Genomic DNA, 56,929 nt, shown 5'->3' with positions numbered 1-56,929 from the left:
GAAACGCTCGCCGTTGTCGGCGGTAAACACCACCCGTTCGATCTCGCGCTGCAGGCGTTCGGCGATCTGTTCGGCCAGATCCGGCTGACAGCCTGGCAGTACCGCGGCGAATTCCTCACCGCCGATGCGTCCGAACAGGTCGCTCTGGCGCAGCACGGCGGCGCCGCAGCGGGCCACCTTCTGCAGCACCTGATCGCCCATCTGGTGGCCGTGGGTGTCGTTGATGCGCTTGAAGTCATCGATATCCAGCAGCAGAAACGCCAGCGAGGAAGCAAACTGCCGCGCCCGCTCGAACTCGCCGCGGGCGCATTCGAAGAAGTGCCGGCGGTTGCTGCTCTGGGTCAGCACATCGGTAGTGGCCAGGCGCTGCAGTTCGCCTTCGAGCTGCTTCTTCTCGGTGATGTCTTCGGCGATACCCACGATGATCGGGCCCTGGCCACGATCGGCGCGGCGGCCGAGGAAACACTTGTCGCTCAACCAGCGCAACTGCCCGTCGCCACGGATGATGCGGTACTCGCGGGTTTCCACCGCGCCCTCGTCGAGCACGGCGAGCATGCTCTTCTGCGCGAACTCGACGTCATCCGGATAGATCGCATTGCGCCACTCGCCGTAATCGGCCAGCAGCAGGGCCGGCGAGCGACCGAAGATGCGCTCGTAGGCCGGGCTGACGTAGATCATCCGCTGCGCCTGCCAGTCGAACGCCCAGAGCACGGCGTTGACGCCGCCCAGCAGGGTGCTGAACAGTTGCTCGCGCTCGCCCAGGCGGGCAGCCTCCGCGCGCGCATGCATCAGTGCGAGCAATGTCTGCGCATCGCCGCCCGGTAGCATGCCCATACCCGAATCACCCTGATTACTCGCCAGCCGCATAGCCTTCTTCCTGAAACGACCGTCGCGATTGCGACGGTACTGCATGTTGAGAATGCTGTTCAGAGAGCCGGCCAGAGGCAAAGTTCCGGCCGGCTGCAGACCTTGTGCTTGAGCCGATGGAAGGTCAGGCGATGGCGACCGACGGGCGCAGTGAATAGGTGCGCAGATGCTCGGCGAATTCGCGCAGCGACTGGATGCCGCTGGCCTCCGCTTCGTGCACCCACTGCTTGATCGCCGCCAGCATTTCGTGGCCGTTCGAGCTGGTTCGCGTCCAGATCTGCTGCAGCGCCAGACGCTTCTCGTAGATCACCTTGAGCGACTGGCTCTGCGCCAGCATGTCGTCGATGTGCGCCTGCTGCTCCTGCTGCAGCAGACTCGGCTCCCGCGCCAGCAGACGCTTGGCCCGGCGCAGTTGATGACGCAGCGTGGCGTCGGCGCGGCCCAGTTCCTGGCGCACCAGCGGCACGATGACCAGCTTTCGATACTGCGCCATGATCTGGAAACGGTTGTTGAGGATCGCCATGGCGCTGTCCATGTCCAGCTGCTGCTTGCCCTCGATGCGGTGGGCGATCGGCGCGGTACGGTTGACCTTGGCCAGCCGCAGCAGGCTGAACAGGCGAATCCAGGCCCAGCCCATGTCGAACTCCCATTTGCGCACCGACAGCTTGGCCGAGTTCGGATAGGTGTGGTGGTTGTTGTGCAGCTCCTCGCCGCCGATGAGGATGCCCCACGGCAGGAGGTTGGTCGCCGCATCACGGCATTCGAAGTTGCGATAGCCGACCGCGTGACCGAGACCGTTGACCACGCCGGCGGCCCAGAACGGAATCCAGATCATCTGCACGGCCCACACGGTGAGGCCGAGCGCGCCGAACAGCGCCAGGTCGATCAGCAGCATCAGCACGATGCCGGTATTGGGAAAGCGCGAATAGAGGTTGCGCTCGATCCAGTCGTCCGGGCAGTTCTTGCCGTAGATGCGCAGGGTTTCCTCGTTCTTCCCCTCTTCCATGTACAGCTCGGCGCCCTTGCGCAGCACCGTGCTCAGACCCTTGTGCGCCGGGCTGTGCGGGTCGTCGGGGGTCTCGCATTTGGCGTGGTGCTTGCGATGGATGGCAGTCCACTCGCGGGTGTTCATCGCCGTGGTCAGCCACAGCCAGAAGCGGAAGAAATGCTTGAGCGCCGGATTCAGCTCCAGCGAGCGGTGCGCCGAGTAACGGTGCAGGTAGACCGTTACGCTGACGATGGTGACGTGAGTCAGCAGCAGCGTGGTCGCGATGAGTTGCCAGACCGACAGGTCGAGTAAACCGGTGTGCCACATAATAACGGGGTGCCTCTTGCAGAACGGTGCGCCAGCGACCTCCGCTGGCGTCCACCTGCCTTCAGCCTAACACCAGGCGTCGGCGAGTCTAGGAAACGGCCCGACCGACCGTCTAAAAGCTGGTGATTTTTTAGCCAGATTCGGCTGCAATCGCTACGCTTTGGGCACGTAGCGCCATGCTGATGTGCATTCCGAAAGACGCTATCGGCCGTACTGGCATAGAGCTATCATTGTTTCTTTTTTGCCCTGGAAAGTTGCGGCTCATGCAAACGTCGTACGTCGAGCGCAGCACCTCGCGCCTCTGGCCGGCCCGCCGATGACGAACGCCGGCATCACCACACCCCACTGGATCTTCACGCTCGGCAGCCTGCTGCTCGTGCTGCTGTTCGGTAGCCTGGCATTCAATGACTACCGCGCGCGCGATGCCGCCTGGCACCTGGAAATCGACACCCACGGCGAACTGCAGAGCCTGGCGCTGCAGAGCGCGCAGCTCAATCAGCGACGGCAGGCCGACATGGTCGCCACGGCGCTGGCCGGCAATGCCGAAGTGCTGCGCCAGGTACGCCAGATCGATACGGCGCTACGTGATGGCCGGGCCATGGGCGATGCACGTATCGAGCTGGCACGCCAGCGTCTGCGCGCCGCGTTGAGCCCGGCCTGGAGCGCCATGCAACGCCACGGCGCGTTGCAGTTGCAGATCTTCTGGAGCGACGCTGGGGTCGCCCTGCTGCGCATGCAGCAACCGGAGCGCTTCGGTGACGCAATGGCGGCGCAGCGCCCGATGCTGCGCCGCGCGATGAGCGAAGGCAGCATGCAGTACGGCATGGAGGTCAATGCGCTCGGCGCCAGCAGTCGCGCCATCGTTCCTTTGCGTGCCACCGACAGCGAGTCCGGCGAGATCATCGGCGCCCTGGAAGTCGGCTACAACGTGCTGCCGGAATTGCCCGAGCTGGGCGATCAGCTGGCTGCCGGGCTGGCGCTGGTGGTCAAGCGTCAGGCACTGCAGGCGGCGGACGTGGAATCCCCCAGTGGCGTGCAACTGCGCAGCGACGGCGACTGGCTGCTGATCGAGCATTCGGCGACGCAGATACTGCACTGGGCGCAGCAAGGCATGTTGCCCGAGCCGGAGAGCGGCCTGGCCTTGCGCCTGCTGAGTGCCGACGGCCGCACCTATATGCTCAATCAGATTCCCCTGCACAGCGACCGTCGGGCCCAGCCATCGGCGCCGCTGCTGGCAGCGGCGCTGGTCTGGCGCGACATCACCGCGATGCAGCAGGAGCACCAACAGGCCGAGCGCCGGCTGCTGATCAAATGGAGTCTGGCCTGGCTGATCGCCGAGGCGCTGCTGCTGACCCTGGCGGTACTGCTGCAACGGCGCATCGGCGCGCAGCTGCAGCATCAGTTCAGCCAGCAACAGCAGGGCCGACGCCGCCAGCGCCTGCTCGACCGCGCACAGAAGATCGCCAGCCTGTTGCCCGGCGTGGTGTTTCAGCTCAAGCGCTTCGCCAACGGCCGTTATGCCTTCCTCTATGCCAGCGAGGGCGCACGTGACCTGTACGGCATCGACCCGCAGCGGCTACTGGAAGATGCTTCCCAGGCCCTGGTGCACGTTCACCCGCAGGATCTGCCACGACTGAAAGCCGCACTGCTGCGTGTGGCTGCTGGGTCGACAACCGGCTCGGTGGAGTTCCGCATCCAGCATCCGCAACGCGGTTTGCTCTGGGCCGAGGGACGTGCCACCGCCGAGCGACGTCCTGACGGCACCGTGCTCTGGCACGGCTTCGTGACTGAGATCACCGAACTGATGGAAGCCACCCGCGCGCTGCAGAAGAGCGAGAGCCGCTTCCGCGCCATGGTCAGCAACCTGCCGGGCGTGGTCTACCGCTGCCGCAACGACGGCCGCCGGCGCATGAGTTACCTGAGCGACGGCATCGAACGCCTGACCGGCTACCCGGCCGGCGATTTCGTCGGCGACCGCGTGCGCAGCTACGCCAGCCTGATCCACCCAGACGACCTCGAGCTGGCCCGGCAACACGCCGAGCAGGACACCTTCGAGGGCGTCTACCGCCTCATCAATGCCGAAGGCCGCACCGTCTACGTGCGCGAAAAAGCCCGCGTACTGCACGAGCGCGACGACCCGGTGGGCTGGTGCGACGGCTTCATCTGGGATGTCACCGACCAGGCGCTGGCCAAGGAAGAGATGCAGGAGCGCGAGCGCTACCTGAGCATGCTGATCGACAACGTGATCGACGCCATCATCATCATCGACGCCCGAGGCATCATCGAAACCTTCAACCATGCCGCCGAACATATCTTCGGCTACAGCGCCGCGGAGGTCATCGGCCGCAACCTGTCGATGCTCATGCCCGAACCGGACCGCTCCGCCCACGACGGCTATCTGGAGACCTACGAAAGACGCGGCATACCTCGCGCGCTGGAACAAAACCGCGAACTCACCGCCCTGCGGCGTACCGGCGAAACCTTCACCATCGAGTTGCGCGTGTCGCAGATCAACCACCACGGCGAGCGCCGATTCATCGGCCTGGTGCGCGACATCACCGAACGCAAGCGCATCGAGCGGATGAAGAGTGAGCTGGTGTCCATCGTCAGCCACGAGCTGCGTACGCCACTGACATCGATCTCCGGCGCCCTCGGCCTGATCGTCGGCGGTGCCCTGGGCGAACCCTCGCCAAACATGCGCCAGATGATCAGCATCGCCCACCAGAACAGCCTGCGCCTGGGGCGCCTGGTGGACGACCTGCTGGACATGGACAAGCTGGTCGCCGGCAAGATGACCCTCGACCTGCGCGCGCATGCGCTGCCGGCGCAACTGCAACAGGCAATTGCCGCCAATCAGGGCTACGCCAGCAAGCATGGCGTCACGCTGGAGCTGCTGCCAGCGCCGGACGTGCAGCTGATGGCAGACGACGACCGGTTGCAGCAGGTACTGGCCAATCTCATCTCCAATGCGGTCAAATTCTCGCCGCAGGGTGGCACCGTTACGCTCGGCAGCGAGCGACGCAATGACTGGGTGCGAATCTCGGTACGCGATCAGGGATCGGGCATTGCCCCTGAATTCCACACACGGATATTCCAGAAATTCTCCCAGGCCGATTCCTCCGACAGCCGCCAGAAGGAAGGCACCGGCCTGGGCCTGGCCATCAGCAAGGAACTGATCGAACACATGCACGGCCGGATCGGTTTCGATTCCGAGCCTGGCGAAGGCGCCTGTTTCTGGTGCGAACTGCCAGTCGCGCCGCTGGCGCAAGATCGATCCTGATGCTTCCGTTAAGCGGACGCGCACGCAAACGACCCCCGGAGGCACAATGGCCGAGCTAAGGCGCATCCTGCACGTTGAAGACGATCCGTCGATTCAGGCGGTGACCAAACTGGCCCTGGAGGCCGTTGGCGGATACGAGGTGCTGTCCTGCTCCTCTGGTGCACAGGCGTTGGAGGAAGTCGAAGCCTTCGCCCCCGACTTCATCCTGCTGGACGTGATGATGCCGGGCATGGACGGCCCGCAGACGCTGCTCAGGCTGCGCGAGCGCATCGACCTGGAACGGATTCCGGTAACATTCATGACCGCCAAGGTGCAGCCGAGCGAGATCGAGCACCTGCGCAAGCTGGGCGCGCGCGACGTGATCGTCAAGCCGTTCGACCCGATGCAGCTGGCCGAGCAGATTCGCAGCATCTGGCTGAGTGGCCGATACTAGGCAGAACTGCTTAAGCCCCGGTCGTGCCACGCTACCCGACCCGACCCGGACGCCCTTCACCGAACCAGCAAGGCGCCGACGATGGAGTCACCGCAACACAGCACGACGCCGATGCCATCCACCGTCCAGCCGCGCGAGCTGTCACGCCTGGCAGCGTTGCTGCGCTACGAAATCCTCGACACCCCCGAGGACAGCGCCTTCGATGACTTCACCGCGCTTGCCGCGCAGATGTGCGACACGCCCATCGCGCTGATCTCGCTGGTCGACGACCGCCGTCAGTGGTTCAAGAGCCGGGTCGGCCTCGACGTCAGCGAGACCTCGCGGGAGATCTCCTTCTGCACCTACACCATCGCCGGCGACGAGATCTTCGAGGTACCGGATACGCTGCAGGACCCGCGTTTTTGCAACAACCCGCTGGTGCTCGGCGATCCGCATATCCGCTTCTATGCCGGCACGCCGCTGACCTCGCCGGATGGCTACAACCTCGGCACCCTGTGCGTGATCGACCGCCAGCCGCGGCGGCTCAGCGCTCAACAGCGCGAGACCCTGGAGCGCCTCGGACGCCAGGTGATCCGCCTGTTCGAGCAGCATCTGCTGGCGCACCGTCACGCCGAGCAGGCGGCACTGCAACAGGCGATCCTCGACAGTGCCTCCAGCGCGGTACTGGTGACCCGACCTGACGGCGTCGTCACCAGCGTCAACCCGACCGCCGAGCGCCTGCTCGGCTACAGCGAACAGGCGCTGGTCGGCCATCCACTGACCGCTGCGCTGTTCTGCCCGGAGGCACTGCAGCGCCGGGCGCTGCTGCTCTCCAGCGAGTTGCAGATACCGCTCGAGGCCGATTTCTCGGTGCTGACCGCGCCGCTTCACCGCGGGCGGCGCGACATGTCCGAATGGCGCCTGCGCCACCAGAACGGCAACGAGGTGCCGGTGCTGCTGGGCGTGACCGCGATCCATGACGAGCAGGAGCACCTGCGCGGCTACCTGGTCAACGCCTACGACCTGGCCTATCAGGAGCAGTTGCAACTGCGCCTGCAGCAGATCGCCGCGCAGGTCCCGGGCATGCTCTTCCAGTTCCATTGGCGCGCCGATGGACCGGCGTGCTTTCCCTATGTCAGTGAAGGGGTCGAGCAGATCTACGGGCTCAGCCCGGCGCAGCTGGCCAGCAGCTTTGCGCCGATCGTCGGCCGGGTCCACGGCCCCGACCGCAGCGCCCTGTTGCTCAGCATCCGCCAGGCGGCTCGTGAACTCACGCCCTGGCACAGCGAGCACCGTGTCGAGCACCCGCACAAGGGGCTGATCTGGGTCGAGGCGCGGGCAACCCCGCTGCAGCAGGTCGACGGCTCGGTGCTCTGGCACGGCTTCGTTACCGATATCACCGCGCGCAAGGCCGAGCAGCTGGAGCTGGACAAACAGCAGGAGATGAACCGGCGCCTGCTCGAGGCGCTGAGTGAAGCGGTGATCGCCTGCGATGCCGAAGGCAATCTGACCCTGTTCAACGAGAAGGCCAAGCAGTGGCATGGCGCCGATGTCGCCCCGTTATCGCCGAGCGAATGGGCCCGCCATTACCGGCTGTACCGCGCCGATGGCGTCACCCCGCTGAAACCCGAAGAGATTCCCCTGCGCCGCGCCCTCAATGGCGAGCACGTCATCGACCACGAGATGGTGCTGCTGAGCAATGGCGCACCGCGGCACGTACTGTCCAACGCCGACCCGCTGTACACCTCCGATGGCCAGCGCATGGGCGCGGTCGTCGTGCTGCACGACATCACCGAACGCAAGCGCATCGAACGCCTGCAGCGCGAGTTCATCTCCACCGTCAGCCATGAGCTGCGCACGCCGCTGACGTCCATCACCGGCGCGCTGGCGTTGATCTGCTCGAACGTCATGGGCGAAGTGCCCGAGTCGATGCACGAACTGCTGGAGATCGCCCAGCAGAACAGCCAGCGCCTGAGCGCGCTGATCGACGACCTGCTGGACATGGACAAGCTGCACGCCGGCAAGATGCGCTTCGACATGCTCGAACAACCGCTGCAACCCCAGCTGGAGCTGGCCCTGCGCAGCAACGGCAGCTATGCCGAACGGCATGGCGTGCAGCTGCACCTCGGCGCCTGCCCGGCAGTGAGCGTGACGGTCGATGCCATGCGCCTACAGCAGGTGCTGAGCAACCTGCTGTCCAACGCGGCGAAGTTTTCCCCGGCCGGTGAACGGGTCGAGCTGTCGGCGCAGGTCAGTGACGACCGGGTACGGGTCAGCGTCCGAGACCAGGGCCCGGGCATTTCCGACGAATTTCGTGCGCGGGTATTCCAGAAGTTCGCCCAGGCCGACTCGTCCGACAGCCGCCAGCAAGGCGGAACCGGACTGGGCCTGGCGATCAGCAAGGAGCTGATCGAGCACATGGGCGGGCAGATCGGCTTCGAATCCGAGCCCGGCCAGGGCGCCTGCTTCTGGTTCGAACTACCCATACAAGGCCAGGCCAAGGAGAGCCCGTGATGAAACAGCTCAAGCGCATCCTGCACGTCGAAGACGTACCGTCCATCCAAGTGGTGACGCGTATCGCGCTGGAAAAGCTCGGCGGCTTCGAAGTGCTCAGCTGTCAGTCCGGCCAGGCCGCGCTCGACCAGGTACAGGCCTTCGCCCCCGACCTGATCCTGCTCGATGTGATGCTGCCGCAGATGGACGGCATCGAGCTGGTTCGCCAACTGGCCGATCTGGTCGACCTGCAGCAGACGCCCGTGGTGTTTCTCACCGGCCACCTGCAGCCCGAACGGCTGCAGGAGCTGCGCCAGCTCGGCGTACGTCAGGTGTTGGGCAAGCCGTTCGATCCGCTGCAACTTGCCAACCAGTTGCGGCAGATCTGGGAGGCCGAGCATGGATGATCGCACCCGCCTGGCGCTGCAGGCGCAACTGGCGCAGCTGGAACAGCAGTTCGGCGAGCGCCTGCAGGCCGACCTGACCGACCTCGCCACGCTCGCCCAGGATCTGCAGCAGACCCGTGCCACCGCCAGCCGCCGGCTAGTGATGCTGAGCATCCGCGAGCGCCTGCATCGGCTGGCCGGCGCCGCCGGCACCTTCGGCTTCGCCAAGCTCGGGGAGCGCGCCAGGCAGCTGGAGCAGCGGGCTGATCGCTGGCTTGATTCGGCCAAGCCGGGCAGCCGCGCCGCCGAGGCCTTCGCCCGCGCGGTGCTGCACTTGGCCAGTGAAACCCCCGGCCAGGAACGCCACGGCGCGGCGGAACTGCCGGAGCATCACGAAGAGCCGGCACCCGGCTGTCGCATCTACCTGATGAAGGCCGATCCGGTCGCGGGCGCCAGCATGGCGGTGACCCTGCGCAACTTCGGCTATCTGGTCAGCCAGTGGCCCAATTTCGCCGCACTGCAACAGGCCGTAGCCGATGAGCTGCCCGACGCACTGATCGTCAGCGTGCAGCAGGACAGCGATTTCGAGGCGCTCGCCGCTCTGCAGCAAGGCCTCGAGCAGCCACTGCCGCTGCTGCTCATCCACGACCGGGCCGATTTCGCCAGCCAGCTGGCTGCGGTGCGCGCCGGTGCGCAGGGCTTCTTCGTCCGCCCGCTGGATATCACCCAGCTGGAGAACAGCCTGGAGCGCTGCCTCGATCGACAGCAGGGCGAACCCTTCCGTGTGCTGATCGTCGATGACGATGCGGAGCTGGCGGCACGCTACAGCCTGGTGCTGCGCAACGCACAGATGCAGGTGCAGATACTCACCGAGCCGACCCGCGTGCTGGAAACCATGCGCAGCTTCAACCCCGAGGTGCTGCTGCTGGACGTCAACATGCCGGACTGCTCGGGGCCAGAGCTGGCGCAGATGATCCGCCTGCATGACGAATGGCTGCGGGTGACGATCATCTACCTTTCCGCCGAGACCGATACCCACCGGCAGATGGCCGCACTGCTCAAGGCCGGCGACGATTTCATCACCAAACCGATCAGCGATACCGCGCTGGTGGCCGCGGTGTATTCCCACGCACAGCGTGCGCGCTCGCTGAGTACGGCGCTGGCCCGCGACAGCCTGACCGGCCTGCTCAAGCACGCTGATATCAAGGAACAGCTGGCGTTGGAAGTGCAGCGCACCACCCGCACCGGCAAACCCGCCAGCGTGGTGATGCTCGACCTCGATCATTTCAAGCAGATCAACGACACCTACGGGCACGCCGCCGGCGACAATGTGATCCGCGCCCTGGCCAACCTGCTGCGCCAGCGCTTGCGGCGTATCGACAGCCTCGGCCGCTACGGTGGCGAGGAGTTCGTCGCCGTGTTGCCCGAATGCTCGGCCCTGCAGGCCCGACGCATTTTCGACGAAATCCGCGTGCGCTTCGCTGCGCTGAGCTTCAATGCCGGCGACCAGGAGTTCCGCGTGACCTTCAGTGCCGGCATCTGCGAGACCGACGGCCAGAGCGCCTCCGGCCTGCTGCTCGAGCATGCCGACCAGGCGCTGTACGTGGCCAAGCACAACGGCCGCAACCAGGTGCAAATCGCCCAGCGCTGAGCGCCCGGCCCTTTCGGCGGCGAACCGCTGTGGTTCGTGCAGGTCTGACTACACTGAGTTCATCCCGGTGACCACGCGGTAGCGAGGCAACTGGGGATTCTGTGCAGTCATCCCCGGCGGAAGGAGTCCGATTTGCCCGCAAGACTCGCGATCGGTTGGCATTCAATCGCCTTTCTCGCTGCGTTTCTGTTGCTCGTCGCGCTTGGCTGGCAAGGCAAGCGCACGCAGGAAGCGCTGTTGCAGACCAATCGCTCGGTCAGCCACAGCCTGGAAATCATCACCTCGGTCCAGGCGATCTTTTCTTCGTTACAGGACATCGAAACCGGTTCGCGCGGTTTCATCCTCACCGGCGACCCCACCTATCTCGAACCCTACGAACGTGGCCTCAGACAACTGGAAGGCAACCGACGCAGCCTGCAGCGCCAGGTCGAAGGACGTGATTATCCCGACCGACGCTGGTTCCGGACCCTCGATGCGACCATCGCCGACCGCCTCGAAGTTGCCGCCGGCAACATGCAAACCCGCCGCGAGGCCGGGCTGCAGGCTGCCGTGGAGCGTCTGCGCGAGGCCGGCGGGCACCTGCTGATGGACCGCCTGCGCGCACTGCTCAACGCCGTCGAGCAGCACGAGCGCAGCCACCTGGCCGCCGCCAGCGCAGCCGTGGCACGCACCACCGAGCGCGCGCAGCAACTGGCACTGATCGGCACGCTGGTGGTGATCGGGCTGTTTCTGGCGGCCTTCTGGGCCTTGCAGCGGAATCTGCAGATTCGCCAGCAGCTCGCCCGCAGCGCCCAGGCCGGCGAGGCACGCCTCGGGGCGCTGCTGCAGGCCATCCCGGACCACCTCTACGCGGTCGATGAGCGGCAGCAGGTGTCGAGCATTTCGCGAGGCACCCCGCGCCGCGCACCGCCGCCGGAAGCGATCGAACCCTTGCTCATCGAGCTGCTCAATCAGACCGACGAGGGCGCACTGCGCCAGAAGACCTGGTGCGAGCTGCAGACCCAGCGCACCTTCGAGGTTCGTCTGACGCCCACCGGGCTGGGCGATCATCTGGCCATCGCGCGCGACGTCAGCGAACTGCAGCGCAACCGCGACAGCCTGCATGACCAGCAGGTCTTTCTCCGCCGCGTGGTCGACACCGACGAGAACCTGATCTTCGTTCGCGACGCCCAGGGTCGTTTCCTGCTCTGCAATTCGGCGCTCGCGGCCCTGCTGGACGTGCGCCCGCAGGACATCGAGCAGCGCCGCCCCGACGAGGTGCCGTCTGCCGTGCGGCTGCAACCGCTGCTGCTGGGTGACGAAGAGCTGGCCGAACTGGCGGGAGGCAGCGGCGATCTGCGCAGCACCGAGGTCGCGCTGACCGATGCCCATGGCGCGGAGCACTGGTTCCAGGTGGTCAAGCGCCCGCTGCGGATCTCGACACGTACCTGTCATGTGGTCACGGTGGCGGTGGACATCTCCCTGCGCCGACGCATGGATGAAAACGGAATTCATCTCGACGGTCAGCCACGAACTGCGCACGCCGCTGACCGCCATCCGCGGCGCCCTCGGTATGCTGATCGGAGGCATTGCCGGACATATCGGCGACGACGCCCGCCCGCTGCTGGATATCGCTCACAAGAACAGCGAACGCCTGGTGCGCCTGATCAACGACATCCTCGACATCGAAAAACTCGAAGCCGGACGCCTGGCCTTCAACTTCGGCCACCATGACGTGCGCGCGCTGGTGCAGCAGGCGCTGTCGGATATCCAGCCGTACGCCCGCGACTACGACGTCAATCTCACGCTGGTGGGCGCCGATGAGTCGCTGTCGAGCGAAGCCATGGTCGACCCCGACCGCTTCGCCCAGGTGATGGCCAACCTGCTGTCCAACGCGATCAAGCATTCCCCCGCCGGCGGCAGCGTGACGGTCGATCTACGTCACCATGACAACGTGCTGGAACTCGGCGTACAGGATCAGGGGCCGGGGATTCCGGAGGCTTTCCGTGGGCGCATCTTCGAGCGCTTCGCCCAGGCCGATTCCTCCGACGCCCGCCAGCGCGGCGGCACCGGGCTGGGACTGGCGATCACCCGCTCGCTGGTGCAGCAGATGCACGGACAGATCGGTTTCGACTCCCAGGAAGGTCACGGCTCGCGCTTCTGGCTGCAGCTGCCGCTGGAGGTGCGATCCGCGGCGCCGCTGCAGCGCCCCACTACGCCGCCAGCCAGAGCAACCCAGCCTGACAATGCTGCGTTGATCCTCATCCTCGAGCCGGACACCCATGCGGCCGAGCAGCTGGCCGCGGCGCTGCAGCAGCATGGCTACGCGACCTTGATCAGCGGCACCGCAGCCGAGGCACGCCGGCTGTTGCAGCAGTTCGACATCGAGGCACTGACCCTCAGCCCGGCGCTGGATGACGAAAACAGCGCGGCCTTCCTGCAGAGCCTGCGCAGCCAGCACAACTACCGCAACCTGCCGGTGCTGATCGTCAGCCTGCAGCCGCAGCGCCGCGATGACGACGACGGCACGCTGCGCGGCGGCGCGGTGGGCGTGATCGACTGGCTGCACAAACCGATCGACCCCTCGCGGGTGATGGACGTCATCCGCGCTTGTCTGCAGCTGGGTGGACACCGGCCGCGCATCCTGCACGTCGAGGACGATGACGACCTGCGGGTGCTGCTGGCCAGGCAGATTGCCGTGCTCGACGTCGACCTTTCCGGCGCCGCGACGCTGCACGAAGCGCGCGAGCTGATCGCGGCACAGACGTTCGACCTGGCCATCATCGACCTGATGCTGCCGGACGGTCAGGGTACCGAGCTGTTCGACCAGCTCGCGCAGAGCGTCCCACCGCCGCCGGTGATCATCTTTTCCGCGCTCGACACCCCGATTCAGGACGACCGCCTGGCGCTGCGCCAACTGGTGAAATCCCGTCACGACGGCGATGAGCTGGCCAGGCTGATCCAGCACCTGCTGCAACACTGGCCGCCGGGGCACACACACGAAACCGACGAGGCTCACCCATGAGCGAATCCGCCAGCAAACGCATTCTCATGGTGGAAGACGAAGAAGACATCGCCTTTCTCATCCGCTACATGCTCGAACGTCACGGCTTCGTGGTCGACCACGCCGCCGATGGGCGGCAGGCACTGGAGTACTTCGCTCAGGGCGAGCCGCCGGACCTGACGCTGATGGACATCATGCTGCCCTACCATGACGGCCTGGAACTCATCGAACGGCTGCGGGCGCAGCCCGGCTGGGACAGCGTGCCGGTGCTGATGCTGACGGCCAAGGCCCGTGAAGTGGACATCGTCCGAGCACTGGAACTCGGCGCCGACGACTACGTGACCAAGCCCTTCCAGCCGGAGGAACTGCTGGCGCGCATCCGCCGACTGCTGAGGGGCCGCCGATGAAGCGAGCGGCCATGCTGATTGCCCTGGCGCTGCCATGCAGTGCGGCGCTGGCGGACGTCGCTACCGCCGAGCGGCAGGTCCAGGCGCAACAACTGGACGCGGCCGAGGCCACGCTGCAGGCGCATCTGGCCGGGCAGCCGGACGACACCGCGGCGCAGTTCCTGCTCGCCCGCGTATTGAGCTGGCAAGGCCGCCCTGAACAGGCGCTGCCGATCTATCGCCGCCTGCTGCAGCAACAGCCGGACAACGCCGACTATCTGCTCGGCGAGGGCCAGGCGCTACTCTGGGCCGGTCATCCGCAACGGGCGCTGGAATCGCTCGAGCGCGCCGCCCAGCTCGCCCCGGACTATGCCGAGGTGCAGCAGGTGATCCAGCAGGCCCGTGCTGCGCTGACCGTGCCCAGCACCGCAGCGGCGCCCGTGCCGGTGGTCGACGCCGCGACCAGGCGACGCCACGAACTGGAAATCTCCGCTCGCCAGGACTGGCTCGACAGCGGCTTTGACAACTGGCGCAGCCAGCGCCTGGACTACGCCTCGACGAAACCGGAGAGTCTCGGCTGGTATGGCGCGCTGACACGCGAGCAACGCTTCGGCGAGTGGGACGAAGGCGTCGAAGCCGGCGCCGTCATTGCGCTGGACGAGAACTGGACCCTGCAACCGGAGGTCGGCTACCAGCCGTCGCCCTATTTCCTTCCCGAGTGGCATGCCGATCTGCGCCTGCAGCGGCGGCTACCGGACGGTTACCTCGGCGCCGTCAGTGTCCGCCGCACCGAGTACGAGACCACCCGGGTCGACCGCCTGGCGCTGAGCGCCGAACGCTACTGGAACGCCTGGCGCGCCGGCTACACGCTGAACGTCACCGATGTCGCCAATGCCGGAACGCCGATCGGTCATGACCTAGCGCTGGACTACTACTACCAGGGCCTGAGCTACGCCGGCCTGCGCCTGACCGTCGGCGAGGAAGAAGCGGTGGAGGAACAGCAGCTGATCACCAGCGACGTGCGCGCCATCAGCCTGCAAGGTCGCCACTGGTTCGACAGCCGCTGGGCGCTGAGCTGGGAAATCGGCCATCACCAGCAGGGCAGCTACTACGACCGGCAATGGCTGCAGCTCGGCCTGCGTCATGCTTTCTGAATGGCTGGCGCGCTGCCCCCACTGGCTGTGCGAAGCATCGGCGAACGCCTGGGCGCAGCTCTGGCAGGAAGACCGCATGCTGCAACTGGCGCTGTACTGCGCCTTCGGCCTCGGCGCACTGACGGTGCTGGTGCTGCTGCAGGTTCTGCTGCTCGGTGAGGTATCACGCCGGCGCACCGTACGCCGGCAGCAGTTCAACGAACAGTGGCGGCCCTTCTTCGCCCTCTGCAGCTTGAGCGACGAACTCCCGCCCAGCCATGCGCCATTGCCACGGCGGCGACAGCTGTGGTTCCTGCTGCAGTGGAACCGCACCCAGCTACAGTTGCGCGGGGCCGCACGCGAGCGCATGAACCGCGCGCTGATCGCTCTGGGCATGGACCGCCAGGCCTTGATCCTGCTGCGCGGGAGAGTGCGCAGCAAGCTGATCGGCCTGACCTGCCTGCGGCATCTGGCTGACCCCGCGCACTGGCAGGCGGTGCAACCGCTACTGCTGAGCCGCAACTCCATCGTCGCCCTCTCCGCCGCCCAGACCCTGGTGGCGATGGACGCCAGCAAAGCCATGGCGCTGATCCTGCCGGCGGCGGTGAATCGCCCCGACTGGGCGCTGCCGCGGCTGATCAGTCTCTGCCAGCAGGCTGGCGAACAGGCCGTGACCACGCCGCTGCTGATCGTGCTGTCCTCCTCGGAAGATCCGCGTCGCGAGCGTCTGGTTCCCCTGCTCGTGCAGGGCGATCCCCGCCACGCCGCGCCTTGGGCCCGTGCCCGGCTGGACGAAGGCGCACCGGCAGAATATCTGCAGGTAGCGCTGCGCTGCCTGTGCGAACTCGGCGACCCGCGCGACCGCCACCGCCTGCTACGCGCCCTGCAGCATGAACAGGACACCGTGCGTCTGGCGGCGCTGCAGGCATTGCACAAACAGGCACGCCGCGAAGACAGCGAACTGTTCCTGCCGCTGCTATCGGACAGCAGCTGGTGGGTGCGCCAGGCGGCGGCCGACAGCCTCGCGGCGATGCCGGGCGCAACGCTGGAGGGGCTGCAGCATATGCTTGAACAGGTTCGTGATCGTTACGGCAGGGACGCCCTGCGCCGCGCCATCGCGGAGGTGCGCCGGTGACCGATACCTGGCTGTGGTGGTTGCAGATCGCATTCATCCTCTATTTCCTGCTGCTCAACGGCATGTACCTGCTGCTCAACATGCTGTCGATGGCAAGCCTCATGGGCTACATCCGGCAACGGGCGGAAACCGGCGAATTGGCGCCCTACCTGGGTGTGGAGCCTCCGGTATCGGTGCTGATGCCGGCGTTCAACGAGGAAGCGACCATCCGCACCTCGGTGCGCTCGATGCTGCAGCTGCAGTATCCCGAGTTCGAGATCGTGGTGATCAACGACGGTTCGAAGGACAACACCCTCGCCGTGCTGATCGAGGAATTCGACCTGGTGCCGCACCCCGAGCCGCTGCGCCAGGCCGTGGCCCACCAACCGGTGCAGGCCATCTCATCTATCGTTCGCGGCGCTACGCCAATCTGCGGGTGGTGGACAAGGCCAACGGCGGCAAGGCCGATGCGTTGAATGCCGGTATCAATGCCGCGCGCTACGGCCTGTTCTGCGGTGTCGACGCCGACTCGATCCTGCAGCGCGATAGCCTCCTGCGCGTGGTGCAGCCCTTCCTCGAGGACGAACGCACCATCGCCGCCGGCGGCACCGTGCGCATCGCCAACGGCTCGCAGGTGCGCGGCGGCTTTCTTATCCAGGCCGGGTTGCCACGCAACTGGCTGGCGCGCTTCCAGATCGTCGAATACCTGCGTGCGTTTCTCTTCGGCCGTCTCGGCTGGTCGCCGCTCAATGCCGTGCTGATCATCTCCGGCGCCTTTGGCCTGTTCGACCGCGAACGGGTGATGGCGGTCGGCGGCTATCGCACCGATACCGTCGGCGAGGACATGGAGCTGGTGGTGCGGCTGCATCGCTATCACCGCGAGAAACGCATCCCCTACCGCATCCGTTACCTGCCGGACCCGATCTGCTGGACCGAATGCCCGGAAGACCTCGGCACCCTGGGCCGCCAGCGCAGCCGCTGGCAACGCGGCCTGGCCGAAAGCCTGAGCCGGCATGCGCGGCTGGCCTTCAGCCTGCGTGGCGGCACGCCGGGCTGGTTGGCCTGGCCGTTCATGGCGCTGTTCGAATGGATCGGCCCGCTGATCGAGCTGGTCGGCTACGGCTTCATGCTCGCCGGCTTCGCCTTCGGCGCGGTGTCCTACGCGGCGCTGGCGGCCTTCCTGCTGGTGGCGATCGGCATGGGCATCCTGCTGTCGGTCAACGGCCTGCTGCTGGAAACCATGTCGTTCCGCGTCTACAGCCGTCGGCGCGACATGCTGCAGCTGTTTCTGATGGCCGTGCTGGAAAACTTCGGCTACCGCCAGCTGAATACCGTCTGGCGCTGCCGCGGGCTCTGGCAATGGTTCTCGCGTCGCAAGCACCACTGGGGCGCAATGCGCCGCAGCGGGCAGTGGGGGCAAAGCTAGCTGAATGCTCAAAAAACCGTAGGGTGGATCACGCTTCATCGATCCACCATGGCTGTGCAACAAGGTGGATGTAAAAAGCGACACCCACCTACGGATGCCGTCAGAGCTGGATCCAGGTCGCCTTCAGCTCGGTGTACTTGTCGAAGGCGTGCAGCGACTTGTCGCGGCCGTTGCCGGACTGCTTGAAGCCGCCGAACGGCGCGGTCATGTCGCCGCCATCGTACTGGTTGACCCACACGCTGCCGGCGCGCAGCGCCCGGGCGGTGCGGTGCGCCTTGGACAGGTCGGCGGTCCACACCGCCGCGGCCAGGCCATAGGGCGTGTCGTTGGCGATCGCGATCGCTTCCTCGGCGCTGTCGAAGGTGATCACCGACAGCACCGGACCGAAAATTTCCTCCTGCGCGATCTTCATCGCGTTGTCGACGCCATCGAAGATGGTCGGCTCGACGTACAGCCCGCCGGTTTCCTCCAGCGTACGCTGGCCGCCGATCAGCACCTGCGCACCCGCCCCACGACCGGCTTCGATATAGCCGAGTACGGTGTTCAGCTGCTGGGTATCCACCAGCGCGCCGACGTTGGTCGCCGGATCCAGCGGATTGCCCGGTTTCCAGCCCTTGAGGGCCTCGACCACCATGGGCAGGAAGCGCTCCCTGATCGAACGCTCCACCAGCAGGCGCGAGCCGGCGGTGCAGACCTCGCCCTGGTTAAAGGCAATGGCGCCGGCCGCAGCCTGAGCTGCTGCTTCGAGATCGGGCGCGTCGGCAAAGACGATGTTCGGGCTCTTGCCGCCGGCCTCCAGCCAGACGCGCTTCATGTTCGATTCGCCGGCATAGATCATCAGCTGCTTGGCGACCCGCGTGGAACCGGTGAAGACCAGGGTATCGACGTCCATGTGCAGCGCCAGCGCCTTGCCGACGGTGTGGCCGTAGCCCGGCAGCACGTTGAGCACGCCGGCCGGAATGCCGGCGTCGATCGCCAGCTGGGCAATGCGGATGGCGGTCAGCGGCGACTTCTCGGAGGGCTTGAGCACCACCGAATTGCCGGTGGCCAGCGCCGGGCCGAGCTTCCAGCAGGCCATCATCAGCGGGAAATTCCACGGCACGATAGCCGCCACCACGCCGACCGGCTCGCGGGTAACCAGGCCCAGCTGGTCGTGGGGCGTGGCCGCCACTTCGTCGTAGATCTTGTCGATCGCCTCGCCGCTCCAGCGCAGCGCCCGCGCGGCGCCGGGGATGTCCACCGCCAGCGAGTCGCCGATCGGCTTGCCCATGTCGAGGGTCTCCAGCAGCGCCAGCTCCTCGCGGTGGGCTTCCAGCAGATCGGCAAAGCGGATCAGCACCGCCTTGCGCTTGGCCGGTGCCAAACGCGACCAGCTGCCGGCATCGAATGCGGCACGGGCACTGGCCACCGCGCGCTCGGCGTCGGCCTGGTCGCAGCTGGCGACCTGCGCCAGCACCCGCCCGTCCACCGGACTGATGCAGTCGAACTGGCCGCCGTCCGCCGCGGCGCAATACTCACCCTGGATAAAGGCGCGACCTTCGATGTGCAGGTCGCGGGCACGCTGTTGCCAGTCGGCGAGGGTCAGGGTGGGCATGGTGCATCCTCTCTAGTCAGGTCTTCGGGCTGTGGAAAAGGCACCCTAAACCAGCGGCGCGGACCCTATCAATATTTTTTACGAACGGCCGGTCTATCGCCTTGTTTTGTTCGTTTTATTAAACATAGACTCGATGAAAACCCTGCGGCTCGCCGTCGCAGCATAGCCGCTCGCCACCCGGAGCCAGCCCCATGTCACAGGATTTCCATCCCAACGCCTCGCCCGATCACTTCTGGATGCCCTTCACCGCCAACCGCCAGTTCAAGGCCACGCCGCGCCTGCTGGAGAGCGCCGAGGGCATGTATTACACGGCGAGCGACGGCCGCCAGGTACTCGACGGCACGGCCGGGCTCTGGTGCTGCAATGCCGGCCATGGCCGGCGCGAGATCAGCGAAGCGGTGAGCAAGCAGATCGCCAAGATGGACTTCGCGCCGACCTTTCAGATGGGCCATCCGCTACCTTTCGAGCTGGCCGAGAAACTCGCCGCCATCAGCCCCGAAGGACTGAACCGGGTGTTCTTCACCAACTCCGGATCGGAGTCGGCGGATACCGCGCTGAAGATCGCCCTGGCCTATCAGCGCGCCATCGGTCAGGGCTCGCGTACGCGGCTGATCGGCCGCGAGCTGGCCTATCACGGCGTCGGTTTCGGCGGCATGTCGGTGGGCGGCATGGCCAACAACCGCCGCGCCTTCGGCCCGATGCTGCCGGGCGTCGATCACCTGCCGCACACCCTCGATCTGCAGCGCAACGCCTTCAGCCGCGGCCTGCCGCAGCATGGCGTGGAGCGCGCCGATGAACTGGAGCGGCTGGTGGTGCTGCATGGCGCGGAGAACATCGCCGCGGTGATCGTCGAGCCGATGTCCGGCTCGGCCGGGGTCATCCTGCCGCCGGTGGGCTATCTGCAGCGTCTGCGCGAGATCACCGCCAAGCACGGCATCCTGCTGATCTTCGATGAGGTCATCACCGGCTTCGGCCGTGTCGGCGAAGCCTTCGCCGCCCAGCGCTGGGGCGTGGCGCCGGACATCCTCACCTGCGCCAAGGGCCTGACCAACGGCGCGATTCCCATGGGCGCGGTGCTGGTCGCCGACCACCTGTTCGATGCGTTCATGAAGGGACCGGAAAGCGTCATCGAGTTCTTCCACGGCTACACCTACTCCGGGCATCCGGTGGCCTGCGCAGCGGCACTGGCGACCCAGCAGATCTATCAGCAGGAGAACCTGTTCCAGAAGGCCATCGACCTGGAGCCCTACTGGCAGGAAGCACTGTTCAGCCTCAGGGACCTGCCCAACGTGATCGACATCCGCACGGTCGGGCTGGTCGCGGGTATCCAGTTCGCTGCCCATGCCGATGGCGTCGGCAAGCGCGGTTACGAGGTGTTCCGGGAATGTTTCGAGAAGGGCCTGCTGGTACGCGCCAGCGGCGACACCATTGCGCTGTCGCCGGCGCTGATCGTCGAGAAGGCCGAGATCGACCAGATGATGGAGTTGCTCGCCGACGGTATCCGCAAGGCTGGCTGACATAGCGCTGCGGGAGGCAACCCGGCCTGTCAGATCAGGCCGGGCCCGGTATCACAGCGACTCCAGGCAGTCCGCCAGGGTGTCGCCGAGGCCTTCCAGCAACTTTTCGTAGCCCTGCGCATCGGTCGCCAGGCCGACACCGAGCACGTCCAGCTCCGCCATCTTCACCGGCAAGCCGGCGGTCAGCGTTTCAGCCAGTCGCGGACGCGCCGGCGGTTCGCTGAATACGCAGCTCGGCCCGGCCTGCTGCAAGCGTTCGCGCATCGCCGCGACATGCCGGGCGCCGGGTTGCGACTCGCCACCGGCACTGAACACGCCGGCATGGCGCAGGCCGTAGGCCGCCTCGAAGTAGTCGTAGGCCTCGTGGAAAACGAAGAACGGCTTGTTCTGCACCTTGCTGAAGCGCTGCTTGAGGCGGGCGTCGAGCGCCTCGATGCGCTGGGCGAAGGCCGCCGAGTTGGCCTGGTAGCGCTGTGCGTTGGCCGGGTCGGCGGCGGCCAGGTCAGCGGCCATGCGCTCGGCGATGATCAGGGCGTTGGCTGGCAGCAGCCACAGGTGCGCATCGAGCGTGCCCGGCCGATGGTCATGGTCGTGCTCGTCGGCATGGGCGGTCTCGCCATGTGCGGCTTCGTCATGCTCGTGAGCATCATGGTCATGGCCGTCGTGATCGTCGTGATCGTCGTGATCGTCGTGATCGTCGTGATCGTGATGTTCAGCCTCGTCGTCCGCGTGCGCATCACCAAAACGACGCAGAGTCAGTTTTGGCACGTCCTGCACCGCTACGGTCGTGCCTTCACGAGCGCTCAGTGCGCGCGGCAGGAAGCTCTCCAGATCCGGGCCGATCCAGTAGAACAGCTGCGCATCGCGGATACGCCGTACGTCGGACGGTCGCAGCGAGTAATGATGCGCCGAAGCGCTGGCCGGCAGCAGAACGTCAGGCTCACCGACGCCATCCTGAACCGCCGCGGCGATCAGCTGCAGCGGCTTGATGCTGGTCAGCACGCGGACTTCGGCGTGGGCGGACGCGGCGCCAGCAACCAGCGCCGCGAGCAAGGGAAGGGAAAAAAGACGATTCACGGGCGTCACTCGTACGGGGGGAATTGGTACATAATAACGTCTCTACCCCAACACGTCGCCGCTCATGTCCAAGACCCCGCTGGCCTGTACGCCCCACGACCATGACCATTGCGTCAGCCACGCGCTGGCCGAAGCCGACAGCCTCTGCGCGCGCCAGGGCGTACGCCTGACCGCCCTGCGCAAGCGTGTGCTGGAGCTGGTCTGGCAAAGCCACAGGCCGCTCGGCGCCTACGACATCCTCGCCGTACTGAGCGAGCAGGATGGCCGCCGCGCCGCGCCGCCCACCGTCTACCGCGCGCTGGATTTCCTGCTGGAGAACGGCCTGGTGCATCGCATCGCGTCGCTCAACGCCTTCATCGGCTGCAACCGTCCGGAGCATCCACACCAGGGCCAGTTCCTCATCTGCCGGCACTGCCACACCGCCATCGAACTCGAGCAACGCGCCATCGCCGAGGCCATCGACAGCGCCGCCGCCAGCGTCGGCTTCGCCGTCGAGGGGCAGACCGTGGAAGTGGTCGGCCTCTGCTCAAACTGCCGGAAAGCCGCATGAGCGAGGTGCTGCTGCGGCTGGATGACATCCACGTGCGCTTCGCCAACCAGAACGTGCTGGAAGGCGCGCAACTGCAGGTGCATCGCGGCGAGATCGTCACCCTGATCGGCCCCAATGGCGCCGGCAAGACCACGCTGGTACGGGCAGTGCTCGGCCTGCTGAAACCCGATCGCGGCCAGGTCTGGCGCAAGCCGAAGCTGCGTGTCGGCTACATGCCGCAGAAGCTCCACGTGGACCCCACCCTGCCCTTGTCGGTGCTGCGCTTTTTGCGCCTGGTGCCCGGCGTCGACCGTGCCCGTGCGTTGGCGGCGCTGGGCGAAGTCGGTGCCGAACACGTCATCGACAGCCCGCTGCAGAAGATTTCCGGCGGCGAGATGCAGCGTGTGCTGCTCGCCCGCGCCCTGCTGCGCGAACCGGAACTGCTAGTGCTGGATGAACCCGTACAGGGTGTGGACGTGGCTGGCCAGGCCGAGCTGTACCGGTTGATCGGCGTACTGCGCGACCGTTACGGCTGCGGCGTGCTGATGGTTTCCCACGACCTGCATCTGGTGATGAGCGCCACCGACCAGGTGGTCTGCCTCAATCGCCACGTCTGCTGCTCGGGGCATCCGGAGCAGGTCAGCAGCGACCCGGCCTTCGTCGAGCTGTTCGGCCAGGACGCACGCAGCCTGGCGATCTACCACCACCAGCACGATCACAGCCACGACCTGCACGGCAGCGTGGTGACCGGCAAACCCCACGTCCACGGCCCGAACTGCAAGCACTAGACAGAGCCTCCGATGCCCGATTTCCTTCTCAACGCCCTGCTCGCCGGCCTCGCCCTGGCGCTGGTCGCCGGCCAGCTCGGCTCTTTCGTCGTCTGGCGGCGCATGGCCTATTTCGGCGACACCCTGTCCCACGCCGCGCTGTTCGGCGTCGCCCTCGGGCTGATGCTCGACGTCAACCTGACCCTGGCGGTGACCGTCGGCTGCGTGCTGCTCGCGCTCTTGCTGGTCACCCTGCAGCAGCGCCAGCCGCTGGCCTCGGACACGCTGCTCGGCATCCTCGCCCACAGCACGCTGTCGCTGGGCCTGGTGTCGCTGAGCTTCATGGATGACGTGCGCATCGACCTGATGGGCTATCTGTTCGGCGATCTGCTCGCCGTGGGACCGAGCGACCTGGCCTGGATCATCGGCGGCAGCGCCCTGGTGCTGCTGATGCTAATTCCGCTGTGGCGGCCACTCTTGGCGATCACCGTGCACGAGGAGCTGGCCAAGGTCGAAGGGTTGCCGGTGGCCGGTATCCGCCTGGCGCTGATGCTGCTGATCGCCGTGGTGATCGCCGTGGCGATGAAGATCGTCGGCGTGCTGCTGATCACCTCGCTGCTGATCATTCCTGCCGCCGCGGCGCAACGCCATGCGCGCACGCCGGAGCAGATGGCCTTCGGTGCCAGCCTGCTGGGTATCGTCGCGGTGTGCCTGGGGCTGACGCTGTCGTGGTACGAGGACACCCCGGCCGGGCCGTCCATCGTGGTCAGCGCCGCCGCGTTGTTCCTGCTCAGCTTCGCCTGGCCGAAGCGGGCCTGAGGCCATGACCGATCTCAAGTACCTGCGCGGCTACCCCGAGCCGCTGCTGGCTCAGGTACGCCAGCTGATCGCCGACAACCGCCTGGGCGAGTACCTCGAGCGGCGCTACCCCGGCCGCCATCAGGTGCAGAGCGACAAGGCGCTGTATGGTTACGTGCAGCAGCTCAAGCAGGACCACCTGAAAAGCGCGCCGCCGATCGACAAGGTGCTCTATGACAATCGCCTCGACCTGACCCATCGCGCGCTGGGCCTGCATACCGCGGTGTCACGGGTGCAGGGTGGCAAGCTCAAGGCGAAAAAGGAGATCCGCGTCGCCGCACTGTTTCGCGAGGCAGCGCCGGAATTCCTCAAGATGATCGTGGTGCATGAGCTCGCCCACCTGCGCGAAAGCGAGCACAACCGCGCCTTCTACAAGCTCTGCGAACACATGCTGCCCGGCTACGGGCAGATCGAGTTCGATCTGCGCCTGTTCCTGCACTGGCGCGAGCTGGAGGCGCTACCGGGCAAGAACGCCTAGCGCATCAGTGCTGCCAGGCGTCGATCCGAAATGTAGGGCTGCTCAGATCCAACCCAGCCAGCGCCACCAGGTCATCGCGAACAGCAACATGCTCAGATAGCCGATCAGCGTTACCAGCACGCCGACCTTGGCGAATTGCCGGGCGCTGAAGGTCTCGGTGCCCAGGCAAACCATGTTCTGCGGCGCGTTGATCGGCAGGATAAAGCCATAGCTGACCACGAAGCCGAGCAGCATGGTCATCCCCAGCCGGCTGAAATCCCCTGGCAGGCTGAGCAACACCGAGATCAGGATCGGCAGCATGGCCGAGGTCAGCGCCGTGGCACTGGCAAAGCCCAGGTGGATCACGATGAGGAAGGCGCCGAGAATGGCGAAGATGCCCAGCGGCCCAACCACGCCAAGCCCGGTATGAGCGCCCACCTGCGCGCCGAGCCACTGTCCGGCCTGGGTCGTGAGCAATACCGTGCCGAGGCTGATCCCGACACCAAAGACGATCACCGTGCCCCAAGGCACTCGCGTCTGAACCTCCTTCCAGTTCATCACGCCGATGCGCGGCAGCATCAGGATCACCAGGCCCGCGTAGGTGGTGCTGGTGGTGTCGAAACTGTGCAGCTTGCCCTCGGTGGCCCAGCACAGCAGCAACCCGATGGACACGGCGAGCAGGCGTTTCTGCGCCGAGGTCATCGGCCCAAGTTCGGCGAGCGAGCGTGCCACGGCTTCCTTGCCACCGGCTATCCGCTCGGTTTCCGGCGGCAGCAGCTTGAGCACGATGAACAGCAGCACGAAGGACATCAGCACGGCCCAGGGTGCGCCGGCGATGAGCCAGTCGATCCAGCTGACTCGCTCACCCAGCAGTTTGTCCATGAAGCCCACCAGCAGCAGGTTCTGCGCCGCTGCGGTCTGGATGCCGATGTTCCAGATGCTGGTGCCCTGGGCGACGATGATCATCATGCCGGCGGCGAAGTTCGAACGCTTGTCGATCCCGAATGCGGTGATGATGCCAAGCATGATCGGCACCACGCAGGCGGCGCGCGCCGTGGCGCTGGGGACAACCAGGCTGAGCAGGACGATGACCACCAGCGTGCCGCCGAGGATATGCCGCGAACTGGTGCCGACCCTGGATAGGGTCATCAGCGCAATGCGCCGGTCGAGCCCGGTCAGGGTCATCGCCGCAGCGATGAACAGGGCTCCGGCTACCAGCGCCAATGCCGGATTGGCGAAGCCGGAAAGCCCCATGCCGATCGCCTTTGAGGTGCCGTAGACGACCTCGGGGTTTTCCAGCGTAGGCGCCGTACCGATGAGGAACGCCAGCAGCGCGGTGATCATGATCGCGCTGACCTCATAGGACACCGCTTCGGTGATCCACACCACCACCGCGAACACCAGGATGGCCAGAACTCGCTGGCCGGCCACGGGCAGATCGGCCGGCAACGGCATCAGCAGCACGCCAATCAGTGCCAGTACGGCCACCAACAGACCGATCGGGATGCCGAGCAGACCTTGGCGAAGGGCTACGTTAGGGGTATCGCTCATGGTATGGCTCCATCCGCTGACAGACGCCTTCAGCATGGGCAAGCCAGATCAGCGAGACCATGACCTGTGTCTATTGCGGGCCTTTGCGGCGAGTTAACCAAGTAAAAAAAGCAGAACGCCGGTATGCGCCGGCGTTCTGTGTCGATGGCTCGCCGCCAGGTTCGAGCGGGCTGGTGCTCGCTCGAACCTCGCGCAAACCTCAGGCGGGGATGGCCTCCGCGGCGGCCTCGCGGGACCAGACGCGATGCTGGCCAAGCGCCTGGGCGAAGTTGCCGAACACACCGTCCACATCGTCACCCTCCAGCAGACCGCTGTCGGGTTGCAGGCCGAGCGATGCCAGCAGCGGCCGCGCCGCACCGAGCATGACGATAGGTTTCAGGTGCTTGTAGGCCTCCAGCACGTAGTGCTTGGCCTCGCCGGACTTGGCCATGGCCGCCGCCGCATCGGCGCCGCCGGGGACGAACACGGCGTCGAACATCACCGAGGGCATGCCATCCATCGCGGCGTCGACCGGCAGCATCTTGCCGTCCGCCGTTTTCACCGGCGCCGGTGACGGGCCGATGATCTTTGCCAGCGCGCCCTCCGAGGCCAGCTTGGCCTTGAACGCATCGATCGCCGCACCATCGACGCCGTTCGCTACCAGGATGGCCACCTTGCGCGACTTGATGTTGCCCGGTGCATGGTTCATCAGGCTCAGCGCCGGCGAATCCTGCGGGGTTGGCGTCTTCGGCGTCACGGTCGGTGCGCTCGGCGCCGGCAGACCCAGGTTCTCGGCGACACGGCGGGCCAGCTCCAGGTCGATATTGGCGAGGATCTCGTTGACCTGGCGTTCGCGGATGAACACCCGCTCCACCTTGCCCAGCTCGAAGGTGTAGGCGCCGATGATGTGCTCCTTCTCCGGCGCGCTCATGCTGTTCCAGAACAGCGTCGCCTGGGAGAAGTGGTCGCCGAAGGATTCGCTGCGGTTGCGGATCTTGTGGCCCTCGACCCGCTCCGGATAGCTCTCGAAGCCGCCGCCCTGGGCCGCCGGCGGGGTTTCCTTGGGCCAGCCACTGTCGATCGAGTTGGGCTCGTAGTTGGCGCGGCCCTTGTGGATCGTCTGGCGATGGAAGGCGTCGCGCTGGTTGTTGTGGAACGGGCACAACGGACGGTTGATCGGGATCTCGTGGAAGTTCGGCCCACCGAGACGCAGCAGCTGGGTGTCGGTGTAGGAGAACAGCCGGCCCTGCAGCAGCGGGTCATTGGTGAAGTCGATGCCCGGCACGATGTGGCCAATGTGGAAGGCGGCCTGCTCGGTCTCGGCGAAGAAGTTGTCCGGGTTGCGGTTGAGGGTCATCTTGCCGAGCTTCTGCACCGGCACCAGCTCCTCGGGAATGAGCTTGGTTGGGTCGAGCAGGTCGAAATCGAACTTGTGCTCGTCGGCCTCTTCCACCACCTGCACGCCCAGCTCCCACTCGAAGTAGTCGCCCATCTCGATGGACTCCCACATGTCGCGGCGATTGAAGTCCGGGTCCTTGCCGGCAATCTTCAGCGTCTCGTCCCAGACCAGCGAGAAGGCGCCCGCGACCGGCTTCCAGTGAAACTTGACGAAGCGGCTGACGCCCTCGGCGTTGATCAGGCGGAAGGTGTGCACGCCAAAGCCTTCCATCGCCCGGAAGCTGCGCGGCAGGGCGCGGTCGGACATGGTCCAGAGCACCATGTGCGCCGATTCCGGGGTCAACGAGACGAAGTCCCAGAAGCTGTCGTGAGCCGACTGTGCCTGCGGGATCTCGTTGTGCGGCTCGGGTTTCACCGCATGCACGAAGTCCGGAAACTTGATCGCGTCCTGAATGAAGAACACTGGCATGTTGTTGCCGACCAGATCGAAGTTGCCCTCGTCGGTGTAGAACTTGGTGGCGAAGCCGCGCACGTCGCGCACGGTGTCTGCCGAGCCGCGCGAGCCCTGCACAGTGGAGAAGCGCGTGAAGACCGGGGTTTCCTTGCCTTCGGCGGCGAGGAACGAGGCCTTGGTCAGCCAGCTGTGGTCGGCGTAGCTGACGAACACACCGTGCGCCGCCGAACCACGCGCATGCACGATGCGCTCGGGGATGCGCTCGTGGTCAAAGTGGGTGAGCTTCTCGCGCATGATGAAGTCTTCGAGCAGCGAGGGCCCACGGTCGCCGGCCTTGAGGGTGTTCTGGTTGTCGGCGATCTTTACGCCCTGGTTGGTGCGCAGCGCCTCGCCGGTGGCGTCGCTGCGAAATTCTTCCAGTTGGTCGAGCTTGGCGTTGTGGTTGGCACGGTCGACGGTATCGGTGCCGGCCAGCTCGCTCTGTTTAGGGGTCTTTTCGGTCATGATGGGCCTCCATTAGCGGTGAGCTGAACCGCGAACGATCGGGCCACGGTCTGGACCTGATGCGTGATCAATTCACGGCGTACCGGTTAGTGACCCCCATAGCGGCTACATGGTTGCCGGCCGAACCGATTTGCTTTGGCTATAAGCCCGATGCATTTGCTCAATCGGAACGGCACAGACAAGCGACCTCGCCGGCAAACGGGTAGAATGCCCGGCTTTCGCCGAATATCCCGGCAACGAACGCCGCACCCACAAGGTTCGCCCGTGATCGAATTCCATCAAGTCCACAAAACCTATCGGACCGGCGGCAGAGACGTCCCTGCCCTGCAGCCGACGCAGCTGGAGATCGCCTCCGGTGAAGTCTTCGGCCTGATCGGCCATTCTGGCGCCGGCAAGAGCACGCTGCTGCGTCTGATCAACCGCCTCGAGGAACCCTCCGGGGGGCGCATCCTGGTCAACGGCGAAGATGTCACCGCGCTGGAGGCCGACGGCCTGCGGCGCTTCCGCCAGCGCGTCGGGATGATCTTCCAGCACTTCAACCTGCTGATGTCCAAGACCGTGGCCGACAACGTCGCCATGCCGCTGCGCCTGGCCGGCATCCGCTCGCGCAGTGAGATCGACGCCCGCGTCGCCGCCCTGCTCGACCGTGTCGGCCTCAAGGACCACGCGCGCAAGTATCCGGCGCAGCTCTCCGGTGGTCAGAAGCAGCGCGTCGGTATTGCCCGTGCGCTGGCCACCGAGCCGAGCATCCTGCTCTGCGACGAGGCGACCAGCGCCCTCGATCCGCAGACCACCGCCTCGGTGCTGCAGCTGCTGGCCGAGATCAACCGCGAGCTGAAGCTGACCATCGTGCTGATCACCCACGAGATGGACGTGATCCGCCGCGTCTGCGACCGCGTCGCGGTGATGGATGCCGGTGCCATCGTCGAACAGGGGCCGGTCACCGAGGTGTTCCTGCATCCCAAGCATCCGACTACCCAGCGCTTCGTGCTGGAAGACGAGGCGATGGATGAAAGCGAGCTGCACGACGATTTCGCTCATGTGCCGGGTCGCATCCTGCGCCTGACCTTCCAGGGCGACGCCACCTACAAGCCTCTGCTGGGCACGGTCGCCCGTGAAACCGGGGTCGACTACAGCATCCTGTCCGGGCGCATCGACCGCATCAAGGACACCCCCTACGGCCAGCTCACGCTGGCGCTGATCGGCGGTGACATGGCAGCGGCAATGGCACAACTGCAGGCCGCTGACGTGCATGTGGAGGTATTGCGCTGATGGACGCGTTGTTTAGTTCTTTGTTGGGCAATGTCGACTGGTACGAAATCTGGCTGGCCACCCTGGACACTCTGCTGATGCTCGGCGGCTCGCTGCTGTTCACCATCCTTCTCGGCCTGCCGCTGGGCGTGCTGCTGTTTCTCTGCGGCCCGCGTCAGCTGTTCGAAAATGCCCCGCTGTATGCCGCGCTGTCCTTCGTGGTCAACGTGCTGCGCTCGCTGCCGTTCATCATTCTCTTGATCGTGATGATTCCCTTCACCGTGCTGATCACCGGCACCTCACTGGGCGTGGCCGGGGCCATTCCACCGCTGGTGGTGGGCGCCGCCCCGTTCTTCGCGCGCCTGGTGGAAACCGCGCTGCGCGAGGTGGACCGCGGCATCATCGAGGCGACCCAGGCGATGGGTGCCACGACGCGGCAGATCATCTTCAGCGCATTGCTGCCGGAAGCGCGTCCGGGCATCATCGCCGCCATTACCGTCACCGCCATCACCCTGGTGTCCTACACCGCAATGGCCGGTGTGGTGGGTGCCGGCGGCCTCGGCGACCTGGCCATCCGCTTCGGCTACCAGCGCTTCCAGACCGACGTGATGGTCGTCACCGTGGTCCTGCTGCTGGTGCTGGTGCAGGTGCTGCAAAGCGTCGGCGACAGGCTGGTCACCCATTTTTCGCGTAAATGAACCATCAGCAGGCCGTTGAAAAAACGTAGGCGAGGCAGGCAAGACAAGGCGCTACGACCAGGGGGAGTAACAGCCAAAGGCTGGCCCGAAGGGCGAGTGCAACGAGTCAAAACAGGCGAGGACGCGGAGTTTAGTACTCTAAATGAGCAGTCCGACTGAGCTCGCACCCGAGCCTGTTTTTAACGCAGTATTACCAACGCAGCTAGTTTTTCGACGGCTTGCTAGGGCGAGCGAAATTCGCACCCCGATCTACCTCTGAAGGAACCGAACGATGAAGAAACTGATTGTCGCCCTGGCCGCCGTTGCCGCGTTTTCCGCGCAGGCCGAAACCCTGACCGTGGCCGCCACCGCCGTGCCACACGCCGAGCTGCTGGAGTTCGTCAAGCCGCAGCTGGCCGAGCAAGGCGTGGAGCTGAACGTGAAGGTCTTCACCGACTACGTGCAGCCGAACATCCAGGTCGCCGAGAAGCGCCTGGACGCCAATTTCTTCCAGCACCAGCCGTACCTGGATGAGTTCAACAAGGGCAAGGGCACCGATCTGGTCAGCGTTGCCGGTGTGCACATCGAGCCCTTCGGTGCCTACTCGAGCAAGGTCAAGTCGCTGGACGAGCTGCCCAGTGGCGCCACCGTGGTCATTCCCAACGACGCCACCAACGGCGGCCGCGCGCTGCTGCTGCTGGCCAAGGCAGGCGTGATCACGCTGAAAGATGGTGCCGGCATCACCGCCACGCCGAAGGACATCGCCGAAAACCCGAAGAACATCAAGGTGCGTGAGCTGGAAGCCGCGACCCTGCCGCGCGTGCTGACCCAGGTCGACTTGGCGCTGATCAACACCAACTACGCGCTGGAGGCCAAGCTGAACCCGACCCAGGACGCCCTGGTCATCGAAGGCAGCGACTCGCCCTACGTGAACATCCTGGTTGCCCGTCCGGACAACAAGGACAGCGACGCCATGCAGAAACTGGCCGCCGCACTGCACAGCGAAGAAGTGCGCAAGTTCATCGAGGAAAAGTACAAGGGTGCCGTCGTTCCGGCCTTCTGACCGTGACCGCGTTGCGCTGAACAAACCCCGCCTCGGCGGGGTTTTTCGTTTTTTGGCCGTAGGGTGGATGTCGCCTTTTACAACCACCGAGCCCCCGCTCGGCTAACCCGTGGTTCCCCACCCCGTGGATCGATAAAGCGCGATCCACCCTACGACCAAGCCATATCAGGACGCGGGCCCACGAAATGGCTCGCGCAGCATGCTCTTCACGGCACCAGCACTGCCGCGCCCTGGAAGCGTCCATGGCGCAGATCGTCCAGCGCCTGGTTGGCCTGTTCCAGCGGATAGGCATGGGTTTCGGTATGAATGCCGACCTGCGCGGCGACCGGGAAGAAGTCCAGGCCGTCCTGACGGGTCAGGTTGGCCACCGAAACCAGCTCGCGCTCCTGCCAGAGGATGTCGTAGGGGAAGCTCGGAATGTCGCTCATGTGGATGCCGGCACAGACCACCCGGCCGCCCTTGCGCACGGCTCGCAGCGCCGCCGGCACCAGCTCACCGGCCGGTGCATAGATGATCGCCGCATCCAGCGGCACCGGTGGCAGCTCCCCTGAATCCCCGGCCCAAACCGCACCCAGCGAACGAGCGAAATCCTGCGCGGCCACATCGCCCGGGCGGCTGAAGGCATACACGTCGCGCCCCTGCCAACGCGCCACCTGCATGACGATATGTGCCGCGGCGCCGAAACCGTACAGCCCGAGACGTTTGCCATCACCGGCCTTGACCAGCGAACGCCAGCCGATCAGCCCAGCGCAGAGCAGCGGCGCCAGTGCCACGGCATCGCCCTCCTCGCCGAGGGCAAAGGCGAAGCGCGCGTCGGCCACCACGTATTCGGCATAACCGCCCGGCCGCGTGTAGCCGGTGAACTGCGGCGCATCGCAGAGGTTTTCCTCGGCGTGCTGGCAATAGCTGCAGGTGCCGCAGGTATGCCCGAGCCAGGGAATGCCGACCCGCTGGCCTAGCTCGAAACCGCTGACGCCTTCGCCCAGCGCATCGACGCGGCCGACAATCTCGTGACCCGGGATGATCGGCAGCGGCGCCTCCGGCAACTCGCCGTCCACCACGTGCAGGTCGGTGCGACAGACGCCGCAAGCCAGTACCTTGACCCGCAGCTCCCCTGGCCCCGCTTGCGGCTCGGGCAGTTCGCGCAGCTGCAGCGGTTGGCCAATCTGTTCCAGCAACATGGCGCGCATCGACGGCTCTCCTTTCGTCTCTGTTCTGCTGAGCGTAGGCCGATCGGTGGAAAAAGGCTCTAGACTCGAAGCGTCCCATGCTCAGGAGTGCCATCTATGACGCTTTCGCCCTTCCACCTCGCCATTCCCGTCCACGATCTGGCCGCCGCCCGCACCTTCTACGGCGAGGCGTTCGGCTGCGCCGAGGGCCGCAGCAGCGAGCACTGGGTGGATTTCGATTTCTTCGGCCACCAGCTGGTGATCCACGAAGCACCGAAGATGCCGCATCAGGAGGCGGCGCATAGCAACCCGGTGGACGGCCACGACGTGCCGGTGCCGCACTTCGGTGTGGTGCTTGGCTGGGAGCAATGGGAGGCACTGGCCGAGCGGCTGAAGGCGCGCGGCACGCGCTTCGTCATCGAGCCCTACGTGCGCTTCCAGGGCCAGGTCGGCGAACAGGCAACGATGTTCCTGCTCGACCCCTGCGGCAATGCGCTGGAGTTCAAGGCATTCAAGGACATGAGTCAGCTGTTCGCCAAGTGAGCAGGATCAGCCGCGCTCAGCGATGTGCTGGTCCTTGAGCTTCACGTAGTTGCCGGCGGTGTAACTGAAGAAGCTGCGCTCCTTTTCGGTCAGCGGACGGGCCTGCTTTACCGGGCTGCCAACGTAGAGATAGCCGCTTTCCAACGTCTTGCCCGGCGGCACCAGGCTGCCGGCGCCGATAATCACTTCATCCTCGACCACCGCGCCGTCCATCACGATCGAGCCCATACCGACCAGGATGCGATTGCCCAGGGTGCAGCCGTGCAGCGTGACCTTGTGGCCGACGGTGACTTCGTCGCCGATGCTCAGCGGAAAGCCGTCCGGGTTGTACGACCCGGCGTGGGTGATGTGCAGCACGCTGCCGTCCTGGATGCTCGAGCGCGCGCCGATGCGGATGCGGTGCATGTCGCCGCGGATCACCGTCAGCGGCCAGACCGAACTGTCGGCACCGATCTCGACATCGCCGATGACCACGGCGGAGTCGTCGACGAACACGCGCTCGCCCAATTGTGGAGTGCTGTTTTGGAAGCTGCGTATCGCCACGATAGAAACCTCTTTGGCTGCGGGGAGGTGCGATTGTAATTAAGATGGCCGGCATTGCCGCGGTAAACCAGGCCTGAGCAGCATGCCGCCTGGCGTGGTCAGAGTTAACTACCGGCTGCTTGCCCGGCGGCGCGTTTCGTCGCCCGGCGTTGAAAAAGCGCGGCAGCGCGTCCATCTAGGACATCTGCCTGCGCGCTGGCCTGTCCAGCCTCACTCAAGTAAGCGGCCTGCAATCCCTTTCGTCACAAGGTGTCCCCCGTGAGCGCGAACAATCCCCTGCTGCAAGATTTCGATCTGCCACCCTACTCCGAGATCCGCCCGGAGCACGTCGAGCCGGCCATCGACACCATCCTCGGCGACAACCGCGTGGCGATCCAGGAACTGCTTAGCCGCCCGGCCGACAGCCTGGACTGGCAGACCCTGGTGGTCGGCCTCGACGAACTGAACGACCGTCTGGGCCGCGCCTGGGGCCCGGTCGGCCATTTGAACTCGGTGTGCAACAGCCCGGAGCTGCGTACCGCCTATGAGGCCTGCCTGCCCAAGCTGTCGGCCTACTACACCGAACTCGGACAGAACCGCGACCTGTTCGAGGCCTACCAGGCATTGGCCGCGAGCCCCGCGGCGGCTGGCTTCGAGGTGGCGCAGAAGACCATCCTCGAGCATTCGCTGCGTGACTTCCGCCTGTCCGGCATCGACCTGCCGCCGGTCGAGCAGCAACGCTTCGGCGCCATCCAGATGAAGCTCGCGGAGCTGGGCAGCAAATTCTCCAACCAGCTGCTGGACGCCACCCAGGGCTGGACCCGGCACATCACCGACGAAAGCCTGCTGGCCGGTATCACCGATTCGGCCAAGGCACAGATGGCCGAGGCAGCCAAGGCGAAGGATCTCGACGGCTGGCTGATCAGTCTGGAATTCCCCAGCTACTACGCGGTGATGACCTACGCCGACAACCGCGACCTGCGCGAGGAGGTCTACGCCGCCTACTGCACCCGCGCCTCGGACCAGGGCCCGAATGCCGGGCAGTTCGACAACGGCCCGGTAATGGCCGAGATCCTCGAGCTGCGCCACGAGCTGGCCGGGCTGCTCGGCTACGGCAACTTCGCCGAGCTGTCGCTGGCGACCAAGATGGCCGAATCCACCGAGCAGGTGCTGAGTTTCCTGCGTGACCTGGCGGTGCGCAGCAAGCCGTTCGCCGAGCGCGACCTGGCCGAACTGCGCGCCTTCGCCGCCGAGCAGGGCCTGGACGATCTGCAGAGCTGGGACCTCGGCTACTACGCCGAGAAGCTGCGCCAGCAGCGCTACAGCCTGAACCAGGAAGAACTGCGCGCCTACTTCCCGATCGACAAGGTGCTGTCCGGGCTGTTCTGTATCGTCCAGCGCCTGTACGGCATCGAGATTCATGAGCTGGAAGGCTTCGACGGCTGGCATCCGGAAGTGCGTCTGTTCGAGATCACCGAGAACGGCCAGCACGTCGGGCGCTTCTTCTTCGACCTCTATGCGCGGCCGAACAAGCGCGGCGGCGCCTGGATGGATGGCGCCCGCGACAAGCGCCGTACCGCCGCTGGCACGCTGCAGACACCGGTGGCCAACCTGGTCTGCAACTTCACCCCGCCGGTGGGTGAGCGCCCGGCGCTGCTGACCCACGATGAAGTCACCACGCTGTTCCACGAATTCGGCCATGGCCTGCACCACCTGCTGACCCAGGTCGAGCACGCCGGCGCCTCGGGCATCAATGGCGTGGCCTGGGATGCCGTGGAGCTGCCGAGCCAGTTCATGGAGAACTGGTGCTGGGACCCCGAAGGCCTGGCGCACATCTCCGGCCACTACCAGACCGGCGAGCGCCTGCCGCAGGACAAACTGGACATGATGCTGGCGGCGAAGAACTTCCAGTCCGGCATGATGATGGCGCGCCAGCTGGAGTTCTCCCTGTTCGACTTCGAACTGCACGCCACCCACGGCGACGGCCGCAGCGTGCTGCAGGTACTCGAGCACATCCGCGACGAGGTCTCGGTGATGCGCCCGCCGGTCTACAACCGCTTCCCCAACAGCTTTGCGCATATCTTCTCTGGCGGTTACGCGGCCGGTTACTACAGCTACAAGTGGGCCGAGGTGCTGTCGTCCGATGCCTTCTCGCGCTTCGAGGAAGAAGGCGTGTTCAACTCCGAGACCGGGCGCGCCTTCCGCGAGGCGATCCTGGCCCGTGGCGGCTCCCAGGAGCCGATGGTACTGTTCGTCGATTTCCGAGGCCGCGAGCCGTCCATCGACGCCCTGCTGCGCCACCTCGGGCTGGTAGCGGAGGCCGCGGCATGAACGACGAAGTAACCCGTGTCACCACCAAGCGCTTCATCGCCGGGGCCGTGTGCCCCGCGTGCAGCGGCACGGACTGCATCAAGATGTGGGACGTCGACGGCGTGCCGCACCGCGAATGCATCGACTGCGGCTACGCCGACACGCTCAACGCCCAGGGCCAGTCGGTACCGATGGAGCTGGGCACGCGAGTCAACAAAGTCCAGCCCAAGCCGGCCAACCCGCAGGTGCAATCGGTGCAGTTCTTTCCTAATCCAAAGTTGAAGAAGCCCGAGTAGCCACTGTGCTGCACCTGACCTGCGGCGACCTGGCCGGCGACAGCGTACGTACGCTGCTGGCCAGGCTCGAGCCCGAGGTACAGGTGCGGGTGTTGCGCGACGACCTGGCTGTCGGACCGCTGAATGACGTGGATCGTGCGCCTTGCGCTGCTCGCACCGCATTCTGGGAGCAGGTCTGGCCCGCAGAGGTGGCGCCACGCCCGGTGTTCGCCGATGAGCTAGCGGCTGATGCACACTGGCTAGCCAACCTAGCCAAACAGGCTGCAGCCGTAACGGTCTGGCACGGCGACAGCGCATCCGAACAGCTACTGCTGGCTCGCATCGCCGCGCTGCTGCAGGGCTCCAGCTGCGGGTTGCACGAAGTCGCTTGCGGCACCGGAGACAGCCGCGCCGGCCAGCGCAAGGCGGTGTCCATGCATTCGCCCGAGGCACTGGCGGCGCTATACAGCCCACAGGCGGTTCCCGCGTCTCGCCAGGCTGAACTCGCTGCGGTCTGGCACGAGCAGTGCGCCAGCTCGCATGACATTCGCCGCTGGTTCGAGGGGGTGTTTCGGGGCGAGGATTATCGGCTGATCGACGCGGCGCTGGTCGCTGCAAGCCCCGACGAATTCGCTCCGCTGGCGCGTGCGATGGCCGAGGTCATGGGCCATTGCGACGGCTTCTTTCCCACGGATTTCTTCCTCTACTGGCGCGCCCGCGTACTGGCTGCCGCAGGGCGTCTGGAGGTACAGGGCGATCCAACAGCCGGTTACCGTGATCTGCAGGTGCGCCGAGTCATGAGGTGAAAGACTTCACTTCACGGCCAAGACTCGGCGCGCCCAAGCTCTAAAACAAAGAACCCGCCAAGTGGCGGGTTCCGTGTTTTTGTATCAGTCCAAATCAGCCTTCGACCTTCGGCGTCGCCCGCCCCGGCTGCGGTGGCGAAGCAAACAGGCGCTTGAGCTTCATCGCCGGCGCTTCGATCAGGTGCCAGGACAGTGCGGCGAGGATCAACGTCGGCACGAAGGCGATCAGCGTCAGACCGAGCACGCCGACCTGCGGGCCGAACAGGTAGATGGTCAGCTGCTGGAACGGGAAGGCGTAGATGTACAGGCCATAGGAAAAATCGCCGTACTTGCCGAAGCGCGAAATAAGCGGCAGCGGCGCGTAGGCCAGGTAGAGCACCAGATACGGCAACGCAATGAAGTACACCAGCGGGCCGATATCGGTACGGAAGGTCGCCACCAGTGCGGCGAACAACAACGCCGCGATCCAGCCACGCCAGGGGATGTCGTCGCGATAGAGGAACAGCGCCGCGCCGCTGTAATAGAGCAAGCCCAGCTTGAAGATGTTCTTGATGAAGTAGGACTCGATCCCCAGCTTGCCCAGCAGCCAGAAATGCCCGACGGCGAGCACGGCAATCGGCAGGAAGATCAGCCGGCGCGTGAGGAAACCGGTCAGCCCGAGAATCATCACGCCGATGTACATCAACACTTCCAGCGGCAACGTCCACAGCGAGCCATTGACCACGTCGGGGTAGACGTTGCCGATGAATACGCCGGGCAGCTCGTAGCGTGTCACCAAGAGGATGTTCTGCAGATAGGTCCAGGTGCCGTCGGCCGCGAGATACTGGCCGAGGGTCAGATGGGTGACCAGCGGCCCGATGACAAACACCGAGAGCAATACCGCGACGATCAACGCCGGAAAGATGCGCAGCGCCCGCTTGATCAGGAAGCTTTTCGGGCTGCTGCTGGCCAGCCAGGACGAGGCTATCAGATAACCGCTCATCACGAAGAAGATGCCGACGGCGATCGAGCCGCCCTTTTCGTAGCCGGTGAGCAACGTCAGGGGTTCATCTCCACGGCGGCCAACCAGCGGATAGCTGTGGGCGAACAGCACCAGCGCCGCAGCGAAGAAGCGCAGGAAGTCGAAATTATTCTCCCGGGTGTGGAAAGAGCCGGTGGGATGCATGGTCTGCTCCTGACGAGTAACGGCAGTGACTAAGAAAAGGGGCGCACGCAAGCGGTGCATGCCGGTACTGCCGGATCGGTCGCGCACCGCGCTCCGATCGTCCTTGTTGTTTGCCGGCCGCCACGACAGGCGTCGCTCGCTCGTGCAAGCGTTACCCGGTCAGCCCCTTTGTCCCGAGCGCAGCGCAAATGTTCCCGAGCCAACCGACAGGCGGTAGCAGGCAGCACCGATCAGCGGCGCTGGCGCGCTGTCGTCGAGACGATTACTGTATGAATGAACAGTAATCGGACCGACACCCCATGAGCTTCCCCCGTGCCACACCACGCGGCCGCGGCACTGCGATCAACCCGGACAACCGTTTCGCGCCGACACGCAGCGAGGCGTACGACGACGGCTGGGAACAGGACGTGCCGCCGACCCGCGCCACCGAAGTGCGCCTGGAGACGGCCAAGAGCGTACTGACCCGTAACCAGTCGCCTGACGTGGGTTTCGATCGCTCGGTCAATCCCTATCGAGGCTGCGAACACGGCTGCATCTACTGCTTCGCGCGGCCCAGTCATGCCTATTGGGACCTGTCGCCGGGCATCGACTTCGAGACGCGGCTGATCGCCAAGACCAACCTCGCCGAGCGCCTCGAACAGGAACTTTCCAAGCCGGGCTACGTGCCGCAACCGATCGCCCTGGGGGTGAACACCGACGCCTATCAACCGCTGGAGCGCGAGCAGCGGCTGACGCGCCAGGCGCTGGAGATCCTGCTGCGCTTCAAGCACCCGGTGCACATCATTACCAAGGGTTCGCTGGTGCTGCGCGATCTCGATCTGCTGGTGCCGTTGGCCGAGCAGCAGCTGGTCAGCGTTTCGGTCAGCCTGACCACGCTGGACGACGAGCTGAAACGCATCATGGAGCCGCGCGCGGCCTCACCCTCGGCGCGGCTGCGGGTGTTGCGCACCCTGCATGAGGCTGGCGTGCCGGTCAGCGTGATGTGCGCGCCGATGATTCCGATGATCAACGACATGGAGCTTGAGCACTTGCTCGAAGCCGCCCGCGAGGCCGGTGCGCGCTCGGCCGGCTATGTGCTGCTGCGCCTGCCCCACGAAGTGGCGACGCTGTTCGATGAATGGCTGCAGGAGCATTTTCCGCAGCGTGCCGCTCATGTCATGAGCCTGGTGCGCCAGTCACGCGGCGGCAAGGAGTACGACAGCCGCTTTGGCAGCCGCATGCGCGGCGAGGGCCAATTCGCCGAGCTGCTCGGCCAGCGCTTTCAGCTGGCTTGCCGACGTCTGGGCTACAACCGCCGCGAGCAGAACTTCGGCCTGGATTGCAGCCGCTTCGCGCCGCCAGGTCAGCAGATGAACTTGCTTTAAACGCCAGCTTTTAACCTTGACCGAACGCGCATAAGCAAGCAGCAGCGTTGTTTCGGTGGATTTTGGATAACCCGAATGTGCGAATACAGCGGCGCTGGGCTAGCCTGAATTGTCTGGCCGCCACGCTCGAAGACGGTGGCCGATCTGACTTCGGAGGAAATATCGCGATGCCTGGCAATTTGAAGCTGTACCACGCTCCTGGCTCTTTTTCGTCGCGCATTGTCTGGCTTCTGGAAGAGCTGGGCGCTGATTATGAGCTTCAGGTCGTAAGTGATCCGAACGTGGGCGATGGCGAAGCGGACCCCCGTAATCCTCACCCGCACGGCTTTACTCCGGCGCTGGAGCATGGCGGCCAGGTGATCAGCGAGACCGGAGCCGTTGCGCTGTATCTCACGGACCTATTTCCACAATCCAGGATTGGCGTGCCGGTCGGCGACCCCCTGCGGGCGCGCTATATAACCTGGCTGTTCTATCAGGTCGGGTTGACCGAACCGTTGATTTACATGAAGGGCAACCAGGCCTTGGAGCGAGATGCGGCCATGGCACGCCTTTACCAAGCGATGATGAGCCATATCGAGGAGGCTTTGGGTCACGGCCCGTACATTCTCGGCGAGCGCTTCACAGCAGTGGATATCCTCTATATGAGCCTATTCGAGCACGCCCGCCCGCTGCTGGGTGAAAGCGCAGTGATCGATGTTTATCTGAGCCGAGCGGACCGTCCCGCACGACGCCGCGCGAAAGCTAAAGCCGGCTGAAGTTGGCGCTACAGCCGCCGCGTTCCTGGGCCTGCCGACATGGAAGCCAGACGACGAACGCCGCCGATGTTTTGGCTGCGGCTACAGTTTTACAGCATCATTTTTCGCTAACGTAACTGGCCGCGATTTTCAAAGCACTGCGCCCTATTGCCACGGAACTATCCCCAGCAGGCAACGTACCAATCTGAGTCCAGCGGCGCCTCCATGCGCCGCATTCTTGGTGTTGGAGGCAACGTGGAGTGGATTGATCTGGTGCAATGGCCCGCCATGGTGGTCACGGTAATCGCTGCGTGGCTCATCGGCTCCCTGCAACCACGTCGACGTACCGTCGGCTTCTGGTGCTTCTTGTTGAGTAACGTTCTGTGGGTGGTATGGGGCTGGTACGCCGGTGCCTGGGCGCTGATTACGCTGCAGGTATGTCTGGCGCTGATGAACATTCGTGGCGTGAAGAAAAACGACCATCCCGATGACGTCAAGGCGGGGGCGAGCGCTATGTAAAATTGCCAGGTTGCAATCGCTGTCTATACTCCGTTCGTAAGCGTACTGATGGACTCCGACTGCGCATACAGAGCAAGGGCTGGCAACCAGGAATTGGGGGAGGCCAGATCCAAGCGTGGTCAAACCGCAGAAGCGAGCAAGCTCCTTTGTGCGGCCAGACAAGCGGTCGGCGGGATAACAAGAATCATAAGGGGAACCCGCAATGTCTCGACATCCATGCATCTGGATGGGGCTTGGGCTTTCGGCAATATTTGGCCAGGCCCAGGCGGCCTGGGACGTGAACATGCGCTCCGGCGCCACCGACGTCAGCCGTTCGGTGTTCGATCTGCACATGACGATCTTCTGGATCTGTGTGGTCATCGGCGTGCTGGTATTCGGCGTGATGATCTGGTCGATGGTCGCGCACCGCCGCTCCAAGCGTCAGCATTCCGCTCACTTCCACGAAAACACCCGCGTCGAGGTGCTCTGGACGGTCATCCCGCTACTGATCCTGGTGGGCATGGCAGTCCCGGCGACGCGCACGCTGATCCACATCTACGACTCCAGCGAATCGGACGTCGATGTGCAGATCACCGGCTATCAGTGGAAGTGGCACTACAAGTACTTGGGCGAGGACGTGGAGTTCTTCAGCAACCTCACCACGCCGCGCGAGCAGATCAACAACCAGGCGCCCAAGGGTGAAAACTACCTGCTGGAAGTCGACGAGCCGCTGGTGATTCCCGCCGGCGCCAAGGTGCGCTTCCTGATCACTGCGGCCGACGTGATCCACTCCTGGTGGGTGCCGGATCTGGCGGTGAAGAAGGACGCCATCCCCGGCTTCATCAACGAATCCTGGACCCGCGTCGAAGAGCCCGGCATCTACCGCGGCCAGTGCACCGAACTGTGCGGCAAGGACCATGGCTTCATGCCGGTGGTGGTCGAGGTCAAGTCAGCCGAGGACTACGCCGCCTGGCTCGGCGAGAAGAAAGCAGAGGCCGCCAAGGTGGCTGAACTGACCAGCAAGGACTGGACGCTGGCGGAACTCACTGAACGCGGCGAGAAGATCTACCAGACCTCGTGCGCGTCCTGTCACCAGGTCGGCGGCGAAGGCATCCCGCCGATGTTCCCGGCCCTCAAGGGCTCGGCTATCGCCACCGGCGATATCGAGGCGCACATCAACATCGTCGTCAACGGCAAGCCGGGCACCGCCATGGCGGCCTTCGGCAAGCAGCTGTCGGAAGTCGACCTGGCCGCGGTCATCACCTACGAGCGCAACGCCTGGGGCAACGAGACCGGCGAAATGGTCACGCCGAAAGACGTGCTCGACTTCAAACAGGCCGAAGAAGCCACCCAGTAAGAGGATTCGGTGATGAGTGCAGTGATCGACGATCATGGTCATGCCGGACATGACCACCACCACGGCCCGGCCAAGGGTCTCTCGCGCTGGCTGCTGACCACCAACCACAAGGACATCGGTTCGATGTACCTGTGGTTCAGCTTCTGCGCCTTCCTGCTCGGCGGCTCGATGGCCATGGTCATCCGCGCCGAGCTGTTCCAGCCGGGCCTGCAGATCGTGCAGCCGGAATTCTTCAACCAGATGACCACCATGCACGGCCTGATCATGGTCTTCGGCGCGGTGATGCCGGCCTTCGTCGGCCTGGCCAACTGGATGATCCCGCTGATGATCGGCGCGCCGGACATGGCCCTGCCGCGGATGAACAACTTCAGCTTCTGGCTGCTGCCGGCAGCCTTCGGCCTGCTGGTCTCGACGTTGTTCATGGAGGGTGGCGGGCCTAACTTCGGCTGGACCTTCTATGCGCCGCTGTCGACCACCTACGCGCCGGAATCGGTGACCTTCTTCATCTTCGCCATCCACTTGATGGGCATCAGCTCGATCATGGGGGCGATCAACGTGATCGCCACCATCCTCAACCTGCGTGCGCCAGGCATGACCCTGATGAAGATGCCGCTGTTCGTCTGGACCTGGCTGATCACCGCCTTCCTCTTGATCGCAGTGATGCCGGTGCTGGCGGGAGTGGTGACCATGATGCTGATGGACATCCACTTCGGCACCAGCTTCTTCAGCGCGGCCGGTGGCGGCGACCCGGTGCTGTTCCAGCACGTGTTCTGGTTCTTCGGCCATCCCGAGGTGTACATCATGATCCTGCCGGCCTTCGGCGCGGTCAGCTCGATCATCCCGGCGTTCAGCCGCAAGCCGCTGTTCGGCTACACCTCGATGGTCTACGCCACCGGGGCGATCGCGTTCCTCTCCTTCATCGTCTGGGCGCACCACATGTTCACCGTCGGCATCCCGCTGACCGGCGAGCTGTTCTTCATGTACGCCACCATGCTGATCGCCGTGCCCACCGGGGTGAAGGTGTTCAACTGGGTGTCGACGATGTGGCGCGGCTCACTGACCTTCGAGGCGCCGATGCTGTTCGCCGTGGCCTTCGTCATCCTCTTCACCATCGGCGGTTTCTCCGGGCTGATGCTGGCCATCGCCCCGGCGGACTTCCAGTACCACGACACCTACTTCGTGGTGGCGCACTTCCACTACGTGTTGGTTCCGGGAGCGATCTTCGGCATCTTCGCCTCGGCCTACTACTGGCTGCCCAAGTGGACCGGGCACATGTACGACGAGACCCTGGCCAAGCTGCATTTCTGGATGAGCTTCATCGGCATGAACCTGGCGTTCTTTCCGATGCACTTCGTCGGCCTGGCCGGCATGCCGCGGCGCATCCCCGACTACAACATGATGTTCGCCAACTTCAACATGGTCTCCAGCGTCGGCGCCTTTATGTTCGGCGCCACCCAGCTGCTGTTCCTGTTCATCGTCATCAAGTGCATTCGCGGCGGCGTACCGGCACCAGCCAAGCCCTGGGACGGCGCCGAGGGGCTGGAATGGAGCGTGCCGTCGCCGGCGCCCTACCACACCTTCCAGACACCACCGGACATGAGCGATGTGCACGAGCACCGTAAGGGCACCGGCGGGGAGCTGACGCCGTGAGCAGGCAACAGGGCGTCGCTGGCAGGCCCGGCCGGGTCTGCCAGGTCGACCGCGAAAAGGCCCGCTCCCACCAAGCGGGGAGGCTCTCATGAACGAGTCCCTGCCCACCCGGCGCCTGGTCCGCCGCCTGCTGTTCGTCGTGGTCGGCATGTTCGGTTTCGGCTTCTTGCTGGTGCCGATCTACGACGTCATGTGCCAGGCCTTCGGCATCAACGGCAAGACTGCCGGTGCCTACACCGGCGTGCAGAGCGCAGATGAAGCTCGCGCGGTGCGGGTGCAGTTTCTCGCCACCAACGCCGCCGGCATGCTTTGGGAATTCGGCCCGCTGGCCGACCAGCTCAGCGTGCACCCGGGCGCCAGCCAGGAGATTCGTTTCGTCGCCTACAACCCGACCGACAAGCCGATGACCGCGCAGGCGATCCCCAGCGTCTCGCCGTCGCGGGCGGCGGCCTACTTCCACAAGACCGAATGCTTCTGCTTCACCCAGCAGGTGCTGCAACCGGGCGAGCGCATCGAAATGCCGGTGCGCTTCATCGTCGATCGCGACCTGCCCGCCGACGTGCACAACCTGACCCTTGCCTACACGCTGTTCGACATCACGTCCCGCCAGCCGCCGGTGGCCGTCAACGCCACATCGGCCCCGGCCAAGGAGAGTCTGCAATGAGCCAACAGACCACCCACGAGCAGTATTACGTTCCTGATCAGAGCAAATGGCCGATCATCGCCACCATCGCCCTGCTGGTCACCTTCTACGGACTGGGTAGCTGGTTCAACGACCTGAAAGCCGGGCGTGACGAGTCCAGCGGGCCGATGATCTTCTTCGTCGGCGCGCTGCTGATCGCCTACATGATGTTCGGCTGGTTCGGCGCTGTGGTGAAGGAAAGCCGCGCCGGGCTGTACAGCGCACAGATGGACCGCTCGTTCCGCTGGGGCATGAGCTGGTTCATCTTCTCGGAGGTGATGTTCTTCCTCGCCTTCTTCGGCGCGCTGTTCTACATCCGCTACTGGGCCGGCCCCTGGCTGGCTGGCGAAGGCGACAAGGGCATCAGCAACATGCTCTGGCCCGGCTTCGAATACACCTGGCCGCTGCTCAACACCCCAGATCCCAAGCTCTATCCGGCACCGGAAGGCACCATCAGTGCCTGGGGCCTACCGCTGATCAACACCATCCTGCTGGTCAGCTCCAGCTTCACCCTGACCTGGGCGCACCACGCGCTGCGCAAGAACAATCGCCAGCACCTGAAGATTGGCCTGGCGCTGACCGTGCTGCTCGGCGCCGCGTTCCTGGTCCTGCAGATCGAGGAGTACGTGCATGCCTACACCGAACTGGGGCTGACCCTGGGCTCGGGCATCTATGGCGCAACCTTCTTCATGCTCACCGGCTTTCACGGCGCCCACGTGACCATGGGCGCGATCATCCTCACGGTGATGCTGGTGCGCATCCTGCGCGGGCATTTCAGCCCGGAACAGCACTTCGGTTTCGAGGCAGCGGCCTGGTACTGGCACTTCGTCGACGTGGTGTGGATCGCGCTGTTCGTCTTCGTCTATGTGATCTAGCGAATCAGAAACCAAAGGCGGGGCGCAGCTGCCCCGTATAGAAACCCCAGCCGATCAGCGCAACGGTCAGTGCGCTGAGGCTGACCCGGATGAACAGGGCCGTGATCACGCGGGAGGTGCGGCCCTCGTCCCTGACCAGAAAGAACAACCCACTGAACAGACTGACCAGCGTGGCCACTAACAACAGAACGATCGCCGCCTTGAGCATGAGCGATTCCACGACAGGGGTATTGGGGGTGGAGTATAGCCAGCCGTATCGACACATCAGGCTGCCGGGCATGAGCGGCTTCAGGCCGGGGCTGCTGCCTACCCTGCTGGTGCTGGCCATGCTGCCGATGCTGGTCTGGCTGGGCTTTTGGCAGCTGGAGCGCGGCGAACAGAAGCGCGATCTGCTGGCACGCCAGGAGGCGAGGCAGCAAGCTGCGCCGCTGTCACCGGAGCAGATCGAAAGCAGCGCCCAGCCGGCCTTTTCCCGCGTGCATCTGCAGGGTCGTTTCGATGCCGAGCACAGCTTCCTGCTCGACAGCCGCACCCGTGACGGCCAGGTTGGCGTAGAGCTGCTGCAGCCCTTTCATGACGAGCTCAGCGACCGTTGGGTAATGGTCAACCGCGGCTGGATTCCCTGGCCCGATCGCCGCGTGCCGCCGGCCTTCGACACACCAGCGCAGTCTTTGAAGCTCGCTGCCTGGGTCTACGTACCGCCAGGAAAGCCGTTCATCTTCAGCCACCGCACGGCCGAGGGCTGGCCGCGCCTGATCAACCACGTCGACATCGAGGCGATGTGGCAGCAGGCCGGCCGCGAAGGCGTGATCCATGAATTGCGTCTGGAGCCCGGCCCCAGCGCCTACCGCGCCGATTGGGCGATCACCAGCATGCGCCCGTCGCAGCATCTGGGCTACGCCGTGCAGTGGTTTGCCATGGCAGCCGCCCTGCTGGCGCTGTTCATCTACTTCGGCGTGCATCAGGCACGGGAGAAGCACAGTGACGACGATGAATCCAACCCTTGCCGGCCGTGAGCCGAAGCGCGGTCGTGGCCGGCTGCAACTGCTGCTGATTCTCGGCGTCGTGCTGGGGCCGATGCTCCTGGCCTCGGCCATGTATCGCTTCGGCTTCTGGGTACCGCAGACCCGCAGCTACGACGGCGTGCTGATCGCCAACGGCCAGGACCGCGCAGCCATCGGCGTGACTGCAGCCGACTCCGAACGGCGCTGGGAGCTGCTGGTCACCGCCCCGCAGGGCTGCGAAACGCAGTGCCAGCAGCTGGTCTATCTGGCCCGCCAGATCAATATCGGCCTGGCCCGCGAAGCGGCCCGCGCCAGCCACGCACTGGCCAGCGCCACCGCTCTGGACGAAGCCTACGAGCAGCGCCTGCGCCGCGAATACCCGCAATTGCAACGCCATGGTCTCGACGCCGCCGCCTATGCCCGCAACCCCGAGGCGCCAGCCACGCCACAGCTTTGGATCGTCGATCCGCACGGCAACCTGGTGCTGCGCTACGACGCCGGCGCCGACGGCAAGGCAATCCTCGATGACCTGAAATACCTGCTGAAGATCTCGCAGATCGGCTGACGCACTCTGCCGCTTCGCTGGGGTCCCAAACTGGCCGCCCAAGGAGAAACCGATGGCCAAACCCGGATACCGCCTCGCCCTGATCGCCACGCTGCTGGCGGTGGTGGTCGTGCTGCTCGGTGCCTATACGCGGTTGACCCACGCCGGCCTCGGCTGCCCTGACTGGCCAGGCTGCTACGGTTTTCTCGCCGTGCCCATGAGCGAGCAAAAGCAGAACCTCGCCGCGCTGCGCTTTCCCGAGGCGCCACTGGAAGTGACCAAGGGCTGGAACGAGATGATCCATCGCTATTTAGCCGGCGCGCTGGGGCTGGTGATTCTCGCCATGGCGGCGCAGGCGGTACGCCGTCGCAGCCAACCCGGGCAGCCGGTGAAGTTGCCGCTGCTACTGCTCGCGGTGGTCATCGCCCAGGCGATCTTCGGCATGTGGACAGTGACCCTGCAGCTCTGGCCGCAGGTGGTTACCGCGCACCTGCTCGGCGGCTTCACCACCCTCAGCCTGCTGTTCCTGCTGTGCCTGCGGCTGTCCGGCGCCTTTGCTCCGTTGCCAGCCATCGACGGTCGGCTACGCAAATTCGCCGGCATCGCCATGCTCGCGGTGGTCGCCCAGATCGCACTCGGCGGCTGGGTCAGCAGCAACTATGCAGCGGTGGCGTGCACCGATTTTCCCACCTGCCACGGCGAATGGTGGCCGCGGATGGACTTCGCCAACGCCTTCAACCTGACCCATCACGACATCGGCCCGAATTACCTCGGCGGCCTGCTCTATGGCGAGGCACGCACGGCCATCCATGTCAGCCACCGCATCGGCGCACTGTGCGTGACGCTGCTGTTGCTGCTGCTGGCCGCCATGCTCATGCGCCGCGGACTCGGCCGGCTGGCGGGGCTGCTCATCGCCGCGCTGGCGCTGCAGGTCGGGCTGGGCATCAGCAACGTGCTGCTCAACCTGCCGCTGGCGGTCGCCGTAGCGCACAACGGCGGCGGTGCCGCGCTGCTGCTGGTGCTGGTACTGGTCAATTACCGGCTGCGCCAGCCTGCACATGCCGCCCGGCAAACCGAGCCAGCATCGATTTCGAACACGACGGGGCAGCTCGATCTGCCCCGCGCATGACCACAAGGAGAACCCCCATGGCGACTCTACTCAGCGAACGCAGCGCCCAGGCCAGCTGGCGCGACTACCTGGAGCTGACCAAGCCGAAGGTGGTGCTGCTGATGCTCATCACCTCGCTGGTGGGCATGTTCCTCGCCACCCGCGCCGGCGTGCCCTGGACGGTGCTGCTGTTCGGCAATCTGGGCATCGCCCTGTGTGCCGGTGGCGCGGCGGCGGTGAACCATGTGGTGGACCGGCAGATCGATTCGGTGATGGCCCGCACCCACAAGCGCCCCCTGGCCGAAGGCCGGGTCTCGCCAGCGGCGGCACTGACCTTCGCCTTCGTCCTCGGCGTCAGCGGGCTGGCCCTGCTGCTGACCTTCACCAATGCCCTCGCCGCCTGGCTGACCCTGGCCTCGCTGATCGGCTACGCGGTGATCTATACCGGCTTTCTCAAACGCGCCACGCCGCAGAACATCGTCATCGGCGGACTCGCCGGCGCCGCACCGCCGCTGCTCGGCTGGGTCGCGGTGACCGGCCAGGTCACCGCCGAACCGCTGCTGTTGGTGCTGATCATCTTCGCCTGGACGCCGCCGCACTTCTGGGCGCTGGCGATTCACCGCAAGGACGAGTACGCCAAGGTCAACGTGCCGATGCTGCCGGTGACCCACGGCGTGCACTACACCAAGGTGCACATCCTGCTCTACACGGTGATGCTGCTGGCGGTCAGCTTCATGCCGTTCGCCATTCACATGAGCGGCCCGCTGTACCTCGCCGCCGCAGCGTTGCTGGGTGCACGCTTCCTCTACTGGACGATCGCGCTGTACCGCGACAGCCGGCCACATGCGGCAATCAAGACCTTCAAATTCAGCATCTGGTACCTGTTCGCGCTGTTCATCGCGCTGCTGGTTGATCATTATCTGCTGCTCGATTTCTAGATAGTCGCCCAAAGGACGTTCATGACCCGCATCCAGAAAACCGTCTTCATTCTCGTGGCGCTGATCGCGCTGGTCGTCGGGCTGACGGTTTCCAAGGTGCTCAACAGCCAGCGCCAGCTCGACCCCACGCAGTTGCTGGATGCCGGCATCGTCGTGCTGCCGCAGAGCCGCACGGTGCCGTCGCTGAGCCTGACGGACCAGGACGGCGAAGCGGTAACACTGAACGAACTGGACGGGCAGTGGACGCTGCTGTTCTTCGGCTACACCTTCTGCCCGGACATCTGCCCCACTACCCTGGCCGAACTGCGCCAACTCAACGGCATGCTGCCGGACGCCGTGCGCGACCAACTGCGCATCATCCTCGTCAGCGTCGATCCGAATCGCGACACGCCGGAAAAGCTCAAGGAATACCTCGGCTACTTCAACGCCGGTTTCCAGGGCCTGACCGGCCCGCTGGACGATATCCAGACCCTGGCCAACGGCGTCGGCATTCCCTTCATACCCGGCGATACCAGCAAGGAAAACTACACCGTCGACCACAGCGGCAACCTGGTCCTGATCGGCCCGGATGGTCGGCAGCAGGGCTTTATCCGCTCGCCTTTGCGGGTGCAGAAACTGGCAGAGCAGTTGCCTGAGCTGGTCAAGCAGGCGGAGTGAGGAAAGCGAGCCTTTTGGCGTTCGCGGAGTACGGACCGTAGCTGGCGCTGGGCCTGGAAGCCCGCCCCCTCTCCCTAGCTCTCTCCCCACAAGGGGCGAGGGGGCTGTTCGATGATGGCGCAGGCTCTGGCGAATCAACGCCCGGCCCAGAGGCGGCACGCTTCGGACGTCAGCACGGCGCAGCAACCATCTTTGGCTGCACAATCATCGAACACTGCCGTAATACTCACATACCTCTGCGATCCAACCCCCTCGCCCCTCCGGAGAGACGGCTGGGGCGCCCAGCATAGGGTCGAGGGGGCACTTCACCTCATGACCATCATGGCTCACCGACCGGACTAACCGGCGCTGCACTCCCCCTGCGAGGTTCACGCAGCACCGCGCTGATGCGTGCTCGTCGCTTGCGCCACCAGATCACCACACCGGTGACCGACAACACCGCGATCGCCACGCCCAGCACGGCGATGAGGATGCGCCCTGGTAGGCCAAGGATGCGCCCGCCATGGATCGCCGGCTGCAGCAGATGGAACTGCTGCCCCAGCGTGCCCTGGCCGGAAATCTCCTGCCCCAGCAGACGACCGTCGGTTCCATGGAAGAACAGCCAGGCGTTGCCCTGATTGCTGTCGTGCTCGCCGAAGCCGGCGCCATAGAAGTTGTACTCGAAGCTGTAGTACAGCTCGGTGATCGCTTCGGTCAGGCCGAGTTCGGCGGCGTGCTGCATGGCGTAGTCGTACGCCTGGTGGAAGTCGTAAGCGGTGGTGCCCAGTTGCTCTACCGGCATCCGCCCGCGGGCCTCGTAGACGCTCGGCTCAACGGGCGAGAACAGTGATACCACCGGCTTGAACACCTGCTCCGGCAGGTTCATCGCCACGCTGCTGACCGCCACCGGCGTGAGCAGCAGCCACAGCCACAGGCCGCCGGCGCGGTGTACGTCGTGGTTCATGCGCTGGCGCTTGATCTTCCAGGACGTCCACCACTTGGAAAAGAACGGCCGGCCACGAGGAAAGGTCAGCACCAGCGAGACGAAGCAATCGATCACCCAGGCGATCGCCACGATACCCATCAACCACAGCCCCCAGTTGCCCGGCAGCGACAGGTTGTAGTGAAACTCGAGGATGAAGGGCACGAAGTTCTTGCGCGAGAAGCAGCAATCGCCCCAGTAGCGCGTGCCCACCGGGTCGCCGCTCACCGCATCGACGTACTGCACCACCGGGCGCTCGCCATACGGCTTGCCAGTCGCCGGATCGTTACGCGGCACCAGCGCCATCAAAGCGGCGTGACCGGGCTCACTGGGAAACTCCATGTACCAGACCTGCATACGCGGGTTGGCCTGCTCGACGCGTTCCACCAACGTTCCCGGCGCCAGCACCGGTCCCTCACTGGTGGTGTGGTAGAACTCCGGGTTGAGCCATTCGTCCAGCTCGTGATGGAAGGCCAGGATGCTGCCGGTAATGCCGGCGAGAAACAGGAAGATCGCCGTGGCCAGGCCGATGTAGCGGTGCAGGAGCACGAGAATGGAACGCATCGTCGGTTGTCCGTCCTTCAGAAAGCACAAAGCCGCCGGCCCTGTGGGGCCGGCGGCAGTTCAGCGTTGATCAGAAGTCGTAGGTCACTGTAGCCATGACATTGCGCTCCTCGCCGTAGTAGCACTGGCTCAGGCTGTTGCACGCGGCGACGTACTTCTCATCGGTGAGGTTGTTCAGGTTCAGGCGCACGCCGACACCCTGCAGCCCGACGCGAGACAGGTCATAACCAAGCATGGCGTCGTACAGCGTGTAGGACGGAATGCGCAGAGTGTTCTCCGCGTCAGCCCAACTCTTGCCGAAGTAGCGTGCGCCACCTCCCACCTGCAAACCGGCCAACGGCCCTCGGTCGAAGGTGTAGTCGGTCCACAGCGAGGCCATGTTGCGCGCCACCGCGTTGGGCGTGTTGCCGCGATTGTTGACGCCGGCAGCACCGGTGAAGTCCTTGGAATACTCGACGTCCATGTAGGTATAGCTGGCGATGACATTGACCTGTTCCAGCGGCCGCAGACGAGCTTCGACTTCCACGCCTTTGGAGGTAAGTTCGCCCACCGCGCGGTAGAAATTCTCGTTGGAATCCTTGTTCGCCAGGTTCGACTGCTTCAAGTCGAAGTAGGAGATGGTGTAGAGATCGTCGGTGCCCAGCGGCTGATACTTCAGGCCCACCTCGTACTGTTCGCCTTCAGTCGGATCAAGCAGTGTGATGTCGAAGCCGCCGCTGCCATTCGCGTTATAGGCCGCAGTTGCGTTGGGATTGAACGACTCGGAGTAGCTGGCGTAGGGCGACAGGCCGTTATCAAAGGCGTAGAGCACACCAACGCGACCGGTGAATTGCTCGAGCTTGGCGCTATCGGACTGATCGCCGTAGCTCGCATCGTTGGTGTGATCGAACGAGACGTCCACCCAATCCTGGCGAACACCCAGCGAGAAGCGCCAGTTGCCGAGGCTGATCAGGTCCTGCACATAGAGGCCCGTCTGCTCCAGCTCACGGGTTTCGTCGTACTGGTGGTAGAACACCGGGCTGCCCGCACCTACGGCACCGGTGTAGGGATTGACCGAGGGCAGGCCGTAGGCTGCGTCGTAAACCACCTTGGCCTTGCGCCGCTGGTAGTCGAGGCCGGTCACCAGGGTATGGCTGAGTGCGCCGGTATCGAAGAGGAACTGCAACTGGTTGTCGATGGTCCAGGCGTGCAGCGCTTCGTCGGCCCCGGTGTAGTAGCGCACCAGTTCATCGGAACCTGGGGCGACGTAGCCGTACTGATAGACCTGCCCCGAGTCCACGGTGGAGTCCAGGTACTGGAAGTTCTGCCGCGCCGAAACGACATCGTTGAAACGGTGCTCGAGCTGATAGCCGATCATCTGCTGGTCGCGCTCGAACTTCTCGTAGTCCTCGTCGCCCTCGAAGAAGCTGCGCGAGATGCGCTGACCGTTGCGCGACGTCACCGTGCCATCGGCCGGTAATCCGCCGTGGTAGCCGCTCTCCGGATCGCGTTGCAGCATCGCCAGCAGGGTCAGGCGGGTGTCTTCGGTGAAGTCGATGCTCACCGAGGGCATCACCGCAAAGCGTTGCTCCTCGATTCCATCGACCTGGTTGTCGGCATCCTTGGCCACGCCGACCAATCGATAACTGATGCGCTCGTCATCCAGAGGCCCGGTGAAATCGAACGCTGCCTGCTTGTAATCATTGCTGCCGTAGGAGAACTGCAGCTGGCGGCTGGCTTCCTTCTGCGGCTTCTTGCTGGTCATCGCCACCAGGCCGCCGGGCAGGCTGCGGCCATAGAGGACCGAGGACGGTCCCTTGAGGATGTCGATGCGCTCGATGAAGTACGGATCGACCTGCAGACTGCTGTAGGTGCCGCTGTCGCCCAGCAGCTTCTGACCGTCGAGGTAAAGGTTGTCCACCGAGCCATCGGTGATGCCGCGCATGGCTACATAGTCGTAGCGCGTCGTCGCACCGTACGGCGTACTCATCAGGCCCGGCGTGTAGCGCACCGCCTGGGCGATCGAGCGTGAGCCCTGATCCTCGATCTGCTGGCGGGTGACCACCGAAACGGTCTGCGAAGTCTCTGCCAACGGCATACTGGTCTTGGTCGCCACGCTGCTGTGGGTCGCGTTGTAGCCTTCCATCGAACCCAGCGCGTTGCCCAAGGCGAAGCCTTCGACGGTCATCGGTTGCAGTTCGACGGCGTCGGTCTGCGCGCTGCGGCGCGCTAGCGAGTAGTTGCCCTGGCTGTCGCGGACGGCTTGCAGGCCGCTACCCTGCAGCAGCGCAGCGAAACCGTCGTCAACGCCGTACTGCCCTTGCAGGCCGTTGCTGTCCATGCCCTGCAGCAGGCTGCCATCCACCGAGAGCAGCACACCTGCTTCACCGGCGAAACGGCTCAGTACGCTGGAGAGCGGGCCGGCGGGAATGTCGTAGCTGCGCACCACCTGCTGGGTCGCAGACTGCGCCATGGCAGCGCCGGGCACGACGCTGGCCAGCGGCAGGCACAGCAGCGCGGCACGAATGCCGAGCGCCAAGGCGCGGGAGCGATTGGGAATGAACGGCAAGGCGGTCGAGCGCATGGGTGTTCCTGTTCGAGTGACGGATTTAGCCCTATGCCCAACCAGATCGAAGAAAGGGAACTGCAGATGCGAATATTTTTTATTCGCGCCCGCAACGAACTACACGCCACCCCGTGCCGCGGCAGGTTCGAGGCTGACCCACCAGGCCATGCGCCGCTCGATTCGCACCGGCAGCGTCGCCGCCAGCGCATCCAGCACACGCTCGGTGTCACCGAGGGGAAAGGCGCCGACCACCCGCAGATCGGCGATACGCGGATCGCAGCCGAGATAGCCGTGTCGATAGCGCGACAGTTCGACGAGGAAATCTTCCAGGCGCTGGTTGTCGGCCAGTAATACGCCGCTCGCCCAGGCCTGATGTTCGGCGCGGGCCGCCGACAGGGGGGCGATGTAGCGGCGACTGAAATCGGTCTGCTGCCCGGCCGCCACACGGGTGATGCCTAAGCCATCCAGCTGGATATCCACAGCGCCGGCGAACACGCTCAGGCGGGTATGGCCATCTTCCTGGCGCAGCGAGAAACGCGCGGCCTGCTCGCTGCGCACGCGACCTTCACGACTGGTCAGCAGCAACGGCCGCCCGCCTTGGCTGGGCGAGGCATCGACCAGCAGCTCACCGTGGTAAAGCGCCAGCCTGCGCGCGGTCGCGTCATCGGCAATATCCACCGCGGTATCGGTGTTCAGCCAGAGCTGCGAGCCATCAGCCAGGCGCAGATCGCGCACCTCACCAACCGCGGTCCGCTCATCGGCTGTCCACTGTCGCCAGGGCAGCGATCCGCCGGCCAGGCTCAGTGCCGCGCCGCTACAAAGCACGGACAGCACCTTCAGTGCCTGGCGACGGTTCGATTGGCGGCTGTGCAACATCGCGCCGGCAGTGCGCCCGACGGCATCGTCGGCCAGCGGCTGGAACTGGCCACTGATGCGTTCGACCTTGGCCCACGCGCGCGCATGTTCCGGCTGTTCCAGCCACGCGCTCCAGGCCTGGCGCTCGCCAGCGCTGGCCGCACCGGACTGCAACACGGCAAACCACTTCGCCGCTTCCTGCAGCACGCGGTAATCGATGCCCATCAGTCCTCCGCCACCAGCAGCAGGCAATGCAGCATGGCCTGAGCCATGTACTTCTTCACCATCCGCGCGGAAACGCCGAGTTCGATGGCGATTGCGGCGTAGGTCATGCCCTGCAGCTGCGACATGAGAAAGGCGCTGCGCACCTTCGCCGGCAGCTGGGCCAGCATGGCGTCGACCTGCAGCAAGGTTTCGACGATCAACGCCTGGGATTCCGGCGATGGCGCCACGGGCTCGGGTTGCAGTGCCAGCGCATCAAGATAGGCCTGCTCGATCTGTCGGCGCCGCCAATGGTTGATCAACAGGCCCTTGGCGATGGTATGCAGGTAGGCTCTGGGTTCGCGGATGGCGCCCATGTCCTGATCCTTGGTCATCACCCGCACGAAGGTGTCCTGCGCGAGGTCGGCCGCCCGCTGATTACAGCCCAGCTGGCGCCGCAGCCAGCCGTTAAGCCAGCCGTGATGCTCGGCATAGAGCCGATGCAGCATCTGCTGTCGAACCATACCTTCAGTTGCCATGCGGCCTCCCATGAGCGCTGCAAGCGTTAATGCTAACGCTTCTCAACAGCACAAATCCATCGGCAATCGCTGTGTCGCGTTCTTTTGTCGACCGACGTCCGTTCGAGCACGGTGCAGAAAAAGCTCGACTAGGCTGAAGGAACAACCCATCTCCGGAGGCACGCTCATGACCCAACTGCCACGTCTGGCCGCTTTCGCGCTTCTCTCCCTGACACTGCTGCCAGCCCATGCGCAGATTCTGCCGGGCCTCTGGGAATTCAGCAGCGGCGATATACAGGTGGACGGCCAGCAGATGCCGGGCATGGACGCGATGCTGGCGCAGATGGAGAACCTGCCCGCCGACCAGCGCCGGATGATGGAGGAGATGCTCGCCGCGCAGGGCGTGAAACTCGGCGGCAAGGGCGTGCAGATCTGTCTGAGCCAGGCTCAGGTGGAGTCCGATGAGCTGCCCTTCCAGGATGACCCGGCCTGTACCCAGGAGATCACCGAGCGTGGCGACAAGCTGTGGAAATTCAGGTTCGAGTGCCCTGATGCCCGAGGTCAGGGCGAGACGCGCTTCATCAGCGACAAGGAATTCGTCAGTACCGTGGAAAGTGAATACCGCCAAGGCAGCGAGACCGGTACCTCGCGAATCGAATCCCACGCGCGCTGGATAGCGGACGATTGCGGCGCATTGAAACCGGCTCGGTAGAAGGCAACCGGGAAATCAGCCGGGGTTCCACGTGAAACCCCCATGGTTGCTGGGCGGGAGTCAGTTCTTCTCCCAGCTGCCCTGGTTGTTCTGCTCGCAAGCGGGCTGGAGAAAGCGCGCATCACTGGCGATACCGTAATAGTGAATGTCCTGCCGGTACGGCATGTTCGACACCTGCGCGTTGCGGCAGACACCGAAGGCCCCGTCCGGGCACTGATCGACGAACTCCACTTCGACTTCGTGATCCTTAAGCTGCGGCTGACAGAAGCCGGTGCGGAACAGCTCTGCGGGAATGTTGATGTTCGCCTGGCAAAGCTTCACTGCCACGCGGTCGTCGTGGCTGTTAATGACGCACGCTTCGGCCATCACGTCGCCAGCGACGAGCAGGCCGCACAGGGCTGTCAGCAAGAACGGTAACCGCACGATTTCACCTCTCCGAGAATCGCCGGCGACTTTAACATGAGCCACCCGCCCCTTTCAGACCCAGCGCAAAATGCGCACCATAGCCGCCATGCTCGAACATATCCCTACCCATCTCATCGGCGGCCCGCTTGGCGCCGGCAAAACCAGCCTGATTCGCCATCTGCTCGATCAGAAGCCAGCCGGCGAACGCTGGGCGGTCCTGATCAACGAGTTCGGCCAGATCGGCCTGGACGCCGCGTTGCTGAAGACCGAGGCAGACGGCATCAGCCTGGCCGAGATCCCCGGCGGCTGCCTGTGCTGCGTCAACGGCGTGCCATTTCAGGTCGGCCTGGCGCGCCTGCTGCGTCAGGCAAAACCAGACCGCTTGCTGATCGAGCCCTCCGGCCTGGGCCACCCGGCGGAATTGCTGCGGCAGCTTAGGCAACCGCCATGGCAGAACGTGCTGAGCGTCCAGCCAACCGTGCTGGTACTGGATGCGGCCGCCCTCAGCCGCGGCGAACCCCTGCCCGACAGCCAGCAGCAGGCCCTGGTCCAAGCCGGCCTGCTGCTGATGAACAAGAGCGAAACGCTGGACCAACCCAGCCGTACCCAACTGGCTGAGCAGCTGTCTGAGAAGCCGCTTTACTGGACCACGCAAGGCCAGCTGCCCCTGGAACGGCTTCCCGGTATCGGCGCACGCGCCAGTGAACCGACACGCGCGACCACCCTGCCCTCCGGGTCGGCGACGCTGGCGCAGGTGTGGCTCGATCCGCGCCAGCCGATCTGCCAGATTCAGGCGACAGCAGAGCACTGGAGCATCGGCTGGCGCTGGCACCCGAGCCAGCGTT

At 65.0% G+C, this 56,929-nt stretch carries 49 protein-coding genes and 2 pseudogenes (1 of these 51 cut by a window edge); 36 read left to right on the top strand and 15 right to left on the bottom strand.

Annotation, left to right across the window (positions count from 1 at the left end; translation table 11 throughout):
- Window positions 1-867, bottom strand: the 5' portion of a protein-coding gene (locus LO50_RS04440; RefSeq protein WP_041015512.1) for a GGDEF domain-containing protein. Its footprint begins 132 nt before the window's first position; 867 of the gene's 999 nt are visible here — the first part of the coding sequence; it begins with the start codon at window positions 865-867; its stop codon lies beyond the left edge, outside the window.
- Between the two features lie 124 nt (window positions 868-991).
- Entirely contained in the window at window positions 992-2,182 is a 1,191-nt protein-coding gene (gene desA / locus LO50_RS04435; RefSeq protein ID WP_044314241.1) for a delta-9 fatty acid desaturase DesA, read from the bottom strand.
- 316 nt (window positions 2,183-2,498) lie between these two features.
- Here desA and LO50_RS04430 point away from each other — a divergent pair, with 316 nt between their 5' ends.
- From LO50_RS04430 to LO50_RS04385, 10 genes and pseudogenes are all read left to right on the top strand, one after another.
- On the top strand, window positions 2,499-5,462 hold the full coding sequence (locus LO50_RS04430) for a PAS domain S-box protein (protein ID WP_044314240.1): 2,964 nt from the start codon (window positions 2,499-2,501) through the stop codon (window positions 5,460-5,462).
- Between the two features lie 46 nt (window positions 5,463-5,508).
- Window positions 5,509-5,895, top strand: a complete 387-nt coding sequence (locus LO50_RS04425; protein WP_014822179.1) for a response regulator — start codon at window positions 5,509-5,511, stop codon at window positions 5,893-5,895.
- An 81-nt stretch (window positions 5,896-5,976) separates the two neighbouring features.
- Window positions 5,977-8,388, top strand: coding sequence for a PAS domain S-box protein (locus LO50_RS04420; RefSeq protein WP_044314239.1), 2,412 nt, complete (start codon window positions 5,977-5,979; stop codon window positions 8,386-8,388).
- Window positions 8,388-8,774, top strand: a complete 387-nt coding sequence (locus LO50_RS04415; RefSeq protein WP_044314238.1) for a response regulator — start codon at window positions 8,388-8,390, stop codon at window positions 8,772-8,774. Before LO50_RS04420 ends, LO50_RS04415 begins: the two co-directional genes overlap by 1 nt.
- Window positions 8,767-10,404: a diguanylate cyclase gene (locus tag LO50_RS04410; protein WP_044314237.1), complete on the top strand. Its 1,638-nt coding sequence runs from the start codon at window positions 8,767-8,769 to the stop codon at window positions 10,402-10,404. Before LO50_RS04415 ends, LO50_RS04410 begins: the two co-directional genes overlap by 8 nt.
- A gap of 132 nt (window positions 10,405-10,536) precedes the next feature.
- Window positions 10,537-13,408, top strand: a pseudogene (locus LO50_RS25635) (CHASE3 domain-containing protein).
- Window positions 13,405-13,794 carry a response regulator transcription factor gene (locus LO50_RS04400; protein ID WP_044314236.1) on the top strand — a complete coding sequence of 130 codons (390 nt, stop codon included), beginning with the start codon at window positions 13,405-13,407 and terminating at the stop codon, window positions 13,792-13,794. Before LO50_RS25635 ends, LO50_RS04400 begins: the two are co-directional and overlap by 4 nt.
- On the top strand, window positions 13,791-14,927 hold the full coding sequence (locus LO50_RS04395) for a YaiO family outer membrane beta-barrel protein (protein WP_044314235.1): 1,137 nt from the start codon (window positions 13,791-13,793) through the stop codon (window positions 14,925-14,927). The genes LO50_RS04400 and LO50_RS04395 overlap by 4 nt, the downstream gene beginning before the upstream one ends.
- Window positions 14,917-16,041 carry a HEAT repeat domain-containing protein gene (locus tag LO50_RS04390; protein WP_044314234.1) on the top strand — a complete coding sequence of 375 codons (1,125 nt, stop codon included), beginning with the start codon at window positions 14,917-14,919 and terminating at the stop codon, window positions 16,039-16,041. Before LO50_RS04395 ends, LO50_RS04390 begins: the two co-directional genes overlap by 11 nt.
- Window positions 16,038-17,446, top strand: a pseudogene (locus tag LO50_RS04385) (glycosyltransferase family 2 protein). Before LO50_RS04390 ends, LO50_RS04385 begins: the two are co-directional and overlap by 4 nt.
- 100 nt (window positions 17,447-17,546) lie before the next feature.
- Here LO50_RS04385 and LO50_RS04380 read toward each other — a convergent pair.
- Complete coding sequence (locus tag LO50_RS04380; RefSeq protein WP_044314233.1) at window positions 17,547-19,040, bottom strand: aldehyde dehydrogenase; 1,494 nt, start codon at window positions 19,038-19,040, stop codon at window positions 17,547-17,549.
- A 191-nt stretch (window positions 19,041-19,231) separates the two neighbouring features.
- On the opposite strand from LO50_RS04380, the gene aptA reads away from it, so the two are divergent.
- Window positions 19,232-20,557: an omega-aminotransferase AptA gene (gene aptA / locus LO50_RS04375; protein WP_044314232.1), complete on the top strand. Its 1,326-nt coding sequence runs from the start codon at window positions 19,232-19,234 to the stop codon at window positions 20,555-20,557.
- Window positions 20,558-20,608: 51 nt separating this feature from the next.
- Here the strand turns inward: aptA and znuA are convergent, their stop codons facing one another.
- A complete protein-coding gene (znuA, locus tag LO50_RS04370) occupies window positions 20,609-21,634 on the bottom strand; it encodes a zinc ABC transporter substrate-binding protein ZnuA (RefSeq protein ID WP_044314231.1) in 1,026 nt (341 codons plus the stop codon).
- Window positions 21,635-21,698: 64 nt separating this feature from the next.
- Here znuA and zur point away from each other — a divergent pair, with 64 nt between their 5' ends.
- The 4 genes from zur to LO50_RS04350 are packed head-to-tail and all read left to right on the top strand — an operon-like array spanning window position 21,699 to window position 24,266.
- Window positions 21,699-22,184, top strand: coding sequence for a zinc uptake transcriptional repressor Zur (gene zur / locus LO50_RS04365; RefSeq protein WP_044314230.1), 486 nt, complete (start codon window positions 21,699-21,701; stop codon window positions 22,182-22,184).
- On the top strand, window positions 22,181-22,951 hold the full coding sequence (gene znuC, locus LO50_RS04360; protein ID WP_023445753.1) for a zinc ABC transporter ATP-binding protein ZnuC: 771 nt from the start codon (window positions 22,181-22,183) through the stop codon (window positions 22,949-22,951). Before zur ends, znuC begins: the two co-directional genes overlap by 4 nt.
- A gap of 12 nt (window positions 22,952-22,963) precedes the next feature.
- The gene (gene znuB, locus LO50_RS04355; RefSeq protein WP_044314229.1) at window positions 22,964-23,749 is read left to right on the top strand and encodes a zinc ABC transporter permease subunit ZnuB; all 786 of its coding nucleotides are present in this window, start codon (window positions 22,964-22,966) and stop codon (window positions 23,747-23,749) included.
- A 4-nt stretch (window positions 23,750-23,753) separates the two neighbouring features.
- Complete coding sequence (locus LO50_RS04350) at window positions 23,754-24,266, top strand: YgjP-like metallopeptidase domain-containing protein (RefSeq protein WP_044314228.1); 513 nt, start codon at window positions 23,754-23,756, stop codon at window positions 24,264-24,266.
- Window positions 24,267-24,308: 42 nt separating this feature from the next.
- Here the strand turns inward: LO50_RS04350 and LO50_RS04345 are convergent, their stop codons facing one another.
- The gene (locus LO50_RS04345; protein ID WP_044314227.1) at window positions 24,309-25,796 is read right to left on the bottom strand and encodes a DASS family sodium-coupled anion symporter; all 1,488 of its coding nucleotides are present in this window, start codon (window positions 25,794-25,796) and stop codon (window positions 24,309-24,311) included.
- A 199-nt stretch (window positions 25,797-25,995) separates the two neighbouring features.
- Entirely contained in the window at window positions 25,996-28,131 is a 2,136-nt protein-coding gene (gene katE, locus LO50_RS04340) for a catalase HPII (RefSeq protein WP_044314226.1), read from the bottom strand.
- A 264-nt stretch (window positions 28,132-28,395) separates the two neighbouring features.
- On the opposite strand from katE, the gene LO50_RS04335 reads away from it, so the two are divergent.
- The 3 genes from LO50_RS04335 to LO50_RS04325 all read left to right on the top strand — a co-directional run bounded on the left by LO50_RS04335 (window position 28,396) and on the right by LO50_RS04325 (window position 31,122).
- On the top strand, window positions 28,396-29,403 hold the full coding sequence (locus LO50_RS04335) for a methionine ABC transporter ATP-binding protein (protein WP_044314225.1): 1,008 nt from the start codon (window positions 28,396-28,398) through the stop codon (window positions 29,401-29,403).
- The gene (locus LO50_RS04330) at window positions 29,403-30,080 is read left to right on the top strand and encodes a methionine ABC transporter permease (protein WP_044314224.1); all 678 of its coding nucleotides are present in this window, start codon (window positions 29,403-29,405) and stop codon (window positions 30,078-30,080) included. The genes LO50_RS04335 and LO50_RS04330 overlap by 1 nt, the downstream gene beginning before the upstream one ends.
- A 271-nt stretch (window positions 30,081-30,351) precedes the next feature.
- Window positions 30,352-31,122, top strand: a complete 771-nt coding sequence (locus LO50_RS04325) for a MetQ/NlpA family ABC transporter substrate-binding protein (RefSeq protein ID WP_044314223.1) — start codon at window positions 30,352-30,354, stop codon at window positions 31,120-31,122.
- A gap of 206 nt (window positions 31,123-31,328) precedes the next feature.
- Here the strand turns inward: LO50_RS04325 and LO50_RS04320 are convergent, their stop codons facing one another.
- On the bottom strand, window positions 31,329-32,312 hold the full coding sequence (locus LO50_RS04320; RefSeq protein WP_044314222.1) for a zinc-dependent alcohol dehydrogenase family protein: 984 nt from the start codon (window positions 32,310-32,312) through the stop codon (window positions 31,329-31,331).
- 96 nt (window positions 32,313-32,408) lie between these two features.
- Here LO50_RS04320 and LO50_RS04315 point away from each other — a divergent pair, with 96 nt between their 5' ends.
- On the top strand, window positions 32,409-32,834 hold the full coding sequence (locus LO50_RS04315) for a VOC family protein (protein WP_044314221.1): 426 nt from the start codon (window positions 32,409-32,411) through the stop codon (window positions 32,832-32,834).
- 6 nt (window positions 32,835-32,840) lie between these two features.
- Here LO50_RS04315 and LO50_RS04310 read toward each other — a convergent pair whose 3' ends face one another.
- Window positions 32,841-33,377 carry a gamma carbonic anhydrase family protein gene (locus tag LO50_RS04310; RefSeq protein WP_044314220.1) on the bottom strand — a complete coding sequence of 179 codons (537 nt, stop codon included), beginning with the start codon at window positions 33,375-33,377 and terminating at the stop codon, window positions 32,841-32,843.
- A 258-nt stretch (window positions 33,378-33,635) separates the two neighbouring features.
- Here LO50_RS04310 and prlC point away from each other — a divergent pair, with 258 nt between their 5' ends.
- The 3 genes from prlC to LO50_RS04295 are packed head-to-tail and all read left to right on the top strand — an operon-like array spanning window position 33,636 to window position 36,747.
- On the top strand, window positions 33,636-35,687 hold the full coding sequence (gene prlC / locus LO50_RS04305) for an oligopeptidase A (protein WP_044314219.1): 2,052 nt from the start codon (window positions 33,636-33,638) through the stop codon (window positions 35,685-35,687).
- On the top strand, window positions 35,684-35,962 hold the full coding sequence (locus tag LO50_RS04300) for a YheV family putative zinc ribbon protein (protein WP_023445743.1): 279 nt from the start codon (window positions 35,684-35,686) through the stop codon (window positions 35,960-35,962). Before prlC ends, LO50_RS04300 begins: the two co-directional genes overlap by 4 nt.
- Before the next feature lie 5 nt (window positions 35,963-35,967).
- On the top strand, window positions 35,968-36,747 hold the full coding sequence (locus LO50_RS04295; RefSeq protein WP_044314218.1) for a DUF1835 domain-containing protein: 780 nt from the start codon (window positions 35,968-35,970) through the stop codon (window positions 36,745-36,747).
- 94 nt (window positions 36,748-36,841) lie between these two features.
- Here LO50_RS04295 and LO50_RS04290 read toward each other — a convergent pair whose 3' ends face one another.
- Window positions 36,842-37,912, bottom strand: coding sequence for an acyltransferase family protein (locus LO50_RS04290; RefSeq protein ID WP_044314217.1), 1,071 nt, complete (start codon window positions 37,910-37,912; stop codon window positions 36,842-36,844).
- Window positions 37,913-38,211: 299 nt separating this feature from the next.
- Between LO50_RS04290 and LO50_RS04285 the strand changes: the two genes are divergently transcribed.
- The 7 genes from LO50_RS04285 to LO50_RS04255 all read left to right on the top strand — a co-directional run bounded on the left by LO50_RS04285 (window position 38,212) and on the right by LO50_RS04255 (window position 45,072).
- The gene (locus LO50_RS04285; RefSeq protein ID WP_044314216.1) at window positions 38,212-39,276 is read left to right on the top strand and encodes a PA0069 family radical SAM protein; all 1,065 of its coding nucleotides are present in this window, start codon (window positions 38,212-38,214) and stop codon (window positions 39,274-39,276) included.
- Window positions 39,277-39,443: 167 nt separating this feature from the next.
- On the top strand, window positions 39,444-40,031 hold the full coding sequence (locus LO50_RS04280; protein WP_014822207.1) for a glutathione S-transferase family protein: 588 nt from the start codon (window positions 39,444-39,446) through the stop codon (window positions 40,029-40,031).
- A gap of 204 nt (window positions 40,032-40,235) precedes the next feature.
- A complete protein-coding gene (locus tag LO50_RS04275; RefSeq protein ID WP_014822208.1) occupies window positions 40,236-40,529 on the top strand; it encodes a hypothetical protein in 294 nt (97 codons plus the stop codon).
- Window positions 40,530-40,731: 202 nt separating this feature from the next.
- Window positions 40,732-41,865, top strand: coding sequence for a cytochrome c oxidase subunit II (gene coxB / locus LO50_RS04270; RefSeq protein WP_044314215.1), 1,134 nt, complete (start codon window positions 40,732-40,734; stop codon window positions 41,863-41,865).
- Window positions 41,866-41,877: 12 nt separating this feature from the next.
- Window positions 41,878-43,515, top strand: coding sequence for a cytochrome c oxidase subunit I (ctaD, locus tag LO50_RS04265; RefSeq protein WP_003303652.1), 1,638 nt, complete (start codon window positions 41,878-41,880; stop codon window positions 43,513-43,515).
- Window positions 43,516-43,603: 88 nt separating this feature from the next.
- Complete coding sequence (locus tag LO50_RS04260; RefSeq protein WP_014822211.1) at window positions 43,604-44,179, top strand: cytochrome c oxidase assembly protein; 576 nt, start codon at window positions 43,604-43,606, stop codon at window positions 44,177-44,179.
- Entirely contained in the window at window positions 44,176-45,072 is an 897-nt protein-coding gene (locus LO50_RS04255) for a cytochrome c oxidase subunit 3 (RefSeq protein ID WP_023445734.1), read from the top strand. The genes LO50_RS04260 and LO50_RS04255 overlap by 4 nt, the downstream gene beginning before the upstream one ends.
- Window positions 45,073-45,076: 4 nt before the next feature.
- On the opposite strand, the gene LO50_RS04250 is transcribed toward LO50_RS04255, so the two are convergent.
- A complete protein-coding gene (locus LO50_RS04250) occupies window positions 45,077-45,280 on the bottom strand; it encodes a twin transmembrane helix small protein (protein ID WP_003303658.1) in 204 nt (67 codons plus the stop codon).
- 70 nt (window positions 45,281-45,350) lie between these two features.
- On the opposite strand from LO50_RS04250, the gene LO50_RS04245 reads away from it, so the two are divergent.
- The 5 genes from LO50_RS04245 to LO50_RS04225 are packed head-to-tail and all read left to right on the top strand — an operon-like array spanning window position 45,351 to window position 49,323.
- Entirely contained in the window at window positions 45,351-46,088 is a 738-nt protein-coding gene (locus tag LO50_RS04245) for an SURF1 family protein (RefSeq protein WP_044314214.1), read from the top strand.
- Window positions 46,063-46,641 carry a hypothetical protein gene (locus LO50_RS04240; protein ID WP_044314213.1) on the top strand — a complete coding sequence of 193 codons (579 nt, stop codon included), beginning with the start codon at window positions 46,063-46,065 and terminating at the stop codon, window positions 46,639-46,641. Before LO50_RS04245 ends, LO50_RS04240 begins: the two co-directional genes overlap by 26 nt.
- A gap of 52 nt (window positions 46,642-46,693) precedes the next feature.
- Complete coding sequence (locus LO50_RS04235; RefSeq protein ID WP_044314212.1) at window positions 46,694-47,749, top strand: COX15/CtaA family protein; 1,056 nt, start codon at window positions 46,694-46,696, stop codon at window positions 47,747-47,749.
- A 17-nt stretch (window positions 47,750-47,766) separates the two neighbouring features.
- A complete protein-coding gene (gene cyoE / locus LO50_RS04230; protein ID WP_014822215.1) occupies window positions 47,767-48,666 on the top strand; it encodes a heme o synthase in 900 nt (299 codons plus the stop codon).
- A 21-nt stretch (window positions 48,667-48,687) separates the two neighbouring features.
- The gene (locus tag LO50_RS04225; protein ID WP_044314211.1) at window positions 48,688-49,323 is read left to right on the top strand and encodes an SCO family protein; all 636 of its coding nucleotides are present in this window, start codon (window positions 48,688-48,690) and stop codon (window positions 49,321-49,323) included.
- A 319-nt stretch (window positions 49,324-49,642) separates the two neighbouring features.
- Here the strand turns inward: LO50_RS04225 and LO50_RS04220 are convergent, their stop codons facing one another.
- The 4 genes from LO50_RS04220 to LO50_RS04205 all read right to left on the bottom strand — a co-directional run bounded on the left by LO50_RS04220 (window position 49,643) and on the right by LO50_RS04205 (window position 54,988).
- On the bottom strand, window positions 49,643-50,848 hold the full coding sequence (locus tag LO50_RS04220) for a PepSY-associated TM helix domain-containing protein (RefSeq protein WP_044314210.1): 1,206 nt from the start codon (window positions 50,846-50,848) through the stop codon (window positions 49,643-49,645).
- A gap of 70 nt (window positions 50,849-50,918) precedes the next feature.
- Window positions 50,919-53,411, bottom strand: a complete 2,493-nt coding sequence (locus LO50_RS04215) for a TonB-dependent siderophore receptor (protein ID WP_014822218.1) — start codon at window positions 53,409-53,411, stop codon at window positions 50,919-50,921.
- Window positions 53,412-53,510: 99 nt separating this feature from the next.
- Window positions 53,511-54,473 carry a FecR domain-containing protein gene (locus tag LO50_RS04210; protein ID WP_044314209.1) on the bottom strand — a complete coding sequence of 321 codons (963 nt, stop codon included), beginning with the start codon at window positions 54,471-54,473 and terminating at the stop codon, window positions 53,511-53,513.
- Window positions 54,473-54,988 carry a sigma-70 family RNA polymerase sigma factor gene (locus LO50_RS04205; protein WP_044314208.1) on the bottom strand — a complete coding sequence of 172 codons (516 nt, stop codon included), beginning with the start codon at window positions 54,986-54,988 and terminating at the stop codon, window positions 54,473-54,475. The genes LO50_RS04210 and LO50_RS04205 overlap by 1 nt, the downstream gene beginning before the upstream one ends.
- Before the next feature lie 166 nt (window positions 54,989-55,154).
- On the opposite strand from LO50_RS04205, the gene LO50_RS04200 reads away from it, so the two are divergent.
- Complete coding sequence (locus LO50_RS04200; RefSeq protein WP_044314207.1) at window positions 55,155-55,679, top strand: DUF3617 domain-containing protein; 525 nt, start codon at window positions 55,155-55,157, stop codon at window positions 55,677-55,679.
- 60 nt (window positions 55,680-55,739) lie between these two features.
- Here the strand turns inward: LO50_RS04200 and LO50_RS04195 are convergent, their stop codons facing one another.
- Window positions 55,740-56,102 (bottom strand): hypothetical protein, encoded by a 363-nt coding sequence (locus LO50_RS04195; protein WP_044314206.1) that lies wholly within the window; start codon window positions 56,100-56,102, stop codon window positions 55,740-55,742.
- An 88-nt stretch (window positions 56,103-56,190) separates the two neighbouring features.
- Between LO50_RS04195 and LO50_RS04190 the strand changes: the two genes are divergently transcribed.
- Window positions 56,191-56,929 (top strand): CobW-like GTP-binding protein (locus tag LO50_RS04190; RefSeq protein ID WP_487006724.1); only part of this gene is annotated, 739 nt, incomplete at its 3' end.

This window comes from Stutzerimonas stutzeri (assembly GCF_000935215.1).
Lineage (GTDB): Bacteria > Pseudomonadota > Gammaproteobacteria > Pseudomonadales > Pseudomonadaceae > Stutzerimonas.
Note: the sequence above shows the minus strand (reverse complement) of the source record. Positions and strands in the feature narration are given on the sequence as shown.

What these genes read in the sequence shown, in the direction of transcription:
- desA (WP_044314241.1), bottom strand. Translation starts at nt 2,182, where the DNA reads ATGTGGCACACCGGTTTACTCGACCTGTCGGTCTGGCAACTCATCGCG.
- LO50_RS04430 (WP_044314240.1), top strand. Translation starts at nt 2,499, where the DNA reads ATGACGAACGCCGGCATCACCACACCCCACTGGATCTTCACGCTCGGC.
- LO50_RS04425 (WP_014822179.1), top strand. Translation starts at nt 5,509, where the DNA reads ATGGCCGAGCTAAGGCGCATCCTGCACGTTGAAGACGATCCGTCGATT.
- LO50_RS04420 (WP_044314239.1), top strand. Translation starts at nt 5,977, where the DNA reads ATGGAGTCACCGCAACACAGCACGACGCCGATGCCATCCACCGTCCAG.
- LO50_RS04415 (WP_044314238.1), top strand. Translation starts at nt 8,388, where the DNA reads ATGAAACAGCTCAAGCGCATCCTGCACGTCGAAGACGTACCGTCCATC.
- LO50_RS04410 (WP_044314237.1), top strand. Translation starts at nt 8,767, where the DNA reads ATGGATGATCGCACCCGCCTGGCGCTGCAGGCGCAACTGGCGCAGCTG.
- LO50_RS04400 (WP_044314236.1), top strand. Translation starts at nt 13,405, where the DNA reads ATGAGCGAATCCGCCAGCAAACGCATTCTCATGGTGGAAGACGAAGAA.
- LO50_RS04395 (WP_044314235.1), top strand. Translation starts at nt 13,791, where the DNA reads ATGAAGCGAGCGGCCATGCTGATTGCCCTGGCGCTGCCATGCAGTGCG.
- LO50_RS04390 (WP_044314234.1), top strand. Translation starts at nt 14,917, where the DNA reads ATGCTTTCTGAATGGCTGGCGCGCTGCCCCCACTGGCTGTGCGAAGCA.
- LO50_RS04380 (WP_044314233.1), bottom strand. Translation starts at nt 19,040, where the DNA reads ATGCCCACCCTGACCCTCGCCGACTGGCAACAGCGTGCCCGCGACCTG.
- aptA (WP_044314232.1), top strand. Translation starts at nt 19,232, where the DNA reads ATGTCACAGGATTTCCATCCCAACGCCTCGCCCGATCACTTCTGGATG.
- zur (WP_044314230.1), top strand. Translation starts at nt 21,699, where the DNA reads ATGTCCAAGACCCCGCTGGCCTGTACGCCCCACGACCATGACCATTGC.
- znuC (WP_023445753.1), top strand. Translation starts at nt 22,181, where the DNA reads ATGAGCGAGGTGCTGCTGCGGCTGGATGACATCCACGTGCGCTTCGCC.
- znuB (WP_044314229.1), top strand. Translation starts at nt 22,964, where the DNA reads ATGCCCGATTTCCTTCTCAACGCCCTGCTCGCCGGCCTCGCCCTGGCG.
- LO50_RS04350 (WP_044314228.1), top strand. Translation starts at nt 23,754, where the DNA reads ATGACCGATCTCAAGTACCTGCGCGGCTACCCCGAGCCGCTGCTGGCT.
- LO50_RS04345 (WP_044314227.1), bottom strand. Translation starts at nt 25,796, where the DNA reads ATGAGCGATACCCCTAACGTAGCCCTTCGCCAAGGTCTGCTCGGCATC.
- katE (WP_044314226.1), bottom strand. Translation starts at nt 28,131, where the DNA reads ATGACCGAAAAGACCCCTAAACAGAGCGAGCTGGCCGGCACCGATACC.
- LO50_RS04330 (WP_044314224.1), top strand. Translation starts at nt 29,403, where the DNA reads ATGGACGCGTTGTTTAGTTCTTTGTTGGGCAATGTCGACTGGTACGAA.
- LO50_RS04325 (WP_044314223.1), top strand. Translation starts at nt 30,352, where the DNA reads ATGAAGAAACTGATTGTCGCCCTGGCCGCCGTTGCCGCGTTTTCCGCG.
- LO50_RS04320 (WP_044314222.1), bottom strand. Translation starts at nt 32,312, where the DNA reads ATGCGCGCCATGTTGCTGGAACAGATTGGCCAACCGCTGCAGCTGCGC.
- LO50_RS04315 (WP_044314221.1), top strand. Translation starts at nt 32,409, where the DNA reads ATGACGCTTTCGCCCTTCCACCTCGCCATTCCCGTCCACGATCTGGCC.
- LO50_RS04300 (WP_023445743.1), top strand. Translation starts at nt 35,684, where the DNA reads ATGAACGACGAAGTAACCCGTGTCACCACCAAGCGCTTCATCGCCGGG.
- LO50_RS04290 (WP_044314217.1), bottom strand. Translation starts at nt 37,912, where the DNA reads ATGCATCCCACCGGCTCTTTCCACACCCGGGAGAATAATTTCGACTTC.
- LO50_RS04285 (WP_044314216.1), top strand. Translation starts at nt 38,212, where the DNA reads ATGAGCTTCCCCCGTGCCACACCACGCGGCCGCGGCACTGCGATCAAC.
- LO50_RS04280 (WP_014822207.1), top strand. Translation starts at nt 39,444, where the DNA reads ATGCCTGGCAATTTGAAGCTGTACCACGCTCCTGGCTCTTTTTCGTCG.
- LO50_RS04275 (WP_014822208.1), top strand. Translation starts at nt 40,236, where the DNA reads ATGCGCCGCATTCTTGGTGTTGGAGGCAACGTGGAGTGGATTGATCTG.
- coxB (WP_044314215.1), top strand. Translation starts at nt 40,732, where the DNA reads ATGTCTCGACATCCATGCATCTGGATGGGGCTTGGGCTTTCGGCAATA.
- ctaD (WP_003303652.1), top strand. Translation starts at nt 41,878, where the DNA reads ATGAGTGCAGTGATCGACGATCATGGTCATGCCGGACATGACCACCAC.
- LO50_RS04260 (WP_014822211.1), top strand. Translation starts at nt 43,604, where the DNA reads ATGAACGAGTCCCTGCCCACCCGGCGCCTGGTCCGCCGCCTGCTGTTC.
- LO50_RS04255 (WP_023445734.1), top strand. Translation starts at nt 44,176, where the DNA reads ATGAGCCAACAGACCACCCACGAGCAGTATTACGTTCCTGATCAGAGC.
- LO50_RS04250 (WP_003303658.1), bottom strand. Translation starts at nt 45,280, where the DNA reads ATGCTCAAGGCGGCGATCGTTCTGTTGTTAGTGGCCACGCTGGTCAGT.
- LO50_RS04245 (WP_044314214.1), top strand. Translation starts at nt 45,351, where the DNA reads ATGAGCGGCTTCAGGCCGGGGCTGCTGCCTACCCTGCTGGTGCTGGCC.
- LO50_RS04240 (WP_044314213.1), top strand. Translation starts at nt 46,063, where the DNA reads ATGAATCCAACCCTTGCCGGCCGTGAGCCGAAGCGCGGTCGTGGCCGG.
- LO50_RS04235 (WP_044314212.1), top strand. Translation starts at nt 46,694, where the DNA reads ATGGCCAAACCCGGATACCGCCTCGCCCTGATCGCCACGCTGCTGGCG.
- cyoE (WP_014822215.1), top strand. Translation starts at nt 47,767, where the DNA reads ATGGCGACTCTACTCAGCGAACGCAGCGCCCAGGCCAGCTGGCGCGAC.
- LO50_RS04225 (WP_044314211.1), top strand. Translation starts at nt 48,688, where the DNA reads ATGACCCGCATCCAGAAAACCGTCTTCATTCTCGTGGCGCTGATCGCG.
- LO50_RS04220 (WP_044314210.1), bottom strand. Translation starts at nt 50,848, where the DNA reads ATGCGTTCCATTCTCGTGCTCCTGCACCGCTACATCGGCCTGGCCACG.
- LO50_RS04215 (WP_014822218.1), bottom strand. Translation starts at nt 53,411, where the DNA reads ATGCGCTCGACCGCCTTGCCGTTCATTCCCAATCGCTCCCGCGCCTTG.
- LO50_RS04210 (WP_044314209.1), bottom strand. Translation starts at nt 54,473, where the DNA reads ATGGGCATCGATTACCGCGTGCTGCAGGAAGCGGCGAAGTGGTTTGCC.
- LO50_RS04205 (WP_044314208.1), bottom strand. Translation starts at nt 54,988, where the DNA reads ATGGCAACTGAAGGTATGGTTCGACAGCAGATGCTGCATCGGCTCTAT.
- LO50_RS04200 (WP_044314207.1), top strand. Translation starts at nt 55,155, where the DNA reads ATGACCCAACTGCCACGTCTGGCCGCTTTCGCGCTTCTCTCCCTGACA.